Raw genomic sequence first — 57,177 nt, forward strand, 5'->3', positions numbered from 1 at the left:
AGCCCGACGGCTGGAGCGATCCTGGGGGTGAACCCGTAACCCGGAAACAGCATCGCTGGCCGCCAATGCAGCAAACACGGCTCCGAGCCCCGGAACCGTGTATCCAGCTATTTTAGCATGTCTCACAAAGATGCAGGTCAGGGCCGATCGCGCGGTGTCAGCGCAGCCGGAGATAGCTGGGGACGTCCTCGGTGCAGCCGTAGACGTCGCCCGCCGAGGGGCGGCTGGATGCCTTGACCGTGGTGCTCACCTGCACGCTGGTCGCCTCCGAGCCGGGCACGAGGATCTCGCGCCTGCCCACTTCGGCGCCGTCACGGTCCATCGCCCGCACGAAGCACACCACGGCGTTGCCCGGCTCGTCGCGGGTCACCTTCACCCGCATCTCCAGCGTCGAGTCGTCGACGACCACGTAACCGAGCTGCTCGGTCTCGATCGCCCTCGGGCCGTATTTCTGGAAACCGAGATAGGCGACGACGAAGCCGGCGACCACCACGCCGACACCGAGCAAAGCGAGCACCCAGGGGCGACGCACCGGTGGTTTCGTGCCATACCGTTCGGCGTGTCGCGCTGCTGAGGCGGCCGAGCTCGCGGCGGAGTGCGGTGCGGGCTCGGTCATCGGTTCTCGCTCCCGGGGGTGGTCGGAACAAAAGTGGGGTCGGATGGAACTATAGGGACTGTAGTTCTGACACCCGCGAGCGAGAGCGATGGTGAACGAGACGTGAGTGGCCTTCGCCTCATGGCGGTGCACGCCCACCCCGACGACGAATCGAGCAAGGGCGCCGCGACCACGGCCAGGTACGCGGCCGAGGGCGTCGACGTCCTTGTCGTCACCCTGACCGGTGGCGAACGCGGCAGCATCCTGAACCCGGCCATGGACACCCCGGGTGTTCTCGACCGGATCGAGGAGATCCGGCGCGAGGAGATGGCCGCGGCCGCCCATGCGCTCGGTGTGCGCCAGCAGTGGCTCGGTTTCGTCGACTCCGGTCTGCCCGAGGGCGACCCGCTGCCGCCGCTGCCCGAGGGTTGCTTCGCGCTGGTCCCGCTCGAGGAGGCCACCGAGGCGTTGGTCAAGGTGGTGCGCGAGTTCAAACCGCACGTGATCACCACCTACGACGAGACCGGCGGCTACCCGCACCCCGACCACATCCGCTGCCACGAAGTGTCGGTGGCCGCGTTCGACGCGGCGGGCGACCCGGAGGCGTTCCCCGACGCGGGCGAACCGTGGACCCCGCTGAAGCTGTACTACGACCACGGCTTCAGTCAGAAGCGCCTGGAAACCTTCGCCGCCGAGTTCGAGCGTGAGGGCAAGCCTTTCCCGCTGCAGGAATGGCTGGACCGGATGCGTCAGTACGCGGCGGCGCGCGGCGATATCATGGCCCGGGTCACCACGCAGATCGAGTGCTCGAAGTACTTCCCCCAGCGTGACGACGCCCTGCGCGCGCACGCGACCCAGATCGATCCCAACGGCGCGTTCTTCGCGATCCCGTTGGAGATGCAGCAGCGGCTGTGGCCGACCGAGGAGTTCGAATTGGCCAAGACCAGAGTATCCACCGCCATCCCGGAGACCGACCTGTTCGCCGGTATCGAGGACGCCGACCGGTGATTCTGGCTCTCCTCGCACAAGACCCCGGCACCCCGACCGGCCCGGAGTTCGGCAAGGCCTCCCCGCTCGGCCTGCTGATCGTGTTGATCCTGCTGGCCGGCACCGTCCTGCTGGTTCGTTCGATGAACAAACACCTCAAGGGCCTGCCGGAGACGTTCGAACCCGAACATCCCGAACCGGACCAGAAGGCCGACGAGGGCACCGACCCGGGCGCGATCCCGGACACCGGCGACGGCACCGAACCGCCGAAACCGGCGGCGACCTAACGGGCCAGATCGGCCACCAGTTCACCGATCAGATCGCGAGCGGCCTCGGCATGTTCGGCGATCTGTCGTGGCGCGCCGCTGGCACTGAGCTCGATGGTCTTGTTGATCAAGCCGAACGCGATGATCAGCTGCCGCAGAGCAGCCCGGCGCTCGGACGGTGTCATGTCGGAAGCCGTCGGCTGGGTCATCGTCACAGCTAAGGGATCGCCGCAGGTGGCGGGTTCGTTTCGCCCGAGACGCAATCGTTGCCGCCGCGATCACCAGTCGATGAGGTCGAGTTCGTGCAGGCGGCGGAACACCATCATCGAACCCGGCGCCACCTGGGTCATGCCCGCGTATTCGCTGACCGTGAAGTACCGGAATTCGGCGATTTCCCCGGTGGCCTGCGGTTCGCCGGTGAGGTCGGCGAGGAAACACGTCATGTGCAGCGGGGTGTTGCGGCCGTGACCGAACGCCTCGGCCTCGAAGATGCCGAGCTCGGACACACCGTCCAGACCCACGCCCAGCTCCTCCTCGATCTCGCGATGCAGAGCTTGTAAAGGGGTCTCGCCGGGATCGATCTTCCCGCCCGCCATGTAGAAGACATCCTTGCCTTCCGGGCGCGTCTGGATCAGCCTGCGGTCGCGAACATGGGCGAGGGCGGCGGTGCGGATCATGGGTTCACTCTATTGAGCGAACGGCGTGGAATCATGTCGAACGGTCAGGTGTCTGGGTCACCGACCGTGAGACTGGTCTCGTCCGATCCGGTGAGGGCACGTGAGGTGTCCTTGAGGTCGACTCCCGAGCGGCCGAGTGCACGGGCGCCCGCGACGAGCCCGGCAACCACCCGTGCCGCATCGGCATAGGCCAGACCGTCCGGCGGGTGGATATTGGACACACAGTTGCGTTCGGCGTCGGCACGGCCGGGGCGTGGCGCGTGGGTGAGATAGATGCCGAGGCTGTCGGCCACGGACAGACCGGGCCGTTCGCCGATCACGACGAGCAGAGTCCGCACGCCCATGGCCTCGGCGATGTGGTCGCCCAGCGCCACCCGCGCCTGGGTGGCGATCACGGGTGGGGCGATGGTGTAGCCGCCGAGTTCGCTTGCCAGCGCGGACAGCAGGCCCGCGCCGTGGTCGGTGAGTGCGCGGGGAGACAGGCCGTCGGCGAGGACGATGCCGATATCGAAGTCGCCGTGGGTGATCGGTGACAGGTCGGCGGGGAGCCTGCCGAGATCGGGGCGACGCAGGTACTCCGAGCGGGAGGCGGCCTTACTCGTCACCGTCACCGGCTCGCCGAGCCCGAGTTCGGCTATGCGGGTGGCGAATTCGTCGACAGCAAGCGGTTCGTGCACGGCGTCCCGGGCGGCGGCGTGGGCTGCGCGCAGGGCGAGCACTTCGCTGGTCGGCAGGGCGTTGCCGGTGCGGCCGAGTCCGATCCTGGACTGGGTGGTGCTGCGCAACTGAGCCCAGAAGTCTTGGGAAACATCGGTTTCGGAACCATTGCTCGTCTCGGGCACGGCCGCCGTATCCCGCACGATCACGGCTTCGCGCGGGGAGTTCGAGCCGCTCATCGGGTGCCTGCCAGTGCGCGCAGGGGAGAGGACAGCGGTTCCACTTGGCGCAGTCCGCCTTTCGCGTCGAGCATGCCGAGTCCCGACAACCATGCCTCGAATTCCGGTGCGGGGCGCAGGTCAAGGACCTTGCGGGCATAGAGGGCGTCGTGGAAGCTCAGACTCTGGTAGCCGAGCATGACGTCGTCGGCACCGGGCACCGCGATGACGAACGCGCAGCCCGCCGCGCCGAGCAGGGTGAGCAGGGTGTCCATGTCGTCGGCGTCGGCTTCGGCGTGGTTGGTGTAGCAGACATCGACGCCCATCGGCAGGCCGAGCAGCTTCCCACAGAAGTGGTCCTCGAGCCCGGCGCGGATGATCTGCTTGCCGTCGTAGAGATACTCGGGCCCGATGAAGCCGACCACCGTGTTGACCAGCAGCGGCTCGAGATCGCGGGCCACGGCGTAGGCGCGCGCTTCCAGCGTCTGCTGGTCGACCGGCCGATTCCCCACGCCCAGATGGGCATTCGCGCTCAGTGCCGAACCCTGCCCGGTCTCCAGGTACATCACGTTGTCGCCGACCGTGCCGCGCCGCAGCGATCGACCCGCCTCGTTCCCCTCGCGCAACAGCGAGATGTTCACGCCGAACCCGGAATTGGCGCCCTCGGTGCCCGCGATCGACTGGAAGACCAGGTCCACCGGCGCACCCGCCTCGACCAGGCCGATGGTCGTCGTCACGTGAGACAGCACGCATGACTGGGTGGGGATGTCGAATCGCAGGCGCACCTCGTCGAGCAGGTGCAGCAGGTCGGCGGTGGCCTGCGGTGAATCGGTGGCCGGGTTGATGCCGATCACCGCGTCACCGCAACCGAGCAACAGGCCGTCGAGGGTGGCGGCGGCGATCCCGCGCGGGTCGTCGGTGGGGTGGTTGGGTTGCAGGCGGGTGCTCAACCGGCCGGGCAGGCCGATGGTCGTGCGGAACGCCGACGTCACCGTGGCGGCCCTGGCCACCGCGATCAGGTCCTGGTTGCGCATGATCTTGCTGACCGCGGCAACCATTTCCGGGGTGAGACCGGGTGAGACGGCGGTCAGGGTTGCCGCCGCGTCGTCGGTCGCGGCGACGGTGAGCAGCCAGTCACGCAGCCCACCGACGGTGAGATGCGCGATCGGCGCGAAGGCCGCGCGATCGTGGCTGTCGATGATCAACCTGGTGACCTCGTCGGACTCGTAGGGCACGACCACCTCGGTGAGGAAGGTCCGCAGCGGCACTTCCGCCAGCGCCCACTGCGCGGCCGCGCGCTCGGCGTCCGTGTCGGCAGCGCAGCCGGCGAGCTGGTCGCCGCTGCGCAGCGGGGTGGCCTTGGCCAGCAGGTCGACCAGTCCGTCGAAGGTGTAGGTGGTGACGTCGATGGTGCTGCGGTACTTCGTCATCGAAGTGCGGCGCCGGTCGGCGCCGTCCTCCTCTCGCGAGTGCGTGGTTGGCGCTCGGCAGACACGGCCGAGCGGGGGACAACGGTCAGCGGATCACTCGAGTTCCTCTTCGGCTTTCGCCAGCGCGGCGAATTCCTCGTCGGGCGACTTGGCGACCAGGTGGTGGCGACTGTAGAGCCCGAAGTACGCCATGAAGGCGCAGAACACGCCGAGGGTGAACAGCGCCGCCTTCGGGTCGACCAGGAAGGTCGCCGCCACCGAGGCGGCCGCGATCACCAGCGCGAGCGAGGTGGTGGCGATGCCGCCGGGGGTCCGGTAGGGGCGGGGCATGTTCGGCTCACGGACGCGAAGCACGATGTGGCTCACCATCATCAGCACGTAACTCACGGCCGCGCCGAACACGGCCATGTTGAGCAGCATCGCTCCCTCGCCGGTGAGCGAGAGGGCGAAGCCGATGATGCCGGGCACGACGAGCGCGAGCATCGGCGCCTTGCGGGAGTTGGTCACCGACAGGCTGGTCGGCAGGTACCCGGCGCGGGAGAGCGCGAAGGTCTGGCGCGAGTAGGCGTAGACGATGGAGAAGAAGCTGGCAACGAGTCCGGCCAGGCCGATGTAGTTGACGACCTTGGCCGCCGGGCTGTCGCCGAGCGCCTCGACCAGCGGGTTGCCCGAGGCGGAGGCGTCCTGGGCGCCGAGCGCACCGGTCACCAGGAACAGCACCACCGCGCCGGTGACCATCAGCATCAGCATCGCCACGATGATGCCCTTGGGCACGTTCTTCTCCGGTTCACGTGCCTCCTCGGCGGCCAGCGGCACGCCTTCGACGGCGAGGAAGAACCAGATGGCGAACGGGATCGCCGCCCAGATGCCCAGGTAGCCGAACGGGAGGAACGCCGAGGAGCCGGTTGCCGCCGCGTCGGGCGCGATGTTCGTCAGGTTGGCGGCGTCGAACCGGCCGACCGCCGCGATCGCGAACACGACCAGGCCGACCAGTGCGATCGCGGTGATCACGAACATCGCCTTGAGCGCCTCGCCCGCGCCACCGAGATGGATGCCGATGAACAGCGCGTACACCGCCAGGTACACCCACCAGCCGTCGGTGATCCCGAACAGGTTCAGCGATTCCACATAGGCGCCGATGAAGGTGGCGATGGCGGCGGGTGCGATCGCGTACTCGATGAGAACCGCTGTGCCCGTGGCGAACCCACCCCACGGCCCGAGAGCGCGCCGGGCGAAGGTGTAGCCACCGCCCGCGGCGGGCAGCGCCGAGGACAGTTCGGCCATGCCGAGGACCATGGCCAGATACATGCCGGCGATGATCACCGAGGCGATCAGCAGGCCACCGAATCCGCCTTCGGCCAGGCCGAAATTCCAGCCGGAATAGTCGCCGGAGATCACGTAACTCACGCCGAGACCGGCCAGCAGCACCCAGCCGGCGGTGCCGGAACGGAGAGTGCGTTTGGCGAGATAGTCGTCGGCGGGTGGTTGGGCGGTGCGTTTGGCGAGGTAACCGTCGGCGGGCGGGTCGGCGGTGGGGGCGGGAACGGCGTCGGTACTCACAGGTAAAGCTCCTCATCAACAAACAAGCGCGTAGCGACGGCAACGGTGATCGTCGAGGGTTGAAGAATGGTTGACGACTGTTACGGCCGTGGATCCCGCAGATCAGCGGCGCGTATCAAGCGCCGCCGACCTGCGGAAACAGTGTGATAGTTGGTGTTTCACATCACGGTGAAACGGTGTCACCGGTGGGTGGCGGCGGCTGGCAATCCAGCTCGGCCACCTCCTCGTCGGTGAGCAGGCGTGAACGGATCAGGAACCGCACGCCCTCGGGGGCTTCCAGCGAGAAACCGCTGCCCCGGCCCGGCACCACGTCGACGGTGAGATGGGTGTGTTTCCAGTATTCGAACTGGTCCGCACTCATCCAGAACGGGATGTCGCCGGGCAGATATCCCAGCAGCACGTCTGAGCGGCCCACGCGGAATTCACCGCGTGGGTAGCACATGGGGGAGCTGCCGTCGCAGCAGCCGCCGGACTGGTGGAACATGACCGGGCCGTGCAGCCCGGTCAGGTCACGGAGCAGCGTTGCCGCCTTGTCGGTGAGGTCTACTCGTCGGACCATCAGCGGCGCACCATCAGAAGAAGCCGAGCTTCTGCGGCGAGTAGCTGACCAGCAGGTTCTTGGTCTGCTGGTAGTGCTCGAGCATCATCTTGTGGTTCTCGCGGCCGATGCCGGACTTCTTGTAGCCGCCGAACGCCGCGTGCGCCGGGTAGGCGTGGTAGCAGTTCGTCCACACCCGGCCCGCCTTGATGCCGCGGCCGAGGCGGTAGGCGGTGTTCATGTCCCGCGTCCACACGCCCGCACCGAGACCGTAGAGGGTGTCGTTGGCGATCTTCAGCGCCTCGTCGGTGGAGTCGAAGGTGGTCACCGCGACGACCGGGCCGAAGATCTCCTCCTGGAACACGCGCATGTCGTTGCTGCCCTTGAAGATCGTCGGCTCGATGTAGAAGCCGCCGTCCAGGCCGTCGACAGCGCGGACCGCGCCACCGGTGAGTACCTCGGCACCTTCCTTCTTGCCGATGTCGATGTAGGACAGGATCTTCTCGAACTGGTCGTTGCTCGCCTGCGCGCCGATCATGGTCGCCTCGTCGAGCGGGTTGCCGCTGACGATGGCCTTGGTGCGCTGCACGCAGCGTTCCATGAACTCGTCGTAGATCGACGACGCGATCAGCGCACGCGACGGACAGGTGCACACCTCGCCCTGGTTCAGCGCGAACATCACGAAACCCTCGACGGCCTTGTCGAGGTAGTCGTCGTCGGCGGCCATCACATCGGGCAGGAAGATGTTGGGGCTCTTGCCGCCCAGCTCCAAGGTGACCGGGATGATGTTCTCGCTGGCGTACTGCATGATGAGCCGGCCGGTGGTGGTCTCACCGGTGAAGGCGACCTTGGCCACGCGCGGGCTGGACGCGAGCGGCTTGCCCGCCTCCACCCCGAAACCGTTGACCACGTTGAGCACTCCCGGCGGCAGCAGATCCGCGATCAGCTCCACGACCTTCATGATCGAGGCCGGGGTCTGCTCGGCGGGCTTGAGCACCACCGCGTTACCGGCGGCCAGCGCGGGCGCCAGCTTCCAGGTGGCCATCAGGATCGGGAAGTTCCACGGAATGATCTGGGCGACAACGCCGAGCGGCTCGTGGAAGTGGTAGGCGATGGTGTCGCCGTCGACCTCGCTGATCCCGCCCTCCTGCGCGCGCAGCGCACCGGCGAAGTAGCGGAAGTGGTCCACCGCCAACGGCAGGTCGGCGGCGAGGGTTTCGCGAACCGGTTTGCCGTTGTCCCAGGTCTCGGCGACAGCGAGGGCCTCGAGATTCGACTCGATGCGGTCGGCGATCTTGTTGAGGATATTGGCGCGCTCGGCGGCGGAGGCGGCACCCCACGCGTCGGCGGCACGGTGCGCGGCATCGAGAGCCAGCTCGATATCGGCGGCGGTGGAACGGGCGATCTCGCAGAACGGCTGACCGTCCACCGGCGAGGTGTTCTCGAAGTACCGGCCTTCGACCGGCGGAACCCACTTGCCGTCGATGAAGTTGTCATACCTGGGGGCGTAGCTGACGATGCTGCCCTCGGCGCCCGGCTTGGCGTAGATCATGTGCGGAAACTCCTCGCTGGTTCCGGTAATGCGTGACGCCAGTCACTATCCACCCCGAGGGTTGATGAAACGTTGAGAGCGGATCTCGTGGCGCCCGATACCGGTGATCACGGCCCGGAAAGCGGCTCTTGCGCTGCGGCGGCGCCTATGCCCTCTGCGCGCTGTGCAGGCGTGCGGTGGCTACGGCTCGGCGGGGGTCGCGGGCCGGGAGCAGCATGAGGGCGTGTTCGTGGACGGCGATGTCGTCGGGGGCGGCTTCGCCGTAGGTGAGGGCGTGGTGGGGGTCGGGGCTGGCCAGGACCGCGTTGCGCATGGCGACGGCGAGGTAGTCGCGCCATTCGGTGATGCCGGGTGTTTCCGAATCCGGAAGCAGCGGACCGTGATACAGCCGAACAGCGGTGTCGAGGTCGCCGGATTCCAGGGCGTGCAGGACGTCGAGCGCGTCGCAGGACAGGGGAGTGGTGAAGCGGTAGACGCGGTTGGTGATGTCGCCGCCGGTGGCGCGGCGCAGGTACGACATCTCCGATTTCAGGGTGCTCGCGCCGACCGCGCGGTCACCGTAGACGGCGTAGTGCAGGCGTTCGTGGCTGTAGCCGTCGTCGCTGAGCGCGAGCAGGGTGAGGATCTCGAGCTGACGTGGGCGCAACCGGATCGGGGTGCCGTCGCGCATCAACCGGCCCGTGCCGAGGCAGGTCAGCCGCATGCCCGCCGGTGCGGGTGCGGCCGCGTGCAGTTTGGCTTCGATGGCGCTGGTCATGGTGCGCACCGTGGCCATGGCCAGCGGGTGGGAGCGTTTCCAGGTGGTCGACAGATCGAGCACGCCGAGCAGTGTGCCGTCGGCCGCGCGGATCGGCGCGCAATAGCAGACCCAGCCGTGCAGGGCGGCGACAAGATGTTCGGCCGAGAACACGGTGTGCGGCCGATCGGTGCGCAACGCCAGCGACAGCGCGTTCGTCCCCATGTGCGCCTCGTCCCACCGCCCACCCGGCGCGAAGTTCACCTGCTCGGCCCGCCGCCGCATGACCGGCCCGCCGTAGGTCCACAGAATCGTCCCCGAAGCATCCGTCACCGCCGCCACATACCCCGCGTCGTCGGCCACGCTGTGCAACTGGTCCTTCAACTCGCTCACCGGCCCACGCAGCGGCGACTCGGCCCACTTCGGCCCGATATCGGTCTCGCTCTCGGGCGCGCAATCGCGCCCAGGATCCACCGTCCGCAACGACCGCAACCACGACTGCGCCACCTCGGCCCGCACCCCGGAACTCCGCCCGAGCGCCGATTCCCCCGCGGGCACCCACTGCGCCCACTCCCGCTCCAACGCAGCCCGCTGCGCCGAAAGCGTCAGCTGCGATGCCATGGGGGTTCCTGTCCGGTCGCTATCAGGGACTTCGTCCCCAATAATGCCCCACCTATGCCCCGCCCAACAGCCGTTTCGGTGGTGGTGCCAGTGAGCTGCGCACCGGTGCTCCGGAAAAAGTTCCCTACCCCCTCACTGCGAGCCAAGGGTGTAGCCCGGTGTAGCACGCAGGGCTACACTTGACGTATGAGGCAGATCAGTCAGCGCGAGCTGCGGAACAATTCCGCGGCGATCATGGACGCCGTGGAGGCGGGCGAGACCATCCTGGTCACCCGTAACGGTGTCGAGATCGCCGAGGTGCGGCCGGTCAGCCGGCGCCGTCGTCGCAGCGCGGAAGAACTGGTCGCCCGGCATCGTGGTCTGCCACGGGTGGACTATGCCGCGATGCGTCGGGAAGCCGACGAATTCTTCGGTACCGAGGACAGGATCTGCGACGACGACCCGTGGAGCGGCCGGTGAGCGTCAGGCATCCGGCGGGTGTTCTCGACACGTGCGCCTACCTCGACCTCGGATCGCTCGAGCCGAACAATCTGCCGGAGACCCCGGAGATCACCGCCATCACGCTGGCTGAGCTCAACCAAGGCGTCGCGATGGCCAAGGATCCGGTGAGTCGGGCCGAGCGCTCGGAGCACCTCGGCGCCGCGATCGTCGAATTCGACCCGCTGCCGTTCGACGAAGCCGCGGCGACTCGGTACGGAACGTTGGTCGCGCTCACCATCGCCGCGAACGGTGACCCGCGCCCCCGGCGGATGGACCTACTCATCGCGGCGATCGCCTCGGCGAACTCGCTTCCGCTCTATACCCGCAACGCCGCCGACTTCAAAGGGCTGGAGAGCATGCTCGAGGTTGTCGCGCTCTGAGGTACCGAGCCGGAGGGGGAAGTTGTCAATACCGCTGCGGTACAACAACTGCATCGGACTGCGGAGTGATGTGTGGCTGGGTGGGGGCAGTCAAGGTGGTCACGTGCGTATCGCCGACATCTCCCCGAGACCCGCCGACATGGAGCGAACGGTAGGTGGGGTGAAGGTTTGGGTTGCGATCGGTGTCTACGTTGCGACCACCCTTGCCGCTTCGGTGGTCTTCCTTGCGGTGCAACCACTTTCGGGGATAGATCCGGCCGTGCTCTCGCTGGTTCAGTTCGCCCCGGCGGTCGGTGCGTTGGTCACATGGCTGGTGTTCCGCAAGACCGTCGCTGCGGTGCTCCCCGTTGCGGTTTCCGGTCGGCGGGTGGCGGGGAATGTCGCGGCGATCGTCGCGGTGTGTGTCGGGTACTGGTTGCTGCTCATGGGGGCGGCTGTTGTGTCGGGGACGGCCACCGTGGGGCCTGCCGCGATCGGGAGCGTGCCCTTCGTGGTGTTTCTCGTGGTGCAACTGGTCGGGGCCGGTGGGGAGGAGATCGGGTGGCGGGGATTGATGCAGCCGATGCTCGAAGCGCGGATGGCCAGGTTCGGCGCGGTGGCGGTGGCCGGGGCGGTGTGGGCGCTGTGGCATGTCCAGGCCTTCACGGCCGGGCCGGTGGTGGCGGGGTGCTTCTTCGTGGCGACCATGTCGTTCGCGATGGTGCTCGGCTATCTGGGCACGGGGAGTTTCGGTCAGCGTGTGCTGGTCGCCTCGATCGGGCATTGGCTGATCAATATCGCGGGATATCTGCTGGCCGGGGACGCGACGACGGACCGGCCGCAGATCGTTTTCGTCGCGGTGGCCGCCGTGCTGGTCGCCGTGGCCACCATGACGGTTCGCGCGGCGGAAACCCGCCGCTGATGGTTGTCGGCACTGTCTCCGCGTGTGTGGCACGCTGGCAGCGTGAACCGGTTGGGTAGCGCGACTTCGCCGTATCTGCGTCAGCACGCCGACAACCCGGTGCATTGGCGGGAGTGGGATGCCGATGCACTGGCCGAGGCGGCCGAGCGGGATGTGCCGATCCTGCTCTCGGTCGGGTACGCGTCGTGTCACTGGTGCCATGTGATGGCGCACGAGTCGTTCGAGGACGCGGCGACCGCCGAGCAGATGAACGCCGACTTCGTGTGCGTGAAGGTCGATCGGGAGGAACGCCCCGACCTCGACGCGGTGTACATGACCGCGACCGTCGCCATGACCGGGCAGGGCGGGTGGCCGATGACCTGCTTCCTCACCCCCGACGGTGCGCCGTTCTACTGCGGCACCTACTACCCCAAGCAGCCGCGCGGCGGGATGCCCTCGTTCACCCAGTTGCTCACAGCCATCACCGAGACGTGGCGCAACCGCCGCGACGAGGTGGACAAGGCCGCCGACCAGGTCACCGAGGCCCTGCGTGCGCAGGCGACCGGCCTGCCCGACGGCGAGATCGCCCTCACCACTGAACTTCTCGACAAAGCGGTCCTCGCTGTCGCCGCCGACGAGGACCGGGTACACGGCGGATTCGGTGGAGCGCCGAAGTTCCCGCCGTCGGCGATGCTCGAGGGCCTGCTACGGCACTGGGAGCGCACCGGCGACCAGGCCGTGTTCGACCTGGTGGAGCGCGCGGCCGAGGCGATGGCGCGCGGCGGTATCTACGACCAGTTGCGCGGCGGGTTCGCGAGATACGCGGTCGACGCGAATTGGCTTGTGCCGCACTTCGAGAAGATGCTCTACGACAACGCCCTGCTGTTGCGCGCCTACGCTCACCTGGCCAGACGTACACCGGCGACCCCCTTGGAATCGTTGCCGCACAGAGTTTCTCGCGAGACGGTCGAATTCCTGCTCGCCGACCTCGGTACCGCCGAGGGCGGATTCGCCTCCGCGCTCGACGCCGACACCCACCTCGAGCCGGGCGGTGCGGGTGTGGAGGGCGCCACCTATGTGTGGACGCCCGCCGAGCTGGTCGGCGAACTCGGCCCGCTCGACGGCATGTGGGCCGCCGACGCATTCGGTGTCACCACGGCGGGCAACTTCGAACAGGGCACCTCGGTGCTCACCCGCCACAGCGACCCGGTAGACGCCGAACAGTCGGCCCGTTTCGATCGGTTGCGCACCAAGCTCTTCGAGGTCCGCACCGCGCGTCCACAACCGGCGCGCGACGACAAAGTGGTCACCGCCTGGAACGGGATGGCCATCACCGCGCTCGCGGAAGCCGGTGCGGCACTGGAGGAACCGTCCTGGGTGGCGGCGGCCGTGCGGTGCGCGCGTTTCCTGCTCGACGTGCACCTCGTCGACGGACGCCTGCGCCGCGCCTCCCTCGACGGTGTCGCGGGCGCCCCACCCGCGGTGCTCGAGGACTATGCCTGGCTCACCACCGGTCTGCTCGCCCTGTACCAGGCCACCGGCGAACCCGATTGGCTCGCCGCCGCCCAGGTGATCCTCGACTCGGCGATCGAGCATTTCGCCGACCCCGACCGTCCCGGCAGCTGGTTCGACACCGCCGACGACGCCGAAACTCTGGTGACCCGCCCCCGCGACCCCATCGACGGCGCCACCCCCTCGGGTACCTCCGCCCTCGCCGAGGCCCTGCTCACCGCCTCGGCCGTCGCTGACCCCGACCGCGCCGTCCACTACCGCGAACTGGCCGACCACACCCTCGCGCGAGGCGCACTCCTGCTCGACCGCGCACCACGCACCGCGGGCCATTGGCTCGCCGTCGCCGAAGCCGCCGTCCGCGGCCCGTTCCAGGTGGCCATCGCAGCAACCGAAAAGACCTCGGCCACAATGGAACTCCTCGCAGCCGCCCGCACGGCCGCACCGGGCGGCTCGATCGTGCTCGCCGCGCCCCCGGACGCCGCTCCGCTGCTCACCGACCGCCCCCTCGTCGACGGTCACCCCGCCGCCTACGTCTGCCGAGGCTCGATCTGCGACCTCCCCGTCACCGACCCCGCCGACCTGACTCTGGCTCTGCGCACCTGACAGAGGGTCTCGGTCGGGGCGGCCTGGTCTTGTCGGCAATCAGGCGAGACCTACGCCCTTGTGGGGCAAGCTGATTCGATTCGGCTGATCGGCAGGTGCCGCCGATCAGCGGTTCGGTGGGATATCGGTCCAGGTCCGGGTGCGCCCGGGGATGCCGCGCAGGCGAAGGTCCTTGTGCCGCTTCCATTTAGCGCGTTCGGCGGGTGCGGACGCCTGCACCACGTCATCGCTGACCAGCACCCGCCGCGTCACTTCCTTGGCGACGGTGGTGAGCCGGGCCGCCTCGTTGACGGCGTCACCGATGACGGTGAACTCGAGGCGGGTGTCGGAGCCGACGTCGCCCGCGAACACCTTGCCCCTTGCCACGCCGATACCGATGTCGAGCTCTCCGGTGGCCACCACTTCGTCGCGGATGCGGCGGGCGGCACGCAGGGCCGGGGTGGCGTTGTCGCGCAGCGCCGAGGGCGCGCCGAAGATGCACAGGGCGGCGTCGCCCTGGAATTTGTTGACCAGGCCGCCGTTGTCTTCGGTGGCCGCGACCACGGTGGCCAGCAACCGGTTGAGCTTGTGCACGAACTCCACCGGCTCCATCTCGGCCGACAGCCGCACCGAACCGGTGACGTCGATGAACAGTGCCGACACCGTGCGCACATCACCGGTGAGGTCGGCGCTGCCTGCCAACGCGCGCTCGGCGACCGTCGAGCCGACGTGCTTGCCGAACATGTCCTCCATGTGCGCCTGTTCGCGCAGGGTGGTGGCCAGTTCGTTGACGGAGTGTTCGAGCCGCCCGATCTCACTCGCGCTACCGACGGGCACCCGCACGTCGAGTTCCCCACGGGTGATCCGGTCCAGCGCCCGATACATGGCTCGCATCGGGGTCGCGACCGAGCGTGCGAGCAGCGCGGTGGCCAGCATCCCGACGCCGAGGGCGACGATCGAGAACATCCAGGCCGCGCGCACCCGGTCGCTCGCGGGCGTGGTGCGGTCGCTGAGCACCACGATGACGATGAGCCCCGGCAGCGCGCCGGACACCGCCCAGGTGACAAGCACGCGCACCAGCACCGTGGCACTCGGATGCACGGTCGGTCCGAGGACGGCGGCGACGATGGGTACGGTCGGGCGGATCAGCCGGTCCAGGATCAGGTAGATCACGCCCGCCGATTCGAGGGCGCCGAGGATGAACCCCGCCCCGATCACGATGGTGTTGTGGTAGTCGGTGAACCGGTCGACCAGCCACACGGTGAGGATGATGCCGGGCAGCCAGATCAGCACGGCGCGCACGGTGATCGCGGCGGGCAGCCGGATCAGCTGGCGAGCTTCGTCCGGTGTCGGTTTGCGGCCGTCGTCCAGCCAGCGCAGGTGTTTTCGGCGGTCGTAGATCGCGAGTCCGATGCCGAGGGCGAATCCGAAGGCCGGGTAGATGGCGATGAGCGAGGCCGCGTCGTGCCAGTCGTCGCCGACGCGGCTGAACACGCCACCGGCCCAGGAGATGAGGAAGATGGCGCCGACGCCGACGAAGTTGGCGGTGATGACGACGAGGGCGAGCCCCCAGTGCGACCGCAGCAGCCAGCGGACCAGCCGGTTCACCGCGCACACCCGTCTACCGCACCCCGTGACGGGGCCGGGGCGGGACGAGCCGCGCGAATGATCGACACAACTGTCCAGCATAGAAGGCGCGGCCGAGGACACCGCGCACGCACGCCGCTCAGCCGAGCACCACGAGCCAGATCGCGATGTAGTGGCACAGCGCCGCGACGACGGTCGCCGCGTGGAAGAACTCGTGGTGCCCGAAGTCCGGCCACGGATTGGGCCACTTCGTCGCGTACAGCACGGCCCCCACGCTGTAGATCACCCCGCCGATGGCGAGCAATACCAGCGGCCACACCCCCACGTTGTGCAGGAGGGTCGGCGCGACCGGCACCACGGCCCACCCGAGCAGTAGATACAACGGCACGCCGACCCACCTGGGCGCGGTCGGCCACAGCACCTTGAGGGCGACTCCCGCGAGCGCTCCCACCCACACCACGATCAGCAAGGTCCGCCCGGTGCTGTCGGGGAGGCCGAGCACCGCGAACGGGGTGTAACTGCCCGCGATGAACACGAAGATCATCGAGTGGTCCAGCCGCTTCATCCGCACCCGGGTCCGCACGCTCGCCCAGGTCACCCGGTGGTAGACCGCGCTCACGCCGAACAGCCCGCACACCGCGACCCCGTAGACCACGGTCGCCCACCCGGCCGTGGTCGAGTGCGCGAACCCGGCCACCGCGAGCGCCGCCACCGCGACCACGGCCACACCGAACGCCCACGTATGAATCCACCCGCGAAACCGCGGCTTCACCAGCGCGACAGGCACACCCGAATCGCTACCGACCGCCTCCACGACACCTCCCAGTCAAACCTACGGAACCGTAAGTTACGCCCCCAACGGTACGTGAAAACCCATCCATCACACACCAGGGTGTCGACCACCACGAAGCAATCTGCGGAAAACCCGAACTCCACCGCCGCAGCCGCAATAGGCGCCAACTACCCACGCCGCGCCAGTCCCGAGAAAGCCTCCTCCGATCCCACGCCCTGATCTCGCAAGAACATGGGTAACTCCCCAGTCACCCCAAAGCCGGAGCACCTTCTCACCGCCGGCCCGGCACGCCTCTCACCCCGCACCCACGACCGGCAAGAGTCACGGGGTGGCGGCCCAGGCGTAGGGTGCGGGCGTGGAGTTTTTCGGTCGGGTGCGAGGGTTGCCGTACCGCGTCTATGAAGCCAGGCTGTCCAAGCAGCTGGCCGACAAGCAGCACCCCCGCCACGTGGCGGTGATGTGCGACGGGAATCGACGCTGGGCGCGCGAGAACGGGTTCACCGATGTCAGCCACGGTCATCGGGTCGGTGCGCTGAAGATCGCCGAGCTGGTCGGCTGGTGTGCCGCCGAGGGCATCGAGATGGTGACCGTCTACCTGCTGTCGACGGAGAACCTGCGCCGCGATCCCGAGGAGCTCGAGACGCTGTTCGAGGTGATCACCGATGTGGTCGAGGAGTTGTCGGCGCCGGAGCAGAACTGGAGTGTGCGGATCGTCGGTTCGCTCGCCGGTTTCCCCGAGTTGATCGCCAAGCGGCTGCGGGTGGCAGCCGAGCGCACGAGTGGGCGCGACGGTGTGCACGTGAATGTGGCTGTGGGGTACGGGGGTCGGCAGGAGATCACCGACGCGGTGCGCTCACTGGTGCGTCAGGAGATCGCGGCGGGGGAGTCGGGTGAGGATCTGGTGCAGTCGATCACGGTCGACGCGATCGGCCAGCATCTGTACACCTCGGGTCAGCCCGACCCGGATCTGGTGATCAGAACCTCTGGTGAGCAGCGGCTTTCGGGTTTTCTGTTGTGGCAGAGCGCGTATTCGGAGATCTGGTTCACCGAGGCGTACTGGCCGGAGTTCCGGCGGGTCGATTTTCTTCGCGCGCTGCGGGATTACGCGGCGCGGCACCGTCGCTTCGGGGTGTGAGTCGTAGTCCTCGCGTACTGTCGCGTTCGTGGAACCTGATGAGGCGTCTTACATCAGCTATGAGGAGTTCGGCAGGCGTTTCCTCGAGTACGCCGTGTCCGAGCAGCGCATCGCGGACGCGTTCGGTGAGCTCACCGGTGCCGCTTTCGATTTCGGCCCGATCGGGGTGGGGCCGGGCCGGTTGGCGAAGGTCACCGCGCAGGTGGAGCTCGGTCAGCCGCGCATTCTGCGTTTCGTCGACGCCTTCATCTCCTTCGAGCTGACGATCCCGTTGCATGTGGATCTGGTGGTCGATCTCGCGGTCGACCGGTCGCGGTTCCGGGTGGACGGCACCGTGCACCTGCATCTGACGGCACGCACGGCCGACCCGCTGCGGGTAGTCATCGACATCGCCGAGCCGCGTCCGGGTGATGTGCGGGTGAACGTGGCCAGTTCCACCAAGCGCGGGCAGTTGTTGCGGGTGCTTGCCAGTGTCGATCACGAGATCCGCCGGTTCGTGGCCCGGTACATGTCCGAGGAGATCCGCAAGCCCGAGATCGGCGCGGTGCGCAATATCGATGTGGCGACCAGGTTGGACGCGGCCTGGAAGTTGTGACGAGTCGTCCCGGTTCCGGTGGTGCGCGGGCTAGGCTGCTGCCCGGAACGGACCCGTCGACACAGGTAGGGGACAGCGGTGGGAGTTGCGCGTGCAGGTGCGTGGATCGCGGCGCTCGGTGCGGTCGGCCTGGTAGCCGGGTGTGGGGTCGAGGGCACGCCCGCGCCGGTGATCACCCCGAACCAGCAGCCGGATCGTTCCGGGGTGTTCGCGTATCGAACCGAAGGTGAGCTGGTTGTCGTCCGCGGGGCCGAAACACTGCGTGCGTCGGGCAATTTCGGTTATTCGGCGGCACCGGTGAATTTCACCCGCGACGGCGCGTTCGCCTTCGCGGTGGAGACGGCGTCCAAGACGCTCGTCGCGCTGAGCGTGGACAACGGTTCCGTGACGCGCACCGAATGCGACTGCACCGACGCGGTGGCCCTGCGTGACGCGGTGGTGGGCTGGTGGCGTGAGCCCGGCCAGATCATGAGCCAGGACCTCGCGGGCACCACTCCCGCCGAGCCCGAACGCGACATCGTGCTCCCGGATTCGCCGAGCCCGCTCTCAGGTGGCAACTGGGACGGCGCCCGCCTGGTCGCGGCCACCGACGAGTACGTGCTGCTGGCACGGTCGGAGTCCCGCGGGCTGTGGTGGGAGAAGAACCACCTCTACGCGATCGGCTCGGACGCCATCCTGCCGCTGGGCCGGGTACCCGGTATCGACTCCGAGCTCTCGGCCGCCGCCGGACCCGACGGGCACACCTTCGTGCTCGCGGGCACCACCGCGCGCAGCTCCTCCTGCGGCATCGGTTTCGTCGCGACCATCGATGTGCGAAGCAACGCCGTCTCGGACCTGCCCTCGGTTCCCGGCGAGTGCTCGACGGTCTACAACCCGCGCTGGAGCGGTGACAACGTCATCAGCGTCGCGGTGCGCAAGTGGGCCGACGTGGCCGGGGCCACCAGCACGGTCGACCGCTTGCGTTCGGCCGCCCAGGGCTGGGCGCCGGTCGCCGAGCAACCGGTGATCGACATGCTCGCCCGTTCCGAGCAGACCGTCATCCAGGTGGTCGGCGGTGAGCCGCTCGCGGCGCGGGACACCCCGCAGGGCGTGCTTGTCGTCGAAAAGGGCGGTGCGCGTTCGGAACTGGCGACCGACGTGGTGTCGTTGGGGTCGCCGATCTAGAGCTTGCGCAGGCGCAGCCGATTGATGGTGTGGTCGGAGTCCTTGCGCAGCACCAGGGTCGCGCGGGGACGGGTCGGCAGGATGTTGTCGACGAGGTTGGGCCGGTTGGTGGAGTTCCAGATGTCGCGCGCGGCCGCGGTGGCCTGTTCGTCGCTGAAGCCGGCGTAGTGGTGGAAGTGGGCGTTCGGGTCGGCGAAGCCGGTCTTGCGCAGGGCCAGAAAACGCTGCACGTACCAGTTCTCGATGTCCTCGATACGCGCGTCGACGTAGATGGAGAAGTCGAACAGGTCCGACACCATCAGGCGCGGGCCGGTTTGCAGCACGTTGAGGCCCTCGACGATGAGAATGTCGGGCTGGCGCACACAGTGCTTCTCGTCGGGCACGATGTCGTAGGAGATGTGCGAGTACACCGGCGCGCACACCTCTTCGGCGCCCGATTTCACCTCGGTGACGAAGCGCAGCAGTTTGCGCCGGTCGTAGCTCTCCGGGAAACCCTTGCGGTGCATGATGCCGCGGCGGGTGAGTTCGGCTGTGGGATAGAGGAATCCGTCGGTGGTCACCAGGTCGACGCGCGGGTGGTGATCCCAGCGCGACAGCAGCGCCTGCAGCACGCGCGCGGTGGTCGACTTGCCGACCGCCACGCTGCCGGCGACCCCGATCACGAACGGCACCTGCTTGTCGGGGTGCTTCTCGCCGAGGAACGTGGCGGTGGCGGCGAACAGTCGCTGACGTGCGGCGACCTGCAGGTGGATCAGGCGGGCGAGCGGCAGGTACACCTCGGCGACTTCCTCGAGGTCGATCTGCTCGCCGAGGCCGCGTAGTCCGGTCAATTCCTCCTCGGTCAAGACCAGGGGAGTCGACTTGCGCAAAGTGCGCCACTGCTTCCGGTCGAACTCCACGTACGGGCTCGGCTCGCTCATCCGTGCCACTTACCCGACGCTCCGTTCGGGCAAACACGCACAGCTGGGCTGCCCGTTCGGTGAGATCCGGGATAACTCTGACCGCATGCGGCGATTGTGCTCCGTGTCGGCCGTCCGTGCGCAACGGGGGGTTTGGCTACCCGTCGGTAACTAGTAACAACCGCGAGGTAGGGCCCGCTTTTCGAATTCACCACGTAAGGTCGGGCGCATGGGGTCTCATCCGTTCGTCACCGAATACCTGCGGCTCGGACTGGCTTTCGATCGGCTCGAATCAGGCTTCGTCGACGCCTACACCGGCGATCCGGCGCTGCGCCGCGAGATCGACAACGCCGCCGCGCCCGTACCCGCCGACCTGGTCCGGCGCGCCGTCGACCTGCGCGCGGCCCTGCCCGATGCCGGGCTCTCGCCCCAGCGCACCGAGTTCCTCGATGCCCACCTGGTGGCGATGGAATGTTCGGCGCGCAAGTTCGCGGGTGAGGAGATCGGTTTCGTCGACGAGGTCCGCGCGTACTTCGACGTCGACATCACACCGGGCGACCCCGACGACTACCGCGAGGCGCACCGGCAGATGGACGAGGTGCTCGGCGGCGACGGACCGCTGGCCGAACGCGTCGCCATCTACCGGCGCGGCGACGAGATCCCGCCCGAACGGCTGCCCGAATGCGTGGAAGCGTTCTCCAGCGCCCTGCGCGAACGGGTCCGCGCGCGGTACCCACTGCCCGACCACGAACACGTCACCTACGAGGTGGTCGGCGACAAACCGTGGTCCGGTTTCAACTACTACCTCGGCGACTATCGCTCGACGGTGGCCATCAACTCCGACCTCAAACAGCACATGGCGCACCTGCCCGCGCTCATCGCCCACGAGTCCTATCCCGGGCATCACACCGAGCACTGCCGCAAGGAGGCCGGACTGGTCGCGGCGGGGGAGGACGAGCAGACGCTGTTCCTGGTCAACACCCCGCAGTGCTTGATGGCCGAGGGCCTGGCCGACCTCGCGCTGCAGTCGATCGTCGGGCCCGGCTGGGGGGTGTGGGCGCAGGAGATCTACGCCGACCTGGGGTTGCGTTTCGACGGCGAACGCGCCGAACGGTTCTCGACCGCGTCGGCGAAACTGCTCAGCGTGCGCCAGGACGCGGCGCTACTGCTGCACGACAAGCACCGCAGCCACGACGAGGTGGCGCAGTTCCTGCAGCGGTGGAGTCTTGCGACGCCGGAGCGGGCTCGCCAGTCGCTGCGGTTCCTGTCCTCACCGCTGTGGCGCGCCTACATCAGCACCTATGTGGAGGGCTACCGCCTGCTCGGCGGCTGGCTCGACGGAGCGGTCGACGCCCAGGACCGCATCGAACGGTTCGGCCGGTTGCTCGACGAGCCGCTCACGCCGGGGGCGATCCGGCGCCTACTGGATGACGGCGCAACCGCCGGGATTCGTCAGTGAACAGATGAGGTAGCCCAGGTACAACAGGAGGGCCTCGACCGGGTTCGACGGCGCGACGGCCGGGGTGACGGGCAGGGTGTTCATGGCTGGCCTCTCCAGGTGTAGATCACGCAGTTCGTGCCGCCGGTCAGGGTGCAGACCAGCTGGTGAACCGCGAGCAGCAGTGCCTCGATGGGGCCTACAGGTGCGAAGTTCGTACCTGTGTCATCGGTCACCCGAACCGCGTGCGTTACGGAGAAAAAGCCTGTTCGACGGCTATCGAACCTGGTCAGCGCGGTGTGAGCCGCGTCTCCCGGGTGGCGGGCGCGGCGCCGTTGCGCTATCCCCGTGCCGGGGCGTGCGTACCCGGCCCATAGACTGAGGGTCGTGACGCAGACGACCGCTTCGGTGAATACCCAGTCTCTCGGTGAGCTCGATCCCGAGTTGGCCGCCGCGATGGCGGGCGAGCTCGCCCGCGAACGCGACACCCTCGAGATGATCGCCTCGGAGAACTTCGTGCCGCGCGCGGTCCTGCAGGCGCAGGGTTCCGTGCTCACCAACAAGTACGCCGAGGGCTACCCGGGCCGCCGCTACTACGGTGGCTGCGAGGCCGTCGACGTGGTGGAGACCCTGGCCCGCGACCGCGCCAAGGAACTCTTCGGCGCCGAGTTCGCCAACGTACAGCCGCATTCCGGCGCCCAGGCCAACGCCGCGGTGCTGATGGCGCTGATGAACCCCGGCGAGACCCTGCTCGGCCTCGACCTCGCGCACGGCGGTCACCTCACCCACGGCATGCGCCTGAACTTCTCGGGCAAGCTCTACGACGTCCACTCCTACGGTGTGTCCAAGGAAGACCACCGCATCGACATGGACGAGGTCCGCGACATCGCCAAGGCCGCCAAGCCGAAGGTGATCGTCGCCGGCTGGTCGGCCTACCCGCGTCACCAGGACTTCGCGAAGTTCCGCGAGATCGCCGACGAGGTCGGCGCCTACCTGTGGGTCGACATGGCGCACTTCGCCGGCCTGGTCGCCGCCGGTCTGCACCCCTCGCCGGTGCCGTACGCCGACGTGGTGTCCTCCACCGTGCACAAGACCCTCGGCGGCCCCCGCTCCGGCCTGATCCTGGCCAAGCAGGAATTCGCCAAGAAGCTCAACTCCGCGGTGTTCCCCGGTCAGCAGGGCGGCCCGCTCATGCACGTGATCGCCGCCAAGGCCGCCGCCTTCAAGATCGCCGCGACCGAGGAGTTCAAGGACCGCCAGGTCCGCACCCTGTCGGGTGCCCGCATCCTCGCCGAGCGCCTCACCGGCGCCGACGTCAAGGACAAGGGCGTCTCGGTCCTCACCGGCGGCACCGACGTGCACCTGGTCCTGGTCGACCTGCGCAACTCCGAACTCGACGGCCAGCAGGCCGAGGACCTCCTGCACGAGGTCGGCATCACCGTCAACCGCAACGCGGTCCCCTTCGACCCGCGCCCCCCGATGGTCACCTCCGGCCTGCGCATCGGCACCGCCGCCCTGGCCACCCGCGGCTTCGGCGACACCGAGTTCACCGAGGTAGCCGACATCATCGCCGCCGCCCTCGCCGGCACCTCCGACACCGAGACCCTGCGTGGTCGCGTCTCGAAGCTCGCCCAGAGCGTCCCGCTCTACCAGGGCCTGGAAGACTGGCGCCTCCTCGGCTGATCCTCCGACCAGCCGAAACGCCCTCGCAGACCCCGGTCTGCGAGGGCGTTCGTCTTTCGCAACGAAACGATATGGCTGGCATGGAACCGATGCGACCGGGTGTGCGTCCAACTGAATGAGCGCTTCAGGACTCCGTCAGATGGAAAGATTGCAGTGACCCAATATCGAAACCCCCGCTTCGAGCCGACCCCGCGAGACCCCGAAGCCTCAGGGGCCTTGCGCGCCAAGATCGAGGCAGCCATCGATAGCGTCACAGATTCTCTCGATCTACTGGACAGCCTGCGTGCCTCGGGAAGCCTCGAGGTAGGGCAGCCACGCGGCGGTTACACCGCCGACCGCGAGAACGTGATCCTGGACGCGCTCAGTCTCGCGAAGCACCACTTGGATCGCGCATCGAACGCTATCGGCACCCAGCGGGACGAGTACCGCGTTCGCGGCGAAGCTGTATCCACTTCCGATACTGGCGTTCGCTCGGCACATGCGAGCCTGGGTGGGGCCCCCGTCGCTGAGACCGTAAGGTCGGCAAAACCGCGAGCGATGGCGCTACCGAAAGAGTTTCCGCCCGTCGTCTATCTTCCGGTGTTGTCGGTTGTCCACCGAGTCGAGGACGCACAAATCTTGTTGCGCAAGACACGAGACGGCAGGATTGCTTGTTTGGCCTATTCGGCCTTGGACCGGCTGTATGAGTGCTGCGGGTCGGCCCAACCCTGGATGTGGGTGCCCACGATTGCATTGGATGGTCTCCAGCAGGAACAACCTTTCGACCTGTTGATCCTGGATCTCCATATCCCGGAAGAGAATCGGGGGGCAGCGTAGATATGGCGGAACTCTACGTCGACCAGAACGCGTTGGAAACGATTTCCCGGACGCTCGCAAATTCCAGTGTGGAACTCGATGGTACGAGCGATAAGGTCCCTGCTTCGTTTGATGCCGGTACAGTCACTCCGTCTGCGTTGGCCATTCTCTCCGTACTGCTGGAGAGTGCGGGAAACCTCGTTCTCGGGATGGGTGCCAGTGCTACTGCGGTGACTGAGGCCGCGACGAAATACAAGGAACAGGACGACACAACTGCTGACGCCATCCTCCGCGAGAACTGGAAAGTCGTGTAAGCATGACGGTGAATACCAAGATCGATGGAGATCCGGCAAGCCTCCGCGCCGTGGCAGGTTGGCTGCGCGATACACTCGCGAACCAATTGGACATGTCAGCTACCGATCTCAACAGTGTCCGAATGTTGGCAGAGTCGGGCTGGGATGGAGAAGCGGGCGATGCTTTCACGGACAAAGCTCGCGGCGCTTTCAGTAAAACTGATGGTCTTGCCGACGAGGTGCGAACCTACGCAGCCCACTTCGACAGCTTGGCGGGCGATATTCAAACGGCGCAGACCGATATGGATAATATTCGTCGTGATGCTGCGGCCGCGGGGCTCACGGTCCGAGAACAGGTCGTTGAGAAGCCCAGTGACGATGATCCCGATATGATCGCCGCATACAATACGGCTGCTCTAGCTGCTGACGTTGTTCGGGAACGAGAAACGTTCTGGGGAAATACCTGGAAGAACATGCAAAATGATATCAAGGATAAATGGTTCCTTGTAGTCGGTGACCTCGTGGGCGGTGGCGCCGCTGCTCGAGCGGTCTTGAATTCGTCGATGCTGCGATCGACTGCTGCCCAGGCCTCGAGTGACGCCCTGAAAGCTTTGATCGAAGCCAAAAACGCACCAGCTGGTACGCCGCGCGAGACGATCTACCGCGATATGGACTGGTCGCGGGAGCAGATGCAGAACGCAGGCAAGGCGCTGGACGATGCTGAGAAGGCGAAAGCGAACGGCAAGACACTCGGCCTCAAGGTCGGCGGGGCACTTGCGGTCGCGGGCATAGCCTACGACATCCATAACGGGAAACCAGTCGAGCAGGCCGTCGTATCCGGGACAGCGGGATTCGCGGCCTCCGTTGCGGTGGGAGCGGCTGTCGGATCGATTGTGCCGGGGCCTGGAACCGCCGTCGGGGCACTGGCCGGCGCGGTCGTGGGTGCCGGCGCCGGTATCTTCACCTCCGGTGCAGTGGATTCTCTGTATACCGATGGACTCAGCGTGGGTGGTGCGGTAAACGGCGGTATCGATGCACTAGAGGCAACTGGAGACGTCATTGGCACCGGAGTTTCGAAGGCGTGGAATGCGATCTTCTAACTATCGTAAAGAACCAGATCCATGGGTTTTGTCGGCTGCGCAAGCTCGTCGTTCGATCGTTTCGATCATGGGGATGGTCGTTCTTGTGGTGGGTCCCGCAGCGCTCGGTGTGGTGATGTGGCGTAGCGGTGATCCGACAGCGGTGTCCGTGGCGAAATATGTGGTGATTTTCGCCGCTGCCATGTTCTGTCTGCTGATTATGGCATCAGCCCCTTACCTGTCCATCGTGTTCCGGGGCAAGCCACAACTGCGGCAGAGTAGTGGCGTGGTGGCAACTGTGCTGCCCGGGTCGAAAATATACTTCTGGGCCTTCCAGGCGACTTGGCTGTGCTTTGCGCTGCTCTTCCTTCCTGCTGCTTACCAGGTGGCGGATGCCGGATTCGGGCATTACTGGCATCTGGTCGTAATTTTCGGCGGAATCGGCGCGTTTGCCACGATCCCTGTCGTGTTGTCCCTCATTGGAGCGATGCGACCTGATGATCTATTGTTGACCCCCGAGGTAATTATTCACGAGGGTTGGAATTCCCGGACGCAGTTGCTTTGGGACGACGTCAACAGGGTGCGCACATCTTTTGACAAGCTGCCTATCATAGATATCGCCGGGATGGTCGGCGCGCGATGGCTGCACAGGTACAGAATTCCCTATTCGACCATTATGGGGCGGTCGAATCCGGCTTGGAACCTGGATCGGCCTCCGCACACAGGTTGGATTGTTCTCGAGTGTCCCCGGTTTGCGTTGGAAAAGTCCTCACTTTATAGATACTTGCAGTTCTATGCCGAGAACCCGGAGTCACGAACCGAGCTCGGTACACCCACCTCGCTGGATCGTTGGTCGACGTTTGTGGACGACGTATCTGCCTGACTGTCGTCCTCGCCGCGACCGTGACCGGCGCGACCGGCCGTGGATCTCAACGGCTGGCAGACGGGCAAGGCCTTGATCATGGCCTAGCGCCGGGCTACCTGCCGGGTGCGCTGATCGGACAACCGGTTGTCGGTTCTGTTGTCACCACTCACAGAAAAAGTTCCGAACGGTACACATCGGGGTGGGGATGGGGCATCGTCGAGTTGTATGGACTGTCGAGCTGAGTTGGCGCGCGAGGTTGGTGGGGTGGTGCCTGCCTTCGAGTTGCTCACCGAGGCCGAGGCCGGGGAGTTGTTGCGGCTGTTTCGGGGGGCTCGGGAGAACGAGCATCGGGCGTTGCATCGGGCTATCGATGCCGCGTTGTCGGCGATGCCCGCGCCGTTGCGTGGGGCGTCGCGGCGGATCATCTTCGGTGAACGATGATCGAGACCGAACTCGAGGCTCAGACGCAGTTGGTGGTGTTGGCGAGGACCCTCGGGGTTTCGCCGCAGCATCTGGCGCCGCTCACCCGGCTCGGCGCGGCGCATCTTTCCGCGATCCACCAGCAGATGTTGTCCGCCTTGCACGCCGAGCACGCGGACACCTTTCGCCGGGTCACCCCGGTGGTGCCGATCTTCCCGGTCGGTCTCGGGGTGGCGTTGTTCGAGCGGGTGGTGCCGCCGGTGCTCGCGGCCAGGTTTCTCGGTGCGGTCGGCATCCACTATCCGGAGAAGTGCGCGCAGGCGCTGTGCATGGTCGACGCCGTGTACGCGGCCGACGGTGCGCCGTATCTGGATCCGAATGTCTTCGAGCAGTTGATGCGGTACGGCAGGCCGGAGCCGATCACCCTCATCATCAACGAATTGCTGCGCCGCCGTGACTATGTGACCGCCGCCCGGTTCCTGTCCGTGGTGAACGAACCGTTGATCGCGGCGCTGGAGGAGACCGTCCTCGACGACGCGGGCCTGGTCTACACCGCCGCCTACGCCTACCCCGCGCACACGCTCAGCCGGATCGTCCGGCAACTGCTCGCGGGGCCACGCGGTCGGGTGCCCGGCATGCTCCAGACGGTGCTGGCCGGTCCACCCCCGCTGCACCATGCGATGCTCGCGCTGTTCTGCAAGGTCGAGCCCGAGGTCGCGGCCAAGCTGGGTGACATCTTCTTCGGGCGCGGCGCCGCGCACGAGATCGGCCGCTTCCTGCTGACCGCGGTCGACCGCAGCGCCTCGATCGCGTTGCTCACCCTGATCGGGCGCCTGAATCCTGTTGCGCTGTGGGCATTGTCGACCAACCCGCAACTGGCCGACCCCGGCGTGCTGGCCCGCTTGGTGCGCGCACTCGACGGCCGGACCGAAGCCGACCCGTGGCGTGGACTGTTCGCGCTGTCGGCCCGGCTCGGCGAACCGGCTCGCCGCCGGATCGCCGCCACGCTGGCCGAACTCAGCCCCGCCTCCATCGCGGCGCTGCCCGCCCACGCCACCGACGCCACCTACTGGCCGGCCCTGCTGCAACTGCTGGCCGAGTCCGAGCCCGCGGCCCAGGCGCGGGTGGCCGGAATCTGGTCCCGCCTGCCACCGGAATGGCAGGCGGGCATCGACCGTCACATCCGCACCAACCGCTACGACACCCGCCTCGGCGCCATCACGAACGCCTTGACCGAGTCGAGCGCCGAAGAAGTCTTCTTCCGTCGACGTCAGCAGATCCGGCAGCGCGGCGAAGGCGAGTTCGCCGCCTGGTGACGGCTCATTTCACCAGCGGAAGCAGGGCGCGACCGACCGCCTCGACCATGCCCGGCTCGTGGCCGTTGGCGACCATGTTCACGATGACTCCGTCGATGCCCTGATCGAGCACCCGGTCCTTGATCTGCTCGGCGACATCGTCCGGTGTGCCGACGAACTGGCGGTCGACGACGCTCTCGCGGCGCTCCGCCTCGCTCATCGATGCCACGTCGATCCCGACCTGCGACATCATGTCGGCCTGGATCTTGCGGGCCCGGTCGCCGTCCTCGTCGGCGATGACGAACGCGAGGAAACTGGTCTCGAGGGTGGCGGGGTCACGATCGACTTCCGCGCATCGCTGTCGCAACGCGGCCACCTTGCGCGGCAGCTCCGAGGCGTTGCAGATGATGTTGAGGTGGTCTCCGAAACGCGCGGCCGAGCCGAAGGTCTTCTTCTCACCGCCGCCGCCGAGCAGGATCGGCAGGTCGTCGCGCAGGCGCGGCTCGTTGATCGCGTTCTCGGTGCGGTACCACTTGCCGTCGAAGGTGGGCCGCTGTCCGCGCAGCATGGGCGTGATGATCTGCAACGCCTCGTCGAGACGCTCGAAACGTTCGGTGAACGTGCCGAATTCGAAGCCGTACTGCTGGTGTTCGAGCTCGAACCAGCCTGCCCCGATGCCGAGCACCGCGCGTCCACCGCTGACCACGTCGAGGGTGGTCACCGTCTTGGCGAGCAGCGCCGGGTTGCGATAGGTGTTGCCGGTTACCAAGGCGGACAATTGGATTCGTTCGGTAGCCGTGGCCAGTGCGGAGAGCGCGGAGTACGCCTCGAGCATCGGCGCGTCGGGCGGGCCGATCAACGGCAGCTGATAGAAGTGGTCCATCACGAAGGCGGCATCGAAGCCGGCCGCTTCCGCTTCCCTCGCCTGCGCGACGACCGTGGGGAACAGCTCGCGGATCGAGGCGGTGTTGCTGAAATTGGGCATCTGGTAACCGAGACGAATGCTCATGCGCCGAGCCTATGACCTGGAGTGCACTCCAGGTCAAGCCCTGTTCCGGGCCGATCGCGAGTAGTCGACGAGGTCGACGTCGTTGGCCGCCTTGTCGCCGTACTTCAGCATCAGGCCGAACAAGCGGGAGCCGAGGAACCAGTTGCGGGCCTTGATGCCTATCGCGGTTTTCGGGGCCAGAAATGGGCCGGTGTTGGAGTTCCCGGCGATTTTGGCGTAGCGCTTCATGATCCGGTTGTAGGCGCGGTACGCGGCCTCGTGATCACTTGCGGCCGAGGCGAGTTCACCGGCGAGGACGTAGGCGCCGACGAGCGCGAGGCCGGTGCCGAAGCCGGCCAGGGTATTGCCGTAGACGGCGTCTCCGAGCAGGGCGACGCGGCCACGGGTGTAGGTGCCGTTCATCCGGACCTGGCTGATCGAGTCGAGGTAGACCTCGTCCAGCTCGTCGAGTTCGGTGAGCATGCGTGGAACATGCCAGCCCACATCGGCGAAAGCCGCACGCACGATGCGACGTTGGGCCGATGTGTCGGTGCGCGAGTAGTCGAGTTCAGGGGAGGCGAACATGTACATCTGCTGTGCTTTGGCGCCACCGTCGACGGCCATTTTCCCTGGCACGTTGTGGGCGTATCCCTCGGCCCGCTCGCGCGGCGCCGACTTGTCGGCCCAGCGACTCGCCCCTGCCACGCAGTAGTAGTAGCCGAGGTGGGTGACGAAGTCTGATTCCGGGCCGAAGGCCAAACGCCGTACCCGCGAATGGATTCCATCCGCGCCGACCACGAGATCGAACGTGCGAGCAGCAGCGCTCTCGAACTCGACATGCACGCCGGACTCGGTCTCACGCAGCGCGGTGACGGTATCGCCGAAGACGTATTCCACTGTGCCCCTGGTCTGTTCGTACAGGACAGCGGCCAGGTCGCCGCGCAGGATCTCGAGTGCGCCGCCGGTGAAATCGCCTGACAAGACTGCCAATTCATGGTCGTCGGCGTCGACGAAGACCAGGTCGGTGGTGCCGGTGCGGCGGGCACGCACCGCGTCGAGGATGCCCATCCGCTTCAGCACCTCCAAGTGGACGCCGTCCTTGAAGTCGACGGCCTGACCGCCGGGCCGCAACGCGGCGGCGCGCTCGACAACGGTGACGGCGAAGCCGTACCGATTCAGCCAGTAGGCGAGGGCGGGCCCGGCGATGCTCGCACCGGAGATGAGGACGGTCTGATTGGGCATGAAAGCCTCCTCGGGATCAGTGTCCGCCGTAATCTGTTTCCGACGGACACGAAATAGAGTACGGAGGACACTGTTTCTTCGTCAAGATCTGTTTCCGGTGGACGCAAATCGCCGGTATCCTGAGCGCGAAAGGAGGGCCGATGCCGTCACCGACCACCGTCGAGCTGCTGTGGGGCACCGCCCAGCGTCCGACCCGGGGGCCCAAACCCGCGCTCACCCTCGACCGGATCGTCGGCGAGGCGATCGCGTTGGCCGACGCCGAAGGGCTCGCCGCGCTGTCGATGCAGCGCCTGGCGCAGCGCCTCGGCTTCACCAAGATGTCGCTCTACCGGTACGTCCCCGGCAAGGAGCAACTGACGGCGCTCATGCTCGACGAAGCTATCGGCGAACCCCCGAAAATGCGAGCTGTGCAGCAGGATTGGCGAGCAGCGCTGAGAAGCTGGGCCAACGCCATCCATGACAGCTATCGCGCCCATCCCTGGACCATCGACCTCGCCCGTGGTCTTCGCCCCTTCGGCCCGAACGAGATGGCCTGGACCGAATCGGCGCTGACCGCGCTGGCGCACACCGGGCTCAGCGGCCCGGAGCAGCTCGACACCATCGTCCTACTCAACAGCCACGCTCGCGGCCTTGCCCAGCAGGTTCCGGCAGGCGAGCGGGCGGACCACTTCACCGACCAGTTCACCCAGATGATGACCGCTGCCGCCGAGCGCTACCCGCGGGTCCGCGCCGCCTTCGCCGAGGAGGCGGCCGCCGACGGCCGCGGCAACGCCCTCGATTTCGGCATCGACCGCATCCTCGACGGCATCGCCGCCCTGATCGATCGTCGCGCCGCTCTGGTCCACGAGCCGCCGAAGTCCTAGGCTCACACCATGACCGAGGAACTCCCCGAACCCGCCGTCACCGTGGTGCGCGAATTCTTCGCCGCGCTCGAGATCGATGCGGTCGACGAGGCACTGGAACTCCTCGATCCGGAGATCGTCTGGAAGAACACCTCGCTGCCGACGATCCGGGGCAAGAAGCGGGTCGCCCAGGTGTTGCGCGGGCTGGACCGGCCCTCGCTCGGGTTCTGGGCCGAGATGCACCACATCGCCGCCGACGGCGACATCGTGCTCACCGACCGCACCGATTATCTGCGATTCGGGCCGGTGCGCATCGGGTTCTGGGTCACCGGCACCTTCGAGATCCGCGCGGGCCGGATCGTGTTGTGGGACGACCACTTCAGCAAGGGCAATGTGCTGCGCGGCACGATCGTCGGGGTGGCCAAGGCGCTCACCCGCCGCTGACCTATTGGTGTTTGCGTAGATAGTCCAGGTAGGTGGGGCGGAGGACTTCGGCGATCTTGCCGTCGCCCGCGTGGATGTAGTCGTCGAGCATCGGCAGCACGTACTTGATGTCGGCCTCGCTCTCACCCAGATCGCCCGCCTCGGCCTGGGCCGCGGGAATCGCCTTGAGCAGGTCCCACAGGAACTTCACATCGCCGCGCCGCACGGCCGTCTTCACCGCGCGATCGTGCAGTTCCTTCGACGACAGCTTTTCCAGATCCTGGTCATCGGCCATGCAACGACTGTAGCGCTCGACGCGCCGAACGGCGGCGACCATGCTGGTTAACCTCGAATTCACGGACACGTGGGCCGGACCGGCAGCGCCGTAGCGGGTTCGGCGGTAGCGTCGAAGATGCGGATCGCGTCGGTGTGATTCGTACGGGAGGTCCTGACCGTGACTGAGCTACTCAGTACGAGGGGGCCGGCACCCGGCCCTCGTGGTGGTTGACAAACCACCTACAAGGACGGACCGGTCCAGCGAGATCGTTCGTGCGGGTGCCGTGCGAACACATAAGGAGCCCACCGTGACTGCTGCACGCTCCGTTTCCGCTCACGCGATGCACACGGCCTCGGCCTCGAAGAAAGGGGCTCGCCCCGCGCGTTCCGGTCTGAAGACTTTCGTCGTAGACACCTCTGTCCTGCTGTCCGACCCCTGGGCGGTGACCCGCTTCGGGGAACATCGGGTGGTCCTGCCGCTGGTCGTGATCAGCGAGCTGGAGGCCAAACGGCACCACCACGAGCTCGGCTGGTTCGCCAGGGAAGCTCTGCGCATGCTCGACGACCTGCGCATGCAGCACGGCAGGCTCGATCAGCCGCTGCCCATCGGCACCGATGGCGGCACCCTGCAGGTGGAGCTCAATCACACCGATGCCTCGGTCCTGCCCGCCGGATTCCGCTCCGAGACCAACGATTCCCGCATCCTGGCCTGTGCGCTGAACTTCTCCGCCGAGGGCGAGGACGTGGTGCTGGTGTCCAAGGACATCCCGCTGCGGGTGAAGGCCAGCGCGGTCGGGTTGGCGGCCGACGAATACCACGCCCAGGACGTGGTCACCTCCGGCTGGAGCGGCATGGTGGAACTCGATGTCGCGGGCTCCCAGATCGACCAGCTCTACAGCGAGTCGGTGATCGACCTCGACGAGGCACGGGAACTGCCCTGCCACACCGGAATCCGGTTGCTCGGCAGCAGCTCCAGCGCGCTCGGACGGGTCACCGCCGACAAGCGGGTGCAGCTGGTGCGCGAACGCGAGGCCTTCGGGTTGCACGGTCGCTCGGCCGAACAGCGCATCGCGCTCGACCTGCTGCTCGACGAGAGCATCGGCATCGTGTCGATGGGTGGCCGTGCGGGCACGGGTAAGTCGGCGCTCGCGCTGACCGCCGGGCTCGAGGCGGTGCTCGAGCGGCGCACCCAGCGCAAGGTGGTGGTGTTCCGTCCGCTGTACGCGGTGGGCGGGCAGGAACTCGGCTACCTGCCCGGTTCGGAGAGCGAGAAGATGGGCCCCTGGGCCCAGGCGGTCTTCGACACGCTCGACGGTCTGGCCAGCCGCGAGGTGATGGACGAGGTGCTCAGCCGCGACATGCTCGAGGTGCTGCCGCTGACCCACATCCGTGGCCGGTCGCTGCACGATTCGTTCGTGATCGTCGACGAGGCGCAGTCGCTGGAACGCAATGTGCTGCTCACCGTGTTGAGCCGGCTCGGGACCGGATCGCGGGTGGTGCTCACCCACGATGTGGCTCAGCGTGACAATCTGCGCGTCGGCAGGCACGACGGTGTGGCCGCGGTGATCGAAAAGCTCAAGGGGCACCCGCTTTTCGCGCACATCACGTTGACCCGCAGTGAACGGTCGCCGATCGCGGCGCTCGTCACCGAAATGCTCGAGGAGTACGGTCCCAACGCGTAATCGGGCAATCGGGCCGCGTCACCGGCCCGAATCCGTTTGATATCGGCGAACTGTGGGTATTATCCGCGGCGACACCTTTCCAGCAACGGCTCGGCGAACACTGTTCTGCCGGGCCGTTGCGGATGTCGGCCAGGCTCCATGTCCGGGGCGGTGCCCCCGGGGGGCCACTCGCGAGAGGATGGATATGAACCACTTCGCTCGACGTACCGCCGCCGGAGGCGCCGCCTTGGTCGCCGCGACCGGACTGCTGCTCGCCGCGGGTTGCGGCGACGACGACAAGGACAAGGTCGATTCGGCCGTCTCCAGCGTGATCACCACCCTGCCCGGCGGGGCGGGTTCGGAGACCACCACCGACCCCGACGGCTCGGCGACGGCCACCACCGAAGCCGGGGAGGGCACCGCAAGCGCCACCTCCACCGCGACCGCCGCGGGTGAGTCGACCACTATCTCCGGCCCCAACGGCGACATCACCGTCTCCGGCGAGGTCTACAAGAAGTACGTCGCGGCGGGCGGCGCCGCCAGCCCGCTCGGCGCACCGGAAGAAGCGCAGGAATCGGGCCCCAACGGCGGCCAGTACCAGGACTTCGAGGGCGGAACCGTCTACTGGAGCCCCGAGACCGGCGCCCACATCGTGTGGGGCGAGATCCGTGAGGCCTGGGAGGAGAACGGCGGCGCCAACGGCACCCTCGGCTACCCGACCAGCGACGAGAAGGACATCCCCGGCGGCAAGCAGAGCGACTTCACCGGCGGAACCATCACCTGGGTCGGCGGCCAGACCACCGTCACCCCGAAGTAATCGCGCCGCGGCGCGGGGGCCGGTTCACCCCTTAGGTCCCCGCGCCCGACGGCGAAGTACTAGGTTGGCTGCGTGCAGAAAACTTTGACCGACCGCGAACTGCTGGACGCGCTCGCCGATGTGGTGGAAACGAACCTGAACCGGCACATCGAAGCGGCCGAGGGTTGGCAACCGCACGACCTCGTGCCGTGGTCGGACGGGCGCAACTTCGCCTTCCTCGGCGGCACCGACTGGGCGCCGGACCAGTCCGATCTCAGTGAGACCGCCAAGCTGGCGCTCACGGTGAGCGTGCTCGTCGCCGACAACCTGCCCTCCTACCACCGGGAGCTGGGCAAGTACCTGCGCACCGGGCCGTGGTGGCGCTGGGTCGGCCGTTGGACGGCCGAGGAGAACCGCCACGAGATCATGCTCCGCAACTACCTGATGCTCACCCGCGCGGTCGACCCCGTCGCGCTGGAGCGGGCGCGGATGGCGCACATGACCGCCGGCTTCAACCGGCCGCCGCTGCACCTCATCGACGTGCTCGCCACCTGCGCCTTCGAAGAGGCCGCAGCCGCCATCCGGCACCGCAACACCGCCGCCCTCGGTGAGAACCCGATCGTCACCGCGATGGCCGAGAAGCTGGCCGTCGACGACGAGCTGCAGGCCGAGTTCTTCGCCGAGCTCGTCTCCGCGGCGCTGGATCTGGTCCCCGATCAGGGTGTGCGCGCGATCGCCGACCAGGTGGCGGCCTTCCGGGTGCCCCACGTCGACCTGCCCGGCGGCGGTTCCAGCGACGAAGCCCTGGCCGAAGCGGGCATCTACGACCCCGCCAAGGAAGGTGAGCTGGTGTTCAAGCCGCTGCTGCAGCGCTGGAACATCTTCACCCGCACCGACCTCGGCGAAGAAGGCGAGAAGGCCCGCGCGGAACTCGCGCACCTGGCCTGATCTGTTCACTCGACGGCCGCCACCTTCCAAGGTGGCGGCCGTCGTGCTGTCTCAGGACTTCCGGTCGACGTTGGTCATGGCGAGCACGTCGAGCTTCTGATCGAGTTCCTCGACGCTGAGCTTGTCCGGGGTGAGGCCACGGTCGATCACGGTCTGGCGGATCGTCTTCTTCTCCCGCAGCGCCTGTTTGGCGACCGCGGCCGCTTCCTCGTAGCCGATTGCCGAGTTCAGCGGTGTGACGATCGACGGCGACGATTCGGCGAGCGTGCGCAGATGCTCCTCGTTGGCGACCAGCCCGGCCACGCACTTGTCGGCGAACAGCCGGGAGACATTGGCCAGCAAGCGAATCGACTCGAGCAGGTTGCGCGCCATCACCGGGATGTAGACATTGAGCTCGAACGCACCGCTCGCGCCACCGAAGGCGATCGCCGCGTCGTTGCCGACCACCTGCACCGCCACCTGCGTAACCGCTTCGGGCAGAACGGGATTCACCTTGCCGGGCATGATCGAACTGCCCGGCTGCAGGTCGGGGAGCTGGAGTTCGCCGAGGCCGGTGAGCGGGCCCGAACCCATCCAGCGGATGTCGTTGGCGATCTTGGTGAGACTCACCGCGATGGTGCGCAGCGCACCCGAGGCCTCGACGAGTCCATCGCGGGCGGCCTGGGCCTCGAAGTGATCGCGCGCCTCGCGCAGGGCGTCGATCTCGGTGGCGCGCACCAGTTCCGCGACGACCTTCGCCCCGAATCCGGCGGGCGCGTTGAGGCCGGTGCCGACCGCGGTGCCGCCGATGGGCAGCTCACCCAGGCGCGGAAGCGTGGCCATGATGCGTTCGATTCCGGCCTGGATCTGTCGGGTGTACCCGCCGAATTCCTGGCCGAGCGTCACCGGTACCGCGTCCATCAGGTGGGTGCGGCCGGACTTCACCACGGTGTGCCACTGCTGCGATTTGTCGAGCAGCGCGAGACGCAGATGTTCCAGTGCGGGAACGAGTTCCGCGATCACGGCCTCGGTGGCGGCCAGATGGGTGGCGGTGGGGAAGGTGTCGTTGGACGACTGCGACATGTTCACGTCGTCGTTGGGGTGCACGGTGACGCCGTTACGGGCCGCGATCGACGCGATCACCTCGTTGGCGTTCATGTTCGAACTGGTACCCGAACCGGTCTGGAACACGTCGATCGGGAACTGGTCGTCGTGACGGCCGTCGGCGATCTCGTTCGCCGCCGCGATGATCGCCTCGGCCTTCACCCGATCCAGCAGCCCGAGATCCTTGTTCACCTGGGCGCACGCGGCTTTCAGCAGCCCGAGCGCCCGAATCTGTGCCCGCTCGAGCCCGCGCCCACTGATCGGGAAGTTCTCCACCGCCCGCTGCGTCTGCGCCCGCCACAGGGCGTCGACGGGGACGCGAACCTCCCCCATGGTGTCGTGCTCGATGCGGTACTGCGCGTCGTCGTCAGCCATACCTCGACACTAGGACGAGAACCCCGGGAATGGGGCTCCCACACCCGCGCAATATCCCACACTGTCCCGCGGAATAACCGAAACACGCAGTCAGCCATGACCACACTCCCAGCCACCACATCCCGACCTCGAGGAGGGATCGCCGCGAAGCGGCGGTCGGCGGCCGTCCCGACGATCAGGCGCCGTTGCGTAGGCGACGAAGGAGCAAGCAACGGTGCCTGATCGTCGGGACTTGCGGGGCCGCCGACTCGAGCGCGTCAGCGCTCCAAAATTACGGCAGCGGGGGGTTCGCGCTGTCGTCGCCGTCGAAGTCGACCGAGGAGTACTCGCGCAGCTTGGTGAGGCGGTGGTAGGCGTCGATCATGCGGACGGTGCCCGACTTCGAGCGCATCACGATCGACTGGGTCGACGCGCCGCCACCGAAGTAGCGGACACCGCGCAGCAGGTCGCCGTCGGTGACGCCGGTGGCGCAGAAGAAGACGTTCTCGCCGGAGACCAGGTCGGTGGTCGAGAGCACACGGTCCAGGTCGTGGCCCGCGTCGATCGCCTTCTGGCGTTCCTCGTCGTCCTTGGGGGCGAGCATGCCCTGCAGCTCGCCGCCGAGACAGCGCAGCGCGGCGGCGGCGATGATGCCCTCGGGGGTGCCGCCGATGCCGACCAGGATGTCGACGCCGGACTCGGGACGCGCCGCGGCGATGGCACCGGCGACGTCACCGTCGGAGATCAGGCGGATGCGCGCGCCCGCCTCGCGGGTCTGCTGGATGATCTCGGCGTGGCGGGGGCGGTCCAGGATGCACACGGTCAGGTCGGACACCGAGGACTGCTTGGCCTTGGCGACGCGGCGGATGTTTTCGCCGATCGGTGCGGTGATGTCGATCGAGCCGGCGGCATCGGGGCCGACGGCGATCTTGTGCATGTAGAACACGGCCGACGGGTCGAACATGGCGCCGCGCTCGGCGACCGCGAGCACCGAGATGGCGCCGGGGGAGCCCTTCGACATCAGGGTGGTTCCGTCGATCGGGTCGACCGCGAAGTCCACATCGGGGCCGGTGCCGTCACCGACCGCTTCGCCGTTGTACAGCATCGGCGCTTCGTCCTTCTCGCCCTCGCCGATCACGACGATGCCCTTCATGGACACCGAGCTGACCAGCTGACGCATGGCGTCGACGGCCGCACCGTCGCCGCCTTCCTTGTCTCCGCGGCCGACCCAGCGGCCCGCAGCCATCGCTCCTGCCTCGGTGACACGTACCAGCTCGAGGGCGAGGTTCCGGTCGGGTGCCTCGCGGCGGCTGGGGGCGGGCGAAGATGCCGTCATTGCGGAGTGCCTCCTTGGCGTTGGTGATACGGGGGCAATTGTCGCATTCCGAACCTGCACGGTCGTGCACGACCTCCCGGCGCGACCCCTGAGCGGCCAGGTCAGGGGCCGAGTGGATACTGGTAGTCGTGGCCCAGACCAAGCACCGCATCTTCAACGACTACCGCGATCTGTTCTGGTCGCTGATTCCGTTGGTGCTGATCGCGGTCGTGCTGGCGGGTGCGGCCAGTCAATGCACGGTGGCGACCAACGGCCCGACCCAGGGGCAGATCCCGTTCTTCGACGCGAGCGCCGCGCTGCGCTCGGACGCGAAATCGATGCCGTTCCCGATCCGTCAACCGGTCTTGCCGGAGGGTTGGGTGTCGAACTCCGGCAGCCGCGAGAACATCAGCATCGCCGGTGGCGGGCCGGTGAGCACGGTCGGCTACATCACCCCGCAGGGCACCTACATGCGGTATTCGCAGAGCAATGCCACCGAGGAAGCGCTGTCGCGGCACGTGCTCGGCTCGCGCTATCCCACCGGAACCCAGGACATCGCCGGTCAGAAGTGGGTCGTCTACACCGAGCCCACCGAGGAGTCGGCCTGGATCGCCGACCTCGGAGCGGTGCGGATCCTGATCACCGGTGCGGGCAACGAGGCAGCCTTCACCACCCTGGCGCAGGCGGTCACCGCCGCCCAGCCGCTCGCGAAGTAGGCGGTGGGATCAGCCGTCTGCGTCGAGGTCGGCGCGTGACAACGCGTCCTCGACGCGCTTGCGGGCGCCCGCCAGGTGCTGTTCGCAGCGCGCGGCCAAGGCTTCCCCGCGCTCCCACAGGGCCAGCGAGTCGTCGAGGTCGAGGCCGCCCTGTTCGAGCATCTTCACCACATTGACGAGTTCGTCGCGGGCGCGTTCGTAGCCGAAGGTCGCGATCTCGGCCAGGGTGTCGGTGTTGTCGGAACCGGCGTCGGCCACGGTCACTTCCTCTTCTCGTCGGTGGATTGCGGGGTCAGGCGCGTGGTGCCGAGCGCGGCGGCGGTGATCGCGCCGTCGCCGACGCGGATCCGCAACTGACTGCCCGCTGGTGCGTCGTCGATCTCCCGGACGACGTGGCGTTCGGGTCCGGCCACGCGCTGCACGACAGCGTAGCCACGGGCCAGGGTGGCGGCCGGGCCGACCGCGGTGAGCTTCTCGCGCAGATGCGTGGTCCTGGTCGCCTCGGTGCGCAGCGCGTGGTCGATGCAGCGGCGCGCGGCGGTGCGTAATCGTTCGACCTCGTCGTGGCGGTGACCGAGCTCGCGCAGCGGGTCGGCCAGCACCGGACGTGAGCGCAATTGCTGCAAGGCATGGGCCTCGCGTTGCACCCACCCGCGCAGCGCCGCCGCCGAGCGGGCCCGCATCTCGCGCACCCCGGCCAGTTCGGCGGCGGCGTCGGGCACGATGCGTTTGGCGGCGTCGGTGGGGGTGGCCGCGCGCAGGTCGGCGACCAGATCGAGCAGCGGGTTGTCGGGTTCGTGACCGATCGCGCTCACCACCGGGGTGCGCGCCGCCGCGACGGCCCGGCACAGGGCTTCGTCGGAGAAGGGCAGCAGGTCTTCGGTGCTGCCGCCGCCACGCGCGATCACGATGACATCCACTTCGCCGTCGAGCTCGCGTAACGCTTCCAGCATCTGCGGCACCGCGCTCGGGCCTTGCACCGCGGTATTGCGGATGACGAAACGTACTGCGGGCCAACGCTTCTGGGCGACACTGAGCACATCGCGCTCGGCCGCGCTCGCCCGCCCGGTGATGAGGCCGACCGAGGCGGGCAGGAACGGCAGCGGCCGCTTGAGCCGCGGATCGAACAGGCCCTCCGCGGTGAGCAACGCCTTCAGCCGTTCGATCCTGGCCAGCAGCTCACCGATGCCGACCGCGCGAATCTCGGTGACGCGCAATGAGATCGTGCCGCGCCCGGTGAAGAACTGCAGTTTGCCGTAGACCACCACCCGGCTGCCCTCGGTGAGCGGAACGGGCAGACGACGCAACAGATCCGGGTCGCAGGTGATCGACAGCGACATGTCGACCGAGGTGTCGCGCAGGACGAGGAACGCGGTGCGCGTACCGGGGCGCAGATTGATCTGGGTGACCTGCCCCTCCACCCAGATACTGCCGAGACGCTCGATCCACTGGGCGACCTTGATCGCCACCGAACGCACGGGATACGGCTGCTCCGCCGAATTCGCCGGTGCGGCCGCGGTGCCGGTGCCGTCCTGAGTCATATGTCAGTTCTACGGGAGGGCACCGACAAACGAAAAGGCGGCCGCGTCCCGTGGGATCGCGGCCGCCTCGGCAGTGGAGTGTCGCTACTTGGCCTGCACGGTGGCGATGCGGTTGGTGAGCATGGTGACGAAGGGCGCACGGGCGCGGGTCTGCTGCTCGAAGGCCAGCAGCTGCTCGAGCTCCTCGACGCTGAGCATGCGCAGGCGGGCGCGCAGCTGGGCCAGCGTCATCGAGGGGTAGTCGTAGCGGATGGCGACCTCGGGTGCCTCGACCTCCTCGGGCGCTTCCTCGGCGGCGGGTTCGACGGTCTCGTTCTCGGTCTCGAGCACCAGCAGCGACGCGGGCACGGCCTGACCGTTGGTCTGGGACCGGGGAGCGTCCTCGGCGAACAGGTCGAACTTGCTGGCGTGACCGTTCGTCGTCGCGGCGGGCGCGAGATCCTCGTCGAAGGTCGCCCACTCCGGCTGCTCCTGCGCGGGCGAGCCGAGCCGCTCGAACACGGCGTCACCCTTGAGCGCGAGGCTGGTGACGAACTGCTGCACGTGCATGGTCGTCTGCAACACGCGACTGATGGCGGTGATCGGGAATTGGACCGCGGCGACGGGCAGCCGCCGGGTCTCTTCTAAGGCGTATACGGCGGCGCCGGCGGCGACCCGAGCCAGAAACGGAGGTCGAAACATGATCCCAGCCTGCCCCAAAGCGGCTGTGATGCAAAGATCCCGACCACCCTGATGTGATCTATGCCCCTTCGGCCACCCCTGGCCACGCACGTAAGCTGTGCACTATGACCTCGGCAATCCCCTTGAACGTCGGTATCACGCGCTCGGCGAGCGCGGCGGATGCCGGTGCCAAGCGCGTGCTGCTGGCCGAGCCGCGCGGATACTGCGCAGGCGTCGATCGTGCTGTCGAGACGGTCGAGAAGGCTTTGGAACAGCACGGCGCGCCGATCTATGTGCGCAAGGAGATCGTGCACAACCGGCACGTGGTCGAGACCTTACGTGAGCGCGGGGTGATCTTCGTCGACGAGACCGACGAGGTGCCCGAGGGCGCGCTCGTGGTGTTCTCCGCGCACGGTGTCGCGCCGACCGTGCACGAGACCGCCGCCGAACGCAACCTGCGCACCATCGACGCCACCTGCCCGCTGGTCACCAAGGTGCACCAGGAGGCCAAGCGCTTCGCCCGCGACGACTACGACATCCTGCTGATCGGGCACGAAGGGCACGAGGAGGTCGAGGGCACCGCCGGTGAGGCGCCGCAGCACGTGCAGCTCGTCGACGGCCCCGACTCGGTTGACCGGGTGACGGTGCGCGATCCGGCGAAGGTGATCTGGCTGTCGCAGACCACGCTGTCGGTCGACGAGACGATGGAGACCGTCGAGCGGCTGCGTCAGCGGTTCCCGACCTTGCAGGACCCGCCGAGCGACGACATCTGCTACGCCACCTCCAACCGCCAGACCGCGGTGAAGGCGATGGCGCCGGAATGCGATCTGGTGATCGTCGTCGGTTCGCGCAACTCCTCGAACTCGGTGCGGTTGGTCGAGGTGGCGCTCGGGGCGGGTGCGCGGGCCGCGCATCTGATCGACTACGCCCGCGAGGTCGACCCGGCCTGGCTCGACGGCGTGCGGACCGTCGGTGTCACCTCTGGCGCGTCGGTACCCGAGATCCTCGTGACCGGTGTGCTCGACCTGCTCGCCGAGCACGGCTTCGGTGAGGTGCAGCCGGTGACCACGGCCAACGAGACGCTGGTGTTCTCCCTGCCGCGCGAGCTGCGTCCCGCGCGTCGCTGACAGACGAGAAATCCCCGCCGCTTTCCAGGATCGCGGCGGGGATTTTCGTGTGTTCAGAGGCCGTCGGGGCGTCGCCGTTCGGTGCGGGCGGAATCGGCGCGATCGCGGTAGCGCACGTTCGGCTGCGGGTGCGGCGGTGCGTCGCCGCGCCTGCGACTCGTGCGGGCCGGTTCGGGTTCGCGTGGGGCTGCCGCGCGTGGCGTACGCGGTTCGCGGGTGCGTGCGGCGGTCGGCGCGCGTTTCGGGTCGGCGCCGCGCGCGGGGCGACGCGCCGGGCTCGACATATCGACCTCGGTATCCGGGTCGTCGAGGACGCCGGTCCGGCGCGGCCGCTTGCGCGCGGCCTCGGCCAGGTTCCGGGCCGCCGGTTCGGGGCGACGGCTCGTGGTCTTGCGGGTGCTTCGACGTTCCGTCGCCGGTCGCGCCGTGGCGGGCGCGCGCTTGGCGAGGGCGATCCGGACGCCACCGATCACTGCGACCAGCAGGGTGGCCAGCGCCATCGTCGGGAAGCGTTCGACCAACGGGATGACCAGGTTCATCAGCACGTCCTTGATGGACGTGGTGCTACGGCCACCGAGCAGCTGACAGGCCACCGGAACAGCGACGAACAGCAGCAGCGGCGGCATCACCATGGTGGCGAACAGGCCACGGGCCCGCACCGCGCAGACCGCGAGCACACACCCGAGCACGTAGAACACCGAGAACGTGGTGGTCGGGAAGTCTTCGTCGCCCAGCGCGTCGATCAGGAAGCCGAGCGTCGTCGCGCCGACGGCGAGCGCGATCGCCGCCCACGCGGCGATGCCGGGCACCGAGGGCATGATCGAACGTTGCGGCGCGGGCACCCGGGGTCGCGCACGTTGGGAAGCAGCCACCCTATGACACTAACCGCATGACGACCGTGTTGCGGTCGCGGCACGGAGAACTCAGCGGCGATCCTCGGCGTCGGCGAAGGCCACCACCCGGGGCCGGGTCTCGGCGAGCCGGATTGCCGGGAGCTCCTGATCGGCGATGCCGAGATCGTGCATCCGGCGCGCGGTGACCAGCACCCGCGACTCCACCGAGCCGACGGCGGCGTTGAAAGCCGCTACGGCCTTACCGAGATTCAGGCCGAGGGTGTCGAGGTGTTCGGCGACCTTGCCGATGCGGGTGTAGAGCTCCTTGCCCAATTGCTGCACCGTTGCCATATCTCGCGAGAGGGCTTCCTGACGCCAGCTGAACGCGACCGTGCGCAGCAGGGCGATAAGTGTGGTGGGCGTCGCGAGGATCACGTTCCGGCCGAACGCGTACTCGAGCAGCTCGGCATCGGTGGTCAGGGCGGCGTCGAGGAACGGGTCGCCGGGGACGAACAGCACGACGAACTCCGGCGCCGGGTCGAAGGCCGCCCAGTACGCCTTGTCGGCCAGCTGGTCGACGTGGGCGCGCAGCTGCTTGGCGTGCCTGGTCAGTAATCGCGTGCGCTCGCCCGGATCCTCACTGGTCGCCGCGTCCAGGTAGGCGGTGAAGGGAACCTTCGCGTCGACGACGATGTGCCTGCCGCCCGCCAGCCGCACGACCAGGTCGGGTCGCACCGCGCCCCGGTCGTCGCCGCCCGCCCGGGTGACCTGGGTGTCGAAATCGCAGTGCCTTGTCATGCCCGCCAGCTCCACGACCCGTTCGAGCTGGATCTCACCCCAGCGTCCACGCACCTGTGGTGCGCGCAGCGCGGCGACGAGTTGCCCGGTCTGATCGGAGAGCCGATGCGAGGTGCGCTGCATCCCCGCGACCTGTTCGCGCAGTCCCGAATAGGCGTCGATGCGATGGTGCTCCACCTGCCGGATCTGCTGTTCGAGCGCGCCGACCGCGTCGCGCAGCGGGTCGACCAGCGCGCCGACGGCGGCCGAATGCCTGCGCGCGGCATCCTCGTTCGCCGCACGCAGCGACTGTTGGAGCAACCGCTGGTTGTCCTCGGCTGCGGCGAGCCGGGCTTCGGCGACCGCGGCGCGTTGCCCGCCGCGGGCCGCATGGCCCAACCAGCCGAGACCGAGGCCTGCGGCGAAAACCAGGACGAGCGCGACGAGCATCGAAGCGGTCATGGCGGCGATACTGCCCGAGGGCACCGACAAGTTCGCAATCCCCGGGCAACCGTGTCGGCGAAATGACACGGTTGTAGTGCGTCGATTGAATTCTGTCGGTGCACTGGCCTACGGTTCGCGGCATGCGGATCCTGCACACCTCCGATTGGCACATCGGGCGCACCTTCCACGGTGTCGACCTGCTGTCGGATCAGGCGCGCGCACTTACGGCCGTCGCCGACCTGGTCGCCGCCGAATCCGTCGACGTGGTGGTGGTTCCCGGCGACATCTACGACCGCTCCATTCCCGGGGCCGACGCGATCGCGGTGTGCAATCGCGGTTTCGAGGCGATCCGCGCCGCGGGGGCGACCATCATCGCCACCTCCGGCAACCATGATTCGCCTGCCCGGCTCGGCGCGGGCGCGAGCTTCGCGGCCGCTGGTGGGTTGCATCTGTGCACGCGGGTCGCCGATGTCGACAAACCCGTCCGTCTGGCCGACAGCCACGGTGAGGTGGTGTTCTACGGGATCCCGTACCTGGAGCCGGAGATCACCCGTGCCGAACTCGGTGTGCCGCAAGCGCGCTCGCACGAGGAGATCCTGCAGGCGGCGATGACGCGGATCAATGCCGATCTGAGGGGGCGGCCGGGGGCTCGGTCGGTGGTGCTGGCGCACGCGTTCGTCGTCGGCGGGGCGGCCACCGGGTCGGAGCGGTCGATCTCGGTCGGTGGGGTGGAGACGGTGTCGATGGCGGCCTTCGACGGCATCGACTACGTGGCGCTGGGACACCTGCATTCGCCGCAGACGCTGTCGGAGTCGGTGCGCTACAGCGGTTCTCCGCTGCCGTATTCGTTCGGCGAGAGCTCGCATCGCAAGGCGGTGTGGATCGTCGACCTGGACGAGAACGGGCTGGCCGACGTGCGCCGTCACGATCTGCCGCTGGTGCGCGGGCTCAGTAGGCTCACCGGAACACTCGAGGAACTGCTCACCGCCGACGAGCATCTCGGTGCGGTGGAGCATTATGTGTCGGCCACGCTCACCGACACCGCGCGGCCGGTCGACCCCATGCGCAAGCTGCGGGAACGTTTTCCGCATGCCGTGCACGTGGAATGGGTTCGGCTGGAAGGTAATCCGGAGTTGCGGTATCGCGAGCGAGTGCACGGCCGCCGCGACACCGAGGTGGCCGCGAGCTTCCTGTCCGATGTACGTGGGGAACCGACCGAGGGGGAATTGGCATGGGTGGAACGAGCTCTGGCCGCCGCGGTGAGCGAGCCCGATCCGCCGAGCCCGGAACCATTGACGGCGGAGCTCTCGGCGTGACCGGGGACGCCGCGTGAGACTGCACCGGCTGGAGATGACCGCGTTCGGCCCCTTCGCCGACACCACGGTCGTCGACTTCGACGAGCTCGGCGCCGACGGGCTGTTCCTGCTGCACGGGCACACCGGCGCGGGCAAGACCACGGTTCTCGACGCCATCGCCTTCGCGCTCTACGGCAAGGTGCCCGGTGCGCGCGGTGAGAGCAAACGTCTGCACTCCGACCACGCCGACCGGCTCACCCCACCACAGGTGAGCCTCGAGGCGACCCTCGGCGGTCGCAAGCTGCGACTGACGCGCGTGCCCGAGTTCGAACGACCCAAGCGCGACGGATCCGGCACCCGGGTCTCCCAGCCCAAGGCCACACTCACCTGGCTCGACGGCAGCGGCGAGAACCTCTCGCGCATCACCGACATCGGCGACGAGGTGCTGCGGCTGCTCGGCATGAGCGCCGACCAGTTCTTCCAGGTGGTGCTGCTGCCGCAGGGCGATTTCGCCCGGTTCCTGCGGGCGGAGAACGAGGATCGCGAAAAGCTGCTCGAAAAGCTTTTCGACACACAGCGTTTCGGCACAGCGGAGCGGTGGCTGGCCGACCGTAGACGCACCGCCGAAGCCGAACTCGGGGTGCTGAGACAGGGCATCGACCGGCTCATCACGAAGGTGGGAATGGCGGCCGGGTACGGCGGCGCGGAATCGGTCGGGCTGCCCGACGCGGTGAGCTGGTCACAGGATCTGCTCTCCACGGCCCGCCACGAACTGGCCGAGGCCATCGCGAATACCGAACTGCGCCAGAAGGAGTCCGACGCCGCCCGCGCCGAAGCCGACGAGCAGCGCCGCATCACCGAACTCCATGCCCGGATGCGGGCAGCCAGGTCCGAACTCGAGGCCTACACCGCTGCCGCCCCCCACCGCGCGGCCCTGGAACGCGAACTCGACCAGGCTCGTCGCGCCGAACCGGTCGTCCAGGCCATCGACGAGGCCCGGACCGTCGTCCGCGACCTGCGCCGCGCCGAAACCGCCACGCGCGCCGCCGCGACCGAACTCGCCACCCAGCTCCGCGCCGAAGCGGCTGCCGACCTACCGGGTCTCGACCTGCTGACCGTGATCACCGACGAGCCCGATGAGGCCCGACAGAACCCGCGATCGGACGCGGCGGGGGATGCGGGTACGGCTTCCGATCGTCGTCCGCGCGCTGCGGATGCGCGCTCGACGGTCGACGGGTCGGAGCAAGCTGAGGGTGTCGCCGATGGCGGCTCGAGCCATCACCTCGAGGACCCGATGGCGTCTTCGCTCGACGGTTCGCGTGGACAGGACGTGCGGTCGGTCCGGCCGCGCTCGACTGATACCGATGGAGAGGCCGACCACCGCAGCGGTGCGAACGGCGGTGGCGTGCGCGACGCGTCATCAGGGGGCGTCGCGGCTGGTCCGGTGCGGGATGTCGCGGGAGATCTCGACGGGGCTGTCAGTCGGTGGAACGCGCTGATCGGCGTTCTCGGGGCGGTCCGGGCCGAGGCGGTGACCGCGAGGCAGCTGGCGGGGGATCTCGCGGCGCACGAGGCGGAGGCCGAACGGTTGACGCGGCGGGCCGGGGAGCTGGCGCGCAGGCGCGAGGAACTGCCCGCGATGATCGCCTCGGCGCAGGAGCAGTTGCGGGAGGCGACCGATGCCGCCGCTGCGCTGCCGGGGTTGCGCAACGACCTGTCGAAATGGCAGGACTCGGCGGCCGCTGCCGTCGAATTGACCACCAAGCGACCGGCTCTGGACCGGGCGCAGGCCGAGCTCGACGAGGCACGGCGAGCCCACCTCGATGCGCGGGAGCAGGTGCTCGACCTGCGTTCGCGACGCCTGGCGGGGATGGCTGCCGAGCTCGCGGGCGCGTTGGTCGATGGCGCGCCGTGCACGGTCTGCGGTTCCGCCGAGCACCCCGAACCGGCCCGGCCGACCGACGACGCCGTGTCCAAGGACGCCGAAGACGCCGCAGTGGTCGCCGAGCAGGCCGCGGAGGCCGCACGCGACCGAGTCGCCCAGCGCATCGCCACCCTGGAACGCGAGATCGAAGCGCTCACCGCACGCGGTGGCGCCGCCGATCCCGTCACCCTCGCCGACGCCGTACGCACCGCCACCCACCGCTTCGAAGACGCCTCCGACACCGCGAACCAAGCGACCGCCCTGACCACGCGCCTCGAAACCCTTCGCAGCGAAGAGTCGGCCCTGCACGAGCAGTCCCGCGACCTGGACGCCCGCCTCGGCACCGTCACCGCCAATATCGCCACCACCCGCACCCGCCTCGACGAACTCACCGCCCGCCTGCGCACCGCGGCGGGTGCCGACACCTCAGTCGACGCCCGCGCCGCCCGCCTCGAATCCCTCATCACCGCAGCCACCGCCCTGCGCGACGCCCGAACCGCGGAATCCGCCGCCCGCACAGCCGTCACCCGCATCGCCACCCGCGTCGAAAACCTCGCGGCAGCAGCGGGATTCCTCTCACAGGATGCGTCGCCGACACCCGAGGGACCGGCCGCGAATCACTCGTCCGACACACCGGAAACCCCGCCTCGCACACCCCGAAACCCGGCTGCCCCGGTGACGCCGACGCTGTTCGACCTTTTCGACGAGGAGGACGACGAAGAAGAGCCGGCCGACGAGCCGGTCGCGCCGCGGGACGACATCGCCTTGCTCACCGCCTGTGCACAGGTCGTCGGAGCGGCTGCTCGCACAGCCCGGCAGCAGACGGCGATCGAGGCCGAACTCACCGCCGCCGACCGGGCGCGGGCACACGCCGAGGCGGTGTTGGCCGAGCCGGGGATTCAGGCAGTGGCCGAGCGTGTTCCGGGTGATCCGGTCGAATGGGAGCAGCGGTTCGCGCTGGCACAGAATGCGCTCACTTCAGCGGTCGCCGCGCAGTCGGCGGCGACCGAGCGTGTCGCCCAACTCGAACAGTTGAGTACCCAGCTCTGGGGTGAGGTGGAGCGGATCGCACCCAAACAGCGGGAATTCGACGAGCTGGCCGGGTTGGCCGAGGTGGTCGCCGGGCGCGGCGAGAACAATCGGCGAATGTCGTTGCGGTCCTATGTGCTTGCCGCGCGGCTCGAGGAAGTGGCGGTGGCGGGGTCGGTGCGGTTGCGCCGGATGTCGGGTGGCCGTTACGAATTCGTCCACTCGGACAAGGCCGGTCCGCGCGGCAGGCGCGGCGGACTCGGTCTCGACGTGCGCGACGACTACACCGGCTCCGTCCGTTCGGCGAAAACCCTCTCCGGCGGCGAAACCTTTATGGCCTCACTCGCTTTGGCGCTCGGCCTGGCCGACGTGGTCGCCACCGAAGCCGGTGGCGTCACCCTCGACACCCTGTTCATCGACGAGGGTTTCGGCAGCCTCGACGCCGACACCCTCGATGCCGTCATGGGCGTCCTCGACGAACTGCGCGCCGGCGGCCGCGTAGTCGGCGTGGTCAGCCACGTCGACGAAATGCGCCAACGCATCCCCACCCGCCTCCACGTCCTACGCGGCCGCAACGGCTCTCACCTCAAAACCACCGTCGCCTGACCTACCCGACCGCAGCCGCCTCCTTCGCGGGCGTCGGTTCGAACCCGGGCAGCCGCCCGTCGAGGTAGGGGATCATCAGCTGGATCAGTGGTCCGATGCCGAAGGCGTACACGACGGTGCCGATCCCCACGCTGCCGCCGAGCAGCCAGCCCGTGACGAGCACCGACGTTTCGATGCCGGTGCGGATCGTCCACACCGACCAGCCGGTCCGGGCGACCAGGCCAGTCATCAGTCCATCGCGCGGTCCTGGACCCATTCCGGCGCCGATGTAGAGAACCGTCGCGGCGGCATTCACCACCACCGCGACAACCATGGCGAGCACGCGCAGCCACAGTTGTTCCGCAGCCGGGATGAGCCACAGGCCGACGTCGACCGCCACCCCGATCACCACCACATTGCTGATGGTGCCGAGCCCCGGCCGCTGCCGCAGCGGGATCCAGGCGAGCAGGACGACCACGCCGGTCAGCGCGGTCACCATCCCGAAACTCAACGGCACGTGCCCGGCGACGCCCTGATGGAAGACGTCCCACGGATCGAGCCCGAGCCCGGCGCGGATCATCACCGCCATGGACGTCCCGTACAACCACAGGCCCACATACAGGGCGACCAGGCGGCGAGTAAGCATGCGCACCATCGTGCGCCCTACTGGACCCTGAATAAATAGCCAATGATGGAAAACTGGTTTGGTGCCGGGCCTCGAACCCCGGGCTACGGGTGGAAGGTCCCGCGTCGCGTCGAACGCGACACCCATCAGCTGCGCGAGCCGCACCTCACCCTTCGTGCGTGAGCAACCACCTCTTGGCCTCGAGCCCCCACCGGAACCCACCGAGCGCCCCGCCGATCCGCAGCACCCGATGACACGGCACGAACAGCGCGGCCGCATTGCGCGCGCAGGCATTGGCCGCCGCCCGGGTGGCCGCGGGCCGACCGGCCAGCCCCGCGAACTCGGTGTAGGTGACCGGCTCACCCGCGGGCACCTTGCGCAGGATTTCCCAAGCCTGCGTGAGGAATTCACCCGACTGCTGACGCACCGGCACCGCGTCGATCACGGTGAGATCGCCCGCGTGATAGTCGATGACCGCGCGGGTGACCTCGCCCAGCGAATCCCGTTGCCGCAGTTCGGCCGGTCGCAGACTCGCGTGCACGAGACCGGCCAACCCGGTCGCGTCGGCGGTCCAGCCCGAAGCCAGGACCGCGCCGTCGGCGTCGACGAGGGTGGTGAACGGTCCGATCGGGGTGCCGACCGTGGCGTAGTCGGCGTGCGTGATGGTCATGATGTCTCTTTCCGTCAGGAGTACGTGGGCAGTGGGACGGCGCCGCGCTGCACGAGCGCCGTCTTCCACAGGTGCATGGACAGGTAGGAGCGCCAGGGCGCCCAGCGTTCGGTGTCGGTGAGGTCGATGTCCGCGAGTGCGGCGCCTTGGCGGACGACCAGGTCGGTGTCGAGCAGGATGTCGGGGTCGGCGAGCGAGCGCATGGTCACGTAGTCGGCCGTCCACGGGCCGACCCCGTCGAGGGCGAGCAGGTCGCGGCGCAGGTCGTCGGCGGTGCGGCCCGAGTGCAGTACCAGTTCGCCGTCGGCGATGGCCCGCGCGGCCGACACGATCGCGGCGATCCGGCGGGCGGGCCCGGTCAACACCTCGGCACCGTGTTCGGCGATGGCCGCGGGTGTGGGGAACAGCAGCGGTACCGGGCCCTCGATCCGTTCACCGAGCGCCTCGACCAGGCGCGCGGTGTGGGTCGACGCCGCTCGCACCGAGATCTGCTGCCCGATCATGGTGCGCAGCAAGAGTTCCGGTCCGTCGAGGCAACCCGGCACGCGGATGCCCGGTGTGAACGGGCTCGTGTCGCCGATGTTCGGCGTGATTCCCAGTGCCTCGTCGATCCCCAGCGGATCGGCGTCGAGATCGAGCAGGTGTCGCACCCTGGCCACGGTCGGCGCCAGGTCGCGCATGTCCCGCAGGGCCAGTTCGGCTCGCACATGTCCCGGCCGGAAGGACAACCCGATGGTCGCGTGCCCGTGCGGCGTGCGCAGGCTGCGCGTGTACACCCCGTTCTCCCACAGCTCCATCCCCGGCACCGTGTGGGCGGACAGGAACCACGCCAGCCATCCGGTATCGAGCGGTTCGCGATACGGCAGCCGCAATGTCAGCAGGCCGGGTGTGGCGGGCGCCTCCACGTCGTTGCGTGGTGAGCGGCGCGATTCGGTGCGCATCGTGGTCGGACTCACCGCGAACACCTCGCGCACGGTGTCGTTGAACTGGCGGATGCTGGCGAAGCCGGCCGCGAACGCGATATCCGACATGGGCATGTCGGTGGTCTGGATCAGCAGCCGTGCGGTGTGCGCGCGGTGCGCCCTGGCCAGCGCGAGCGGTCCCGCGCCGAGCTCGGTGGTGAGCACCCGGGTCAATTGCCGTTGCGAATAGCCCAGTGTGGCGGCGAGTTCGGGCACACCACCCCGCTCGATCACCCCGTCGCCGATCAGGCGCATGGCGCGGGCGGCCAGGTCGGCGCGCACGTTCCACAGCGGCGAACCGGGCGCGGCATCGGGCAGACAGCGCCTGCACGCCCGATACCCCGCCTGCTGGGCCGCCGCGGCGGTGGGCAGGAACGACACATTGGTGCGCTTGGGCGTGATCGCCGGGCACGAGGGACGGCAGTAGATGCCGGTGGTGCGGACCGCGGTGAAGAACTGCCCGTCGAAACGGGAGTCGCGGGTCGACACCGCTCGGTAGCAGCGCTCGAAGTCCAAAGCCGTGATGGTCACGTTGTCCACAATGGCAGCGCACCCGGCCCGGTGCTAGCGGAAATCGGCCACCTATTCAGCAGCAGCGGTTAATGGGGTTCCGCTCGGCTTCGGCATAGCGTTCGCGCCAGTAATCGCGTTCGGACGGGACCGGGCGGTCCGGGTGGTTGCGGCGCAGATGGGCCACATACCGCTGGTAGTCCTGGCCGCCGTTGATCGCGCTGTACCACCGGGCCACCGAGCGCGCGCCCGCCCAGACGCGGTGCGCGAGGGCGCGGGCGGCCGATCCGATGGACCGCCCGCCCGCATCCCCGGCCGAACTCACGACACGTGCACCGATCCGGGCGCGGTCACCTTGCCCTCGGCGATGAGCACGTCCCACTCCTTCTGCACGTCCTTCTCCGCCTTCGTCGACACGAAACCGCTGGGGGAGAAGATCTTCGACGGCTGCTCCTCGGATTCGGAGCTGGTCACCTCACCGGTGCGGATCGCGCGCAGGCACACCAGCGCACCGACGACGGTCACGATGAGCACGAGCACAGCGAACACGATCGACAACGTGCCCTGGATGAAGGTGTTGCGGATCGCGATCTCCACCTGCTCCGGCGTCTTGGCCGTCAGACAGCCCTTGCCCGCGTCCTTGGCGGCCTGGCACAGGCTGTGCTGCTTCCAGTAACCGAGCTTGGGATCGGCGGAGAAGATCTTCTGCCAGGAGGCGGTCATGGTGACGACGAGGTCCCACACCAGCGGAATACCGGGGATCCACGCCCACTTCCACTGCCCACGTTTGACGAGGATGGTGAGCACCACCGTCAGCGCGATCGCGGCCAGCAGCTGGTTGGCGATACCGAACAGCGGATAGAGCGCGTTGATGCCGCCGAACGGATCGTTCACGCCCATCAGCAGCACACCACCCCAGCCCGCGACCACGAGCAGCGAACACACCCAGGCGCCGACCCGCCACGACGGATCACGGAACTTCTCGAAACCGCCACCGAAGTTGCCCAGCGCATCCGACACCAGGAACCGCGCGACACGAGTGCCCGCGTCGATGGTGGTGAGGATGAACAGCGCCTCGAACATGATCGCGAAGTGGTACCAGAACGCCTTCATCGATTCGCCGCCGAGGAACTTGTGGAAGACCTCGGAGATGCCGACCGCCAGCGTGGGGGCGCCGCCGGTGCGCGAGATGATCGTCTGCTCACCGACATCCGACGCCGCGTCGGCGAACAGCTCCGGCGTCGCGGGCGGACCGTCGAGACCGAGCTTGTTGGTGTAGGCGGCGGCCGTCTCCGGTGTGCCACCGGTCAGCGAGCCGGGCGCGTTCATGCCGAAGTACAGGTGCTGGTCGATGATCGAGGCCGTGATGATGGCCATCACCGCGACGAACGACTCCATCAGCATGCCGCCGTACCCGATCATCCGGGCATTGGATTCCTTGGCGAGCAGCTTCGGCGTGGTCCCCGAGGAAACCAACGCGTGGAAACCCGACAGCGCACCACAGGCGATGGTGATGAACAGGAACGGGAACAGACTGCCCGCGAACGCCGGACCGGTACCGCTGGAGGCGAATTCCGACACCGCGGGCGCCTTCAGCACCGGCATGGTGATGAGAATGCCCGCGGCGAGCAGCACGATCGTGCCGACCTTCATGAACGTCGACAGGTAGTCGCGCGGGGCGAGCAGCAACCAGACCGGCAGCACCGAGGCGAAGAAGCCGTAGGCGATCAGGCACCAGGCGATGGTGGTGCGCGACAGGGTGAACCAGTCCGCGCCCCACTCGGTTTCCGACACCCAGCCACCGCCGACGATGGCGGCAAGCAGCAGCACGATGCCGATCGCGGACACCTCGCCGACCTTGCCCGGGCGCAGATAACGCAGGTACACACCCATGAACAGCGCGATCGGGATGGTCATCGCGATGGAGAACACGCCCCACGGGCTTTCACCGAGGGCGTTCACCACGACCAGCGCGAGCACCGCGAGCAGGATCGTCATGATGGCCAGGATCGCGACGATCGCCGCGACGCCACCTACGGCACCCAGCTCGTCGCGCGCCATCTGGCCGAGGCTGCGACCACGCCTTCGGGTCGAGGCCCACAGCACCAGGTAGTCCTGCACCGCACCGGCGAACACCACGCCGACGACGATCCAGATGGTGCCCGGCAGATAACCCATCTGAGCTGCGAGAACCGGACCGACGAGGGGACCGGCACCGGCGATGGCGGCGAAGTGGTGACCGTAGAGCACCCGCCGGTCCATCGGCATGAAGTCTTTGCCGTTGTCGTAGATCTCGGCCGGGGTGGCCACGTCGTCGCGCGGCTTGGTCACCTTCCATTCGATGAACCGGGCATAGAATCGGTACGCGATGACGTAGGTGCACACCGCCGCGATCACGATCCACACCGCGTTCACGGATTCTCCGCGCGCTGTCGCGAGATAGGTCCACGCGCCGGCGCCGAGCACGCCGATCCCCGCGAACACAGCCTTCTTGGCGGGCGTGATCGGCGTGCGATCGACGACACCGACCGGAGGCAAGTCCGGTTCGGTCCGCAGATATTCGATGGTCGTCGCCATTGACTCAACTCCTGTACAACGCGCAGAGCCTCGGGTGAAGCATCGACAACGTAGCCGATGTGCTCTGCGCGCCGGACAGGATCACACGCCGTCGCACCCAAGATGAAATTTTGTTCAGTGTTGGTTGGAGCGCTGGCGCGCTCGAGTCGGCGGCCCCGCAAGTCGCGCGGGGTAGGGAGCGGATCTACTCACCGTTGTAGGTGCCGAAGCTCCAGAGGTTGCCTTCAGGGTCTTGGGCGCTGAAGCCTCGGGAGCCGTAGTCCTCGTCGCGGAGTTCGCGGATGATGGTCGCCCCCGCGGCGGTGGCGCGGGTGTGGAGGGCGTCGGGGTTGTCGGTGACGAGGTAGATGTTGGCGACGCCGGGTGGTCGGGTGCAGAAGGGGGAGTCGTCGTCGCGGCCGGTGGAGCCGAACATGATGCCGCCGCCTTCGGACCAGCGCAGTTCGCCGTGTTCGACGATCGACGGGTCGTCGTCGCGGGCGTAGACGGCGGTCGCCTCGAAACCGAAGGCGGTGGTGAGAAATTCGATCATGGCGCGGGCGTCGGTGAAGGCCAGGCACGGCCAGACCGCGCCGCGGGTGTCGGTGGAAGTAGTCATGTCCTCAGCCTCGCGCCTTGGCCGCCCCCGGGTCTTGGACGGATGGAATCTCCTCGGCCAGCCATGCTGTCGGCGCCACGCCCGCCAGTTCGGCGAAGTCGCGATTCAGGTGCGCCTGGTCGTAGTAGCCGCAGGTGGCCGCGATCTGGGCGATCGAGACATACGACGGCGTGTTGGCGAGCATGCGGCGGGCGCGTTCGAATCGGATGATCCGCGCGGCCAGTTTGGGGCTCGCACCGAATTCGGCGGTGAACTTGCGGGTGAGGTGTTGTCTGCTCCAGCCGATGCGTTCGGCGAGGGGATTGATCGGGCAGGTGCCGCCCGTGCCGACGAGAGTGCGCCAAGCCCAGGACAATTCGGGGCCGGGGACCGATTCGGTGCGGGCCGCTGCTGTGAGCGCCCGGTCACAGGCGGCGAACCTGCTCGGCCAATCATCTTGCGCGTGCACAGCATCGGCGAGCTGATCGCCCAAAGACCTTCGCGCTTGTGAACATTCGATCGTCACATCCCACATCTCGCTCGCGGGCATCCCGAACAGCACACGACTGCCGAGCGGGGTGAGCTCTATGGCCACACCTTCCTGGAAACCGGTGTGCGCGATCATCGCCGGGGCGGCTTGTAGTCCGCTCAGCACACAGCGGTAGCTGCCGGGTGGTTGACGCCGATCGGTCTGCTCGACGACGTCGATCGGCGGGCCTGCTGCCACGATGAACGTCATGTGCCGCGAGGGCAGACCACGGTGCAATCCCGGTGCGTAGCCCGTCATGCGATAGCCCACGTACCGGTCGATGAACGCGGCGAGAACCGGCGCGGGGGCTGCGGTCACCACCTCCGTGGTCGCCTCCATAGTCGTCACGCTACGCCGGGGCTGAAGTGGCTCGCCAGAACGATCGATGTCGGCATCGCACCGATGGCACCCGCGATCTCGAGTTCACCTCGGCGAGCCGCATCTGCCGCCGCCAACGGACGAGGACCTGCTCGGGCCGTGCGTCCACAGGCGGCGAAGGTGGGATGCGGGGCGCCTGCGCTTCGCCTCGCGGAGTGTGTTGTTGAGCACGCGTCTGAGCGCTCTGGGTGGGGTAACCGAATCGAGAAGGTGCTCTCCATATCTCGGCGTGTGCGGTGAGATATCGCACTCGGTGATTCCGGGCGTGTGGAAACACGAGGTCAGCCGGTTAATCTTGCGCCTTCGTCCAATTCTGTAGGAGGTGTCATGCGGCGGGTTCAGTACGAGCGCAGCAATGGTCCGGGGGTGCTCGAGGTCGTCGCGGCCGAGGTGCCGGTGCCCGGTGCCGGTGAGCTGCTGGTCCGAGTGGAGGCGATCGGGGTCACCCTGTCGGCGATCCGGCGCATCAGCGAGGCACAGCCGTTGCGGGCCGAAGTGGCCGGTGAGGTCGTCGCCGTCGGTGACGGGGTCGACGGGTACAGCGCCGGCTATCGCGTGGTCGGTGTCTGTGACGCCGACGCCTACGCCGAATACGTGCTGCTCTCGGTCGACCAGGCCTCCGCGATTCCCGACGGCGCCTCCGCCGTCGACGCCGTCGCCCTGATGCGCAGCGGGCTCGTCGCCCTCGGCGCGCTCGACACCGTCGCCCCGCGCGAAGGCGAGACCGCACTGGTCACCGCCGCCGCGGGTGGCGTCGGCCACCTCGCGGTGCAGCTGGCCCGCGTGCGCGGCGCGAGCTGGGTGGTCGCCGCGGTCTCCGACGAGAGCAAAGCAGGGTTCGTCCGTGAACTCGGCGCCGACGAGGTGTACACCTACGACCAGCTGCACTGCGGCAAGCAGGCCGACTACGCCCTCGACGGTGTCGGCGGCAGCGACCTCGGCAACACCCTCACCGGCCTCGCCGACGGCGGCCGCGCCGTCACCTACGGCAGCAGCGGCGCGATCGACACCGAGGACCTGCTCGCGAGCGGCAAGACCCTTACCGGTTTCCGCATCGGCCGCCTCGCCCAGCGCGACCCCGCCCGCTACGAGGACCTGCGCCAGGAGGTCTGGCAGCACTACGCGTCGGGTCTGCTGCGCCCCGTCGTGCACGCCGAGTTCGCGCTCGACGACGCGGCCGCCGCCCACGCCGTCATCGAGCAGCGCACCAACCTGGGCAAGGTCGTCCTCGTCCCCTGAGCTGGTCGCTGTTCCGCCTCCCCGCGACTCTGGCCTGATTCAGGTGCGTGGAGATTGTCATCGGCGGCGTACCCGACGAGTTACCCATGTTCGTGCGAGACAAGGTCTGCCGGGGCGGGGTCGCGGCGTAGGGGCAGACCCGTAGACTCTGATCCTTGTGAGCCTCACCCTCGGAATCGTCGGCCTGCCCAATGTCGGAAAGTCGACCCTGTTCAACGCGCTGACCAAGAACGACGTGCTGGCCGCGAACTACCCGTTCGCGACCATCGAACCCAACGTCGGCGTGGTCCCGTTGCCGGACAAGCGGCTCGACAAACTCGCCGAGATCTTCGGCTCCGAGCGGATCGTGCCCGCCGTCGTGTCGTTCGTCGACATCGCGGGCATCGTGAAGGGCGCCTCCGAAGGCGCGGGCCTGGGCAACAAGTTCCTCGCCAACATCCGTGAGGCCGACGCCATCTGCCAGGTGGTCCGCGTATTCGCCGACGACGACGTGATCCACGTCGACGGCCGGGTCGACGCCGCCGCCGACATCGAGGTCA

At 67.9% G+C, this 57,177-nt stretch carries 57 protein-coding genes (1 of these 57 running past the window's edge); 28 read left to right on the forward strand and 29 right to left on the reverse strand.

Going from position 1 to position 57,177, the window contains the following annotated elements:
- Positions 1-157: 157 nt before the first annotated feature.
- Positions 158-616, reverse strand: a complete 459-nt coding sequence (locus tag NI2_RS03155) for a DUF4307 domain-containing protein (protein ID WP_067485625.1) — start codon at positions 614-616, stop codon at positions 158-160.
- A 120-nt stretch (positions 617-736) separates the two neighbouring features.
- Here NI2_RS03155 and mca point away from each other — a divergent pair, with 120 nt between their 5' ends.
- Both mca and NI2_RS03165 read left to right on the forward strand, forming a co-directional pair.
- Positions 737-1,603 carry a mycothiol conjugate amidase Mca gene (gene mca / locus NI2_RS03160; RefSeq protein WP_133733926.1) on the forward strand — a complete coding sequence of 289 codons (867 nt, stop codon included), beginning with the start codon at positions 737-739 and terminating at the stop codon, positions 1,601-1,603.
- Positions 1,600-1,869, forward strand: a complete 270-nt coding sequence (locus tag NI2_RS03165; protein WP_067485627.1) for a hypothetical protein — start codon at positions 1,600-1,602, stop codon at positions 1,867-1,869. Before mca ends, NI2_RS03165 begins: the two co-directional genes overlap by 4 nt.
- Here NI2_RS03165 and NI2_RS03170 read toward each other — a convergent pair.
- The 8 genes from NI2_RS03170 to NI2_RS03205 form a co-directional block, all read right to left on the reverse strand.
- Positions 1,866-2,057, reverse strand: a complete 192-nt coding sequence (locus NI2_RS03170; protein WP_067485629.1) for a hypothetical protein — start codon at positions 2,055-2,057, stop codon at positions 1,866-1,868. The two genes, NI2_RS03165 and NI2_RS03170, sit on opposite strands and share 4 nt — an antisense overlap.
- Positions 2,058-2,126: 69 nt before the next feature.
- Positions 2,127-2,525, reverse strand: a complete 399-nt coding sequence (locus NI2_RS03175; RefSeq protein ID WP_067485630.1) for an NUDIX hydrolase — start codon at positions 2,523-2,525, stop codon at positions 2,127-2,129.
- Between the two features lie 44 nt (positions 2,526-2,569).
- Positions 2,570-3,421, reverse strand: coding sequence for an ethanolamine ammonia-lyase subunit EutC (eutC, locus tag NI2_RS03180; protein WP_084475815.1), 852 nt, complete (start codon positions 3,419-3,421; stop codon positions 2,570-2,572).
- Positions 3,418-4,830: an ethanolamine ammonia-lyase subunit EutB gene (locus tag NI2_RS03185; protein ID WP_067485632.1), complete on the reverse strand. Its 1,413-nt coding sequence runs from the start codon at positions 4,828-4,830 to the stop codon at positions 3,418-3,420. The genes eutC and NI2_RS03185 overlap by 4 nt, the downstream gene beginning before the upstream one ends.
- Before the next feature lie 93 nt (positions 4,831-4,923).
- A complete protein-coding gene (gene eat / locus NI2_RS03190) occupies positions 4,924-6,390 on the reverse strand; it encodes an ethanolamine permease (protein WP_084475817.1) in 1,467 nt (488 codons plus the stop codon).
- A 163-nt stretch (positions 6,391-6,553) separates the two neighbouring features.
- Positions 6,554-6,949 carry a DUF779 domain-containing protein gene (locus NI2_RS03195; RefSeq protein WP_067485634.1) on the reverse strand — a complete coding sequence of 132 codons (396 nt, stop codon included), beginning with the start codon at positions 6,947-6,949 and terminating at the stop codon, positions 6,554-6,556.
- A 13-nt stretch (positions 6,950-6,962) separates the two neighbouring features.
- Positions 6,963-8,480 (reverse strand): aldehyde dehydrogenase, encoded by a 1,518-nt coding sequence (adh, locus tag NI2_RS03200; protein ID WP_067485636.1) that lies wholly within the window; start codon positions 8,478-8,480, stop codon positions 6,963-6,965.
- 145 nt (positions 8,481-8,625) lie between these two features.
- The gene (locus tag NI2_RS03205) at positions 8,626-9,837 is read right to left on the reverse strand and encodes a transcriptional regulator (protein WP_084475819.1); all 1,212 of its coding nucleotides are present in this window, start codon (positions 9,835-9,837) and stop codon (positions 8,626-8,628) included.
- Between the two features lie 186 nt (positions 9,838-10,023).
- On the opposite strand from NI2_RS03205, the gene NI2_RS03210 reads away from it, so the two are divergent.
- From NI2_RS03210 to NI2_RS03225, 4 genes are all read left to right on the forward strand, one after another.
- Positions 10,024-10,296: a type II toxin-antitoxin system Phd/YefM family antitoxin gene (locus NI2_RS03210; protein WP_067485640.1), complete on the forward strand. Its 273-nt coding sequence runs from the start codon at positions 10,024-10,026 to the stop codon at positions 10,294-10,296.
- Positions 10,293-10,697 carry a type II toxin-antitoxin system VapC family toxin gene (locus NI2_RS03215; protein ID WP_067485981.1) on the forward strand — a complete coding sequence of 135 codons (405 nt, stop codon included), beginning with the start codon at positions 10,293-10,295 and terminating at the stop codon, positions 10,695-10,697. The genes NI2_RS03210 and NI2_RS03215 overlap by 4 nt, the downstream gene beginning before the upstream one ends.
- Positions 10,698-10,857: 160 nt before the next feature.
- Complete coding sequence (locus tag NI2_RS03220) at positions 10,858-11,598, forward strand: CPBP family glutamic-type intramembrane protease (RefSeq protein ID WP_067485642.1); 741 nt, start codon at positions 10,858-10,860, stop codon at positions 11,596-11,598.
- A gap of 42 nt (positions 11,599-11,640) precedes the next feature.
- Positions 11,641-13,692 (forward strand): thioredoxin domain-containing protein, encoded by a 2,052-nt coding sequence (locus NI2_RS03225; RefSeq protein ID WP_243749749.1) that lies wholly within the window; start codon positions 11,641-11,643, stop codon positions 13,690-13,692.
- A 105-nt stretch (positions 13,693-13,797) separates the two neighbouring features.
- Here the strand turns inward: NI2_RS03225 and NI2_RS03230 are convergent, their stop codons facing one another.
- A complete protein-coding gene (locus NI2_RS03230; RefSeq protein ID WP_067485982.1) occupies positions 13,798-15,279 on the reverse strand; it encodes an adenylate/guanylate cyclase domain-containing protein in 1,482 nt (493 codons plus the stop codon).
- A gap of 118 nt (positions 15,280-15,397) precedes the next feature.
- Entirely contained in the window at positions 15,398-16,072 is a 675-nt protein-coding gene (gene trhA / locus NI2_RS03235; protein ID WP_067485645.1) for a PAQR family membrane homeostasis protein TrhA, read from the reverse strand.
- A gap of 334 nt (positions 16,073-16,406) precedes the next feature.
- Between trhA and NI2_RS03240 the strand changes: the two genes are divergently transcribed.
- From NI2_RS03240 to NI2_RS03250, 3 genes are all read left to right on the forward strand, one after another.
- On the forward strand, positions 16,407-17,186 hold the full coding sequence (locus tag NI2_RS03240; RefSeq protein ID WP_067485647.1) for an isoprenyl transferase: 780 nt from the start codon (positions 16,407-16,409) through the stop codon (positions 17,184-17,186).
- 28 nt (positions 17,187-17,214) lie between these two features.
- A complete protein-coding gene (locus NI2_RS03245; protein ID WP_067485649.1) occupies positions 17,215-17,781 on the forward strand; it encodes a hypothetical protein in 567 nt (188 codons plus the stop codon).
- A gap of 78 nt (positions 17,782-17,859) precedes the next feature.
- Positions 17,860-18,945 carry a hypothetical protein gene (locus NI2_RS03250; protein ID WP_067485651.1) on the forward strand — a complete coding sequence of 362 codons (1,086 nt, stop codon included), beginning with the start codon at positions 17,860-17,862 and terminating at the stop codon, positions 18,943-18,945.
- On the opposite strand, the gene coaA is transcribed toward NI2_RS03250, so the two are convergent.
- The gene (gene coaA, locus NI2_RS03255) at positions 18,942-19,874 is read right to left on the reverse strand and encodes a type I pantothenate kinase (RefSeq protein ID WP_067485654.1); all 933 of its coding nucleotides are present in this window, start codon (positions 19,872-19,874) and stop codon (positions 18,942-18,944) included. The genes NI2_RS03250 and coaA overlap by 4 nt on opposite strands.
- A gap of 199 nt (positions 19,875-20,073) precedes the next feature.
- On the opposite strand from coaA, the gene NI2_RS03260 reads away from it, so the two are divergent.
- The 8 genes from NI2_RS03260 (at position 20,074) to NI2_RS03295 (ending at position 27,733) form a co-directional block, all read left to right on the forward strand.
- Entirely contained in the window at positions 20,074-21,303 is a 1,230-nt protein-coding gene (locus NI2_RS03260) for a hypothetical protein (RefSeq protein ID WP_067485655.1), read from the forward strand.
- A gap of 366 nt (positions 21,304-21,669) precedes the next feature.
- A complete protein-coding gene (glyA, locus tag NI2_RS03265) occupies positions 21,670-22,965 on the forward strand; it encodes a serine hydroxymethyltransferase (RefSeq protein ID WP_067485658.1) in 1,296 nt (431 codons plus the stop codon).
- Positions 22,966-23,181: 216 nt separating this feature from the next.
- Entirely contained in the window at positions 23,182-23,781 is a 600-nt protein-coding gene (locus tag NI2_RS34880; protein WP_243749748.1) for an SAV_915 family protein, read from the forward strand.
- A gap of 2 nt (positions 23,782-23,783) precedes the next feature.
- Complete coding sequence (locus NI2_RS03275; RefSeq protein WP_067485660.1) at positions 23,784-24,074, forward strand: hypothetical protein; 291 nt, start codon at positions 23,784-23,786, stop codon at positions 24,072-24,074.
- A gap of 8 nt (positions 24,075-24,082) precedes the next feature.
- Positions 24,083-25,153, forward strand: a complete 1,071-nt coding sequence (locus tag NI2_RS03280) for a hypothetical protein (RefSeq protein WP_133733841.1) — start codon at positions 24,083-24,085, stop codon at positions 25,151-25,153.
- Positions 25,154-25,220: 67 nt separating this feature from the next.
- Positions 25,221-26,015, forward strand: a complete 795-nt coding sequence (locus tag NI2_RS03285) for a hypothetical protein (RefSeq protein ID WP_067485664.1) — start codon at positions 25,221-25,223, stop codon at positions 26,013-26,015.
- 207 nt (positions 26,016-26,222) lie between these two features.
- The gene (locus NI2_RS03290; protein WP_067485666.1) at positions 26,223-26,438 is read left to right on the forward strand and encodes a hypothetical protein; all 216 of its coding nucleotides are present in this window, start codon (positions 26,223-26,225) and stop codon (positions 26,436-26,438) included.
- Positions 26,435-27,733 (forward strand): hypothetical protein, encoded by a 1,299-nt coding sequence (locus NI2_RS03295; RefSeq protein WP_067485668.1) that lies wholly within the window; start codon positions 26,435-26,437, stop codon positions 27,731-27,733. The genes NI2_RS03290 and NI2_RS03295 overlap by 4 nt, the downstream gene beginning before the upstream one ends.
- Positions 27,734-27,737: 4 nt before the next feature.
- Here the strand turns inward: NI2_RS03295 and NI2_RS03300 are convergent, their stop codons facing one another.
- Both NI2_RS03300 and NI2_RS03305 read right to left on the reverse strand, forming a co-directional pair.
- On the reverse strand, positions 27,738-28,721 hold the full coding sequence (locus NI2_RS03300; protein WP_067485670.1) for an LLM class F420-dependent oxidoreductase: 984 nt from the start codon (positions 28,719-28,721) through the stop codon (positions 27,738-27,740).
- A gap of 33 nt (positions 28,722-28,754) precedes the next feature.
- Positions 28,755-29,942, reverse strand: a complete 1,188-nt coding sequence (locus tag NI2_RS03305) for an FAD-dependent monooxygenase (RefSeq protein ID WP_067485672.1) — start codon at positions 29,940-29,942, stop codon at positions 28,755-28,757.
- A gap of 140 nt (positions 29,943-30,082) precedes the next feature.
- Between NI2_RS03305 and NI2_RS03310 the strand changes: the two genes are divergently transcribed.
- Both NI2_RS03310 and NI2_RS03315 read left to right on the forward strand, forming a co-directional pair.
- Positions 30,083-30,805, forward strand: a complete 723-nt coding sequence (locus tag NI2_RS03310; RefSeq protein ID WP_067485673.1) for a TetR/AcrR family transcriptional regulator — start codon at positions 30,083-30,085, stop codon at positions 30,803-30,805.
- Positions 30,806-30,814: 9 nt separating this feature from the next.
- Complete coding sequence (locus tag NI2_RS03315) at positions 30,815-31,228, forward strand: limonene-1,2-epoxide hydrolase family protein (protein ID WP_067485675.1); 414 nt, start codon at positions 30,815-30,817, stop codon at positions 31,226-31,228.
- Between the two features lies 1 nt (position 31,229).
- Here the strand turns inward: NI2_RS03315 and NI2_RS03320 are convergent, their stop codons facing one another.
- On the reverse strand, positions 31,230-31,502 hold the full coding sequence (locus NI2_RS03320; RefSeq protein ID WP_067485986.1) for a hypothetical protein: 273 nt from the start codon (positions 31,500-31,502) through the stop codon (positions 31,230-31,232).
- A 289-nt stretch (positions 31,503-31,791) separates the two neighbouring features.
- Here NI2_RS03320 and phoH2 point away from each other — a divergent pair, with 289 nt between their 5' ends.
- The 3 genes from phoH2 (at position 31,792) to NI2_RS03335 (ending at position 34,888) form a co-directional block, all read left to right on the forward strand.
- Complete coding sequence (gene phoH2 / locus NI2_RS03325) at positions 31,792-33,165, forward strand: RNA 5'-3' helicase PhoH2 (protein ID WP_067485988.1); 1,374 nt, start codon at positions 31,792-31,794, stop codon at positions 33,163-33,165.
- A gap of 184 nt (positions 33,166-33,349) precedes the next feature.
- Positions 33,350-33,961: an LGFP repeat-containing protein gene (locus NI2_RS03330; protein ID WP_067485989.1), complete on the forward strand. Its 612-nt coding sequence runs from the start codon at positions 33,350-33,352 to the stop codon at positions 33,959-33,961.
- A 72-nt stretch (positions 33,962-34,033) separates the two neighbouring features.
- Positions 34,034-34,888 carry an acyl-ACP desaturase gene (locus NI2_RS03335; RefSeq protein ID WP_067485677.1) on the forward strand — a complete coding sequence of 285 codons (855 nt, stop codon included), beginning with the start codon at positions 34,034-34,036 and terminating at the stop codon, positions 34,886-34,888.
- 51 nt (positions 34,889-34,939) lie between these two features.
- On the opposite strand, the gene NI2_RS03340 is transcribed toward NI2_RS03335, so the two are convergent.
- The gene (locus NI2_RS03340; RefSeq protein ID WP_067485679.1) at positions 34,940-36,346 is read right to left on the reverse strand and encodes a class II fumarate hydratase; all 1,407 of its coding nucleotides are present in this window, start codon (positions 36,344-36,346) and stop codon (positions 34,940-34,942) included.
- A gap of 271 nt (positions 36,347-36,617) precedes the next feature.
- The gene (gene glpX, locus NI2_RS03345; protein ID WP_067485681.1) at positions 36,618-37,661 is read right to left on the reverse strand and encodes a class II fructose-bisphosphatase; all 1,044 of its coding nucleotides are present in this window, start codon (positions 37,659-37,661) and stop codon (positions 36,618-36,620) included.
- A gap of 128 nt (positions 37,662-37,789) precedes the next feature.
- On the opposite strand from glpX, the gene NI2_RS03350 reads away from it, so the two are divergent.
- The gene (locus NI2_RS03350) at positions 37,790-38,356 is read left to right on the forward strand and encodes a DUF4245 domain-containing protein (protein WP_067485683.1); all 567 of its coding nucleotides are present in this window, start codon (positions 37,790-37,792) and stop codon (positions 38,354-38,356) included.
- A 9-nt stretch (positions 38,357-38,365) separates the two neighbouring features.
- Here the strand turns inward: NI2_RS03350 and NI2_RS03355 are convergent, their stop codons facing one another.
- The 3 genes from NI2_RS03355 to NI2_RS03365 form a co-directional block, all read right to left on the reverse strand.
- Positions 38,366-38,614 (reverse strand): exodeoxyribonuclease VII small subunit, encoded by a 249-nt coding sequence (locus tag NI2_RS03355; RefSeq protein ID WP_067485990.1) that lies wholly within the window; start codon positions 38,612-38,614, stop codon positions 38,366-38,368.
- A 2-nt stretch (positions 38,615-38,616) separates the two neighbouring features.
- Entirely contained in the window at positions 38,617-39,897 is a 1,281-nt protein-coding gene (xseA, locus tag NI2_RS03360) for an exodeoxyribonuclease VII large subunit (protein ID WP_067485685.1), read from the reverse strand.
- 84 nt (positions 39,898-39,981) lie between these two features.
- Positions 39,982-40,578: a lipid droplet-associated protein gene (locus tag NI2_RS03365; RefSeq protein WP_067485687.1), complete on the reverse strand. Its 597-nt coding sequence runs from the start codon at positions 40,576-40,578 to the stop codon at positions 39,982-39,984.
- 104 nt (positions 40,579-40,682) lie between these two features.
- Here NI2_RS03365 and NI2_RS03370 point away from each other — a divergent pair, with 104 nt between their 5' ends.
- Complete coding sequence (locus NI2_RS03370; protein ID WP_067485689.1) at positions 40,683-41,684, forward strand: 4-hydroxy-3-methylbut-2-enyl diphosphate reductase; 1,002 nt, start codon at positions 40,683-40,685, stop codon at positions 41,682-41,684.
- Positions 41,685-41,737: 53 nt separating this feature from the next.
- Here the strand turns inward: NI2_RS03370 and NI2_RS03375 are convergent, their stop codons facing one another.
- Both NI2_RS03375 and NI2_RS03380 read right to left on the reverse strand, forming a co-directional pair.
- Positions 41,738-42,556, reverse strand: coding sequence for a DUF6542 domain-containing protein (locus NI2_RS03375; protein ID WP_208115317.1), 819 nt, complete (start codon positions 42,554-42,556; stop codon positions 41,738-41,740).
- Positions 42,557-42,607: 51 nt separating this feature from the next.
- The gene (locus tag NI2_RS03380) at positions 42,608-43,756 is read right to left on the reverse strand and encodes a DNA recombination protein RmuC (protein WP_067485693.1); all 1,149 of its coding nucleotides are present in this window, start codon (positions 43,754-43,756) and stop codon (positions 42,608-42,610) included.
- A 122-nt stretch (positions 43,757-43,878) separates the two neighbouring features.
- Here NI2_RS03380 and NI2_RS03385 point away from each other — a divergent pair, with 122 nt between their 5' ends.
- On the forward strand, positions 43,879-45,054 hold the full coding sequence (locus NI2_RS03385; protein WP_067485695.1) for an exonuclease SbcCD subunit D: 1,176 nt from the start codon (positions 43,879-43,881) through the stop codon (positions 45,052-45,054).
- 13 nt (positions 45,055-45,067) lie between these two features.
- The gene (locus NI2_RS35525; protein ID WP_067485697.1) at positions 45,068-48,592 is read left to right on the forward strand and encodes an AAA family ATPase; all 3,525 of its coding nucleotides are present in this window, start codon (positions 45,068-45,070) and stop codon (positions 48,590-48,592) included.
- A gap of 1 nt (position 48,593) precedes the next feature.
- Here NI2_RS35525 and yczE read toward each other — a convergent pair whose 3' ends face one another.
- The 7 genes from yczE to NI2_RS03425 form a co-directional block, all read right to left on the reverse strand.
- A complete protein-coding gene (gene yczE / locus NI2_RS03395) occupies positions 48,594-49,217 on the reverse strand; it encodes a membrane protein YczE (protein ID WP_067485991.1) in 624 nt (207 codons plus the stop codon).
- Positions 49,218-49,362: 145 nt separating this feature from the next.
- Positions 49,363-49,866, reverse strand: coding sequence for a methylated-DNA--[protein]-cysteine S-methyltransferase (locus NI2_RS03400; RefSeq protein WP_067485699.1), 504 nt, complete (start codon positions 49,864-49,866; stop codon positions 49,363-49,365).
- A gap of 14 nt (positions 49,867-49,880) precedes the next feature.
- Complete coding sequence (locus NI2_RS03405) at positions 49,881-51,368, reverse strand: AlkA N-terminal domain-containing protein (protein ID WP_067485701.1); 1,488 nt, start codon at positions 51,366-51,368, stop codon at positions 49,881-49,883.
- A 46-nt stretch (positions 51,369-51,414) separates the two neighbouring features.
- On the reverse strand, positions 51,415-51,663 hold the full coding sequence (locus NI2_RS03410; protein WP_084475825.1) for a YbdD/YjiX family protein: 249 nt from the start codon (positions 51,661-51,663) through the stop codon (positions 51,415-51,417).
- The gene (locus NI2_RS03415; protein ID WP_067485703.1) at positions 51,660-53,915 is read right to left on the reverse strand and encodes a carbon starvation CstA family protein; all 2,256 of its coding nucleotides are present in this window, start codon (positions 53,913-53,915) and stop codon (positions 51,660-51,662) included. The genes NI2_RS03410 and NI2_RS03415 overlap by 4 nt, the downstream gene beginning before the upstream one ends.
- Positions 53,916-54,099: 184 nt before the next feature.
- Positions 54,100-54,513, reverse strand: coding sequence for a VOC family protein (locus NI2_RS03420; protein ID WP_067485705.1), 414 nt, complete (start codon positions 54,511-54,513; stop codon positions 54,100-54,102).
- Between the two features lie 4 nt (positions 54,514-54,517).
- Positions 54,518-55,360, reverse strand: a complete 843-nt coding sequence (locus NI2_RS03425) for a helix-turn-helix domain-containing protein (protein ID WP_067485707.1) — start codon at positions 55,358-55,360, stop codon at positions 54,518-54,520.
- 366 nt (positions 55,361-55,726) lie between these two features.
- Between NI2_RS03425 and NI2_RS03430 the strand changes: the two genes are divergently transcribed.
- Together NI2_RS03430 and ychF are read left to right on the forward strand one after the other, a co-directional pair.
- Complete coding sequence (locus NI2_RS03430; RefSeq protein ID WP_067485708.1) at positions 55,727-56,638, forward strand: quinone oxidoreductase family protein; 912 nt, start codon at positions 55,727-55,729, stop codon at positions 56,636-56,638.
- A 157-nt stretch (positions 56,639-56,795) separates the two neighbouring features.
- A protein-coding gene (gene ychF, locus NI2_RS03435) for a redox-regulated ATPase YchF (protein WP_067485710.1) crosses the window boundary here: on the forward strand, positions 56,796-57,177 show its beginning. Its footprint extends 698 nt past the window's final position; 382 of the gene's 1,080 nt are visible here — the first part of the coding sequence; its start codon is at positions 56,796-56,798; its stop codon lies off the right edge, out of view.

It is taken from the genome of Nocardia ignorata NBRC 108230 (assembly GCF_001612905.1).
Classification (GTDB): domain Bacteria; phylum Actinomycetota; class Actinomycetes; order Mycobacteriales; family Mycobacteriaceae; genus Nocardia; species Nocardia ignorata.

Bases quoted from the DNA above. Each gene is read 5' to 3' on its own strand.
- NI2_RS03155 (WP_067485625.1), bottom strand. From the start codon at position 616: ATGACCGAGCCCGCACCGCACTCCGCCGCGAGCTCGGCCGCCTCAGCA.
- mca (WP_133733926.1), top strand. From the start codon at position 737: ATGGCGGTGCACGCCCACCCCGACGACGAATCGAGCAAGGGCGCCGCG.
- NI2_RS03170 (WP_067485629.1), bottom strand. From the start codon at position 2,057: ATGACCCAGCCGACGGCTTCCGACATGACACCGTCCGAGCGCCGGGCT.
- NI2_RS03175 (WP_067485630.1), bottom strand. From the start codon at position 2,525: ATGATCCGCACCGCCGCCCTCGCCCATGTTCGCGACCGCAGGCTGATC.
- eutC (WP_084475815.1), bottom strand. From the start codon at position 3,421: ATGAGCGGCTCGAACTCCCCGCGCGAAGCCGTGATCGTGCGGGATACG.
- NI2_RS03185 (WP_067485632.1), bottom strand. From the start codon at position 4,830: ATGACGAAGTACCGCAGCACCATCGACGTCACCACCTACACCTTCGAC.
- NI2_RS03195 (WP_067485634.1), bottom strand. From the start codon at position 6,949: ATGGTCCGACGAGTAGACCTCACCGACAAGGCGGCAACGCTGCTCCGT.
- adh (WP_067485636.1), bottom strand. From the start codon at position 8,480: ATGATCTACGCCAAGCCGGGCGCCGAGGGCAGCATCGTCAGCTACGCC.
- NI2_RS03205 (WP_084475819.1), bottom strand. From the start codon at position 9,837: ATGGCATCGCAGCTGACGCTTTCGGCGCAGCGGGCTGCGTTGGAGCGG.
- NI2_RS03210 (WP_067485640.1), top strand. From the start codon at position 10,024: ATGAGGCAGATCAGTCAGCGCGAGCTGCGGAACAATTCCGCGGCGATC.
- NI2_RS03260 (WP_067485655.1), top strand. From the start codon at position 20,074: ATGGGGTCTCATCCGTTCGTCACCGAATACCTGCGGCTCGGACTGGCT.
- NI2_RS03275 (WP_067485660.1), top strand. From the start codon at position 23,784: ATGGCGGAACTCTACGTCGACCAGAACGCGTTGGAAACGATTTCCCGG.
- NI2_RS03285 (WP_067485664.1), top strand. From the start codon at position 25,221: ATGGGGATGGTCGTTCTTGTGGTGGGTCCCGCAGCGCTCGGTGTGGTG.
- NI2_RS03290 (WP_067485666.1), top strand. From the start codon at position 26,223: ATGGACTGTCGAGCTGAGTTGGCGCGCGAGGTTGGTGGGGTGGTGCCT.
- NI2_RS03295 (WP_067485668.1), top strand. From the start codon at position 26,435: ATGATCGAGACCGAACTCGAGGCTCAGACGCAGTTGGTGGTGTTGGCG.
- NI2_RS03300 (WP_067485670.1), bottom strand. From the start codon at position 28,721: ATGAGCATTCGTCTCGGTTACCAGATGCCCAATTTCAGCAACACCGCC.
- NI2_RS03305 (WP_067485672.1), bottom strand. From the start codon at position 29,942: ATGCCCAATCAGACCGTCCTCATCTCCGGTGCGAGCATCGCCGGGCCC.
- NI2_RS03310 (WP_067485673.1), top strand. From the start codon at position 30,083: ATGCCGTCACCGACCACCGTCGAGCTGCTGTGGGGCACCGCCCAGCGT.
- NI2_RS03315 (WP_067485675.1), top strand. From the start codon at position 30,815: ATGACCGAGGAACTCCCCGAACCCGCCGTCACCGTGGTGCGCGAATTC.
- NI2_RS03320 (WP_067485986.1), bottom strand. From the start codon at position 31,502: ATGGCCGATGACCAGGATCTGGAAAAGCTGTCGTCGAAGGAACTGCAC.
- NI2_RS03330 (WP_067485989.1), top strand. From the start codon at position 33,350: ATGAACCACTTCGCTCGACGTACCGCCGCCGGAGGCGCCGCCTTGGTC.
- NI2_RS03340 (WP_067485679.1), bottom strand. From the start codon at position 36,346: ATGGCTGACGACGACGCGCAGTACCGCATCGAGCACGACACCATGGGG.
- glpX (WP_067485681.1), bottom strand. From the start codon at position 37,661: ATGACGGCATCTTCGCCCGCCCCCAGCCGCCGCGAGGCACCCGACCGG.
- xseA (WP_067485685.1), bottom strand. From the start codon at position 39,897: ATGACTCAGGACGGCACCGGCACCGCGGCCGCACCGGCGAATTCGGCG.
- NI2_RS03365 (WP_067485687.1), bottom strand. From the start codon at position 40,578: ATGTTTCGACCTCCGTTTCTGGCTCGGGTCGCCGCCGGCGCCGCCGTA.
- NI2_RS03370 (WP_067485689.1), top strand. From the start codon at position 40,683: ATGACCTCGGCAATCCCCTTGAACGTCGGTATCACGCGCTCGGCGAGC.
- NI2_RS03380 (WP_067485693.1), bottom strand. From the start codon at position 43,756: ATGACCGCTTCGATGCTCGTCGCGCTCGTCCTGGTTTTCGCCGCAGGC.
- NI2_RS03385 (WP_067485695.1), top strand. From the start codon at position 43,879: ATGCGGATCCTGCACACCTCCGATTGGCACATCGGGCGCACCTTCCAC.
- yczE (WP_067485991.1), bottom strand. From the start codon at position 49,217: ATGCTTACTCGCCGCCTGGTCGCCCTGTATGTGGGCCTGTGGTTGTAC.
- NI2_RS03400 (WP_067485699.1), bottom strand. From the start codon at position 49,866: ATGACCATCACGCACGCCGACTACGCCACGGTCGGCACCCCGATCGGA.
- NI2_RS03415 (WP_067485703.1), bottom strand. From the start codon at position 53,915: ATGGCGACGACCATCGAATATCTGCGGACCGAACCGGACTTGCCTCCG.
- NI2_RS03420 (WP_067485705.1), bottom strand. From the start codon at position 54,513: ATGACTACTTCCACCGACACCCGCGGCGCGGTCTGGCCGTGCCTGGCC.
- NI2_RS03425 (WP_067485707.1), bottom strand. From the start codon at position 55,360: ATGGAGGCGACCACGGAGGTGGTGACCGCAGCCCCCGCGCCGGTTCTC.
- NI2_RS03430 (WP_067485708.1), top strand. From the start codon at position 55,727: ATGCGGCGGGTTCAGTACGAGCGCAGCAATGGTCCGGGGGTGCTCGAG.